Below are 56,937 nucleotides of genomic sequence, written 5' to 3'. Positions count from 1 at the left end.
CTTGCGCCTGGATATCGATCCGGCGGAAATCACCGCATTGATTGCCGACGCCGGGCCCATCGGCGTGCCCACCCGCCCTGCCGGACGCGGCCTGTATGTCGAACAACTGGATCAGCCGATGCTCGACGCAGTGCTGCGCCTGGCGCGCTTGCTCGACACCCCGAAGGACATCGCCATGCTCGCGCCGCTGATTCGTCGGGAGATTCTCTATCGCTTGTTGCGCAGCCAACAGGGACACCGGTTGTATGAGATCGCCGTCGCCAACAGCCAGAGCCATCGCATCAGTCAGGCGATCAAATGGCTTAACGGCAACTACGAGCAGCCGTTACGCATTGATGAGCTGGCCAAGGAAGTGAACCTGAGCGTGTCGACCCTGCACCATCGCTTCAAGGCGATGACGGCGATGAGTCCACTGCAATATCAGAAGCAACTGCGCCTGCAAGAGGCGCGGCGCTTGATGCTCGCCGAAGGCATCGACGCCTCGGCGGCGGGCTACCGCGTGGGCTATGAAAGCCCCTCGCAGTTCAGCCGCGAATACAGCCGGCTGTTTGGCGCGCCACCGTTGCGGGATCTGGCGCGGTTGCGGATGTCTGTCTAACCCCCGTAGGAGCTGGCGCAGCCTGCGATCTTTTGATCTTTCAGATGTAAAGTCAAAAGATCGCAGGCTGCGCCAGCTCCTACGGGGGGATTGTGTTATGGCGGGTCAGGGGGCAAGTACGCGGCAGGCTTCAGACGGAATAGTCACCGACACCGGGTTGCCGATGCTCAGGCCGATGCCCTGGCACGGTGTGCTCAACGCCGTCAGCGAGACCCCGGAACACTCGACCGTGGTTTCGATGGTCGCCCCGATATCCCGCACAAACGTCACTTTACCCAGCAGCCGATTACCCGCGGTTGCCTGCGGATGCGACAGTTGCAGGTCCTCGGGACGCACCAGCATCCTGACCTTCTCGCCGACCACGATGCTGCTGCAAATCGGCACTTGAAGCGCATCGCCACCGGGCAAACCGACTCGGCCACCGCCCAGCGCCGTGGCCGGAAAAATGTTCCCGGAGCCGATAAAGTCGGCGACAAACTCGTTGGCCGGGTGACGATAGATCTCGATCGGCGTACCCACCTGCTGCACCCGATTCTCGCCCAACACCACCACGATATCGGCCATGGTCATGGCTTCGCGCTGGTCGTGGGTAACCATGATGGTGGTGATGTTCAAGCGTTGCTGAAGCTGACGAATCTCTACTTGCATCGACTCGCGCAGCTTGGCGTCCAGTGCCGACAGCGGCTCGTCGAGCAGGAGGATTTTCGGGTGCGTGGCAATCGCCCGGGCAATCGCCACGCGCTGACGCTGACCACCGGAGAGTTTCGACACCGGACGATCAACCATCTCTTGCAGCTGAATCAGTTGCAGCAATTCAGTCACCCGCGCTTGCTGATCGGCCTTGCTCACGTTCCGCAGTTTCAGCGGATAGGCAATGTTCTCGCCGACCGTCATGTGCGGGAACAGCGCCAACGACTGAAACACCATGCCGAAGTTGCGCAAGTGCGCCGGCGTATGGCCAATGTCTTCACCGTCCAGACGAATTTCACCGCCGCTCAGGGTTTCCAGGCCGGCGATCATCCGCAGCAAGGTGGTTTTGCCACAGCCCGAAGGGCCGAGAAAACACACCAGTTTGCCCTCAGGCAGGTGCAGATTGACGTCCTTGACCGCGCACGCCGTGCCGTAGCGTTTCTCGACGTTTTCCAGAATCAGACCAGTCATGTTAATCACCTCAAGAAATCAAAACGAGACGCCACCTTCGCCAACCAGCTTCTCCAACGCCCAGATCAGGACGAAGTCGATCAGCACAATTAGCACGGCAAACGAGAATACGGTTGGGTCCAGCGACGAGACGGTGCGGCTGTACATCCAGATCGGCACGGTCATGACATCGATGGTGTAGAGGAAGTAGGTCACGGTGAACTCGTTGAACGAGACGATGAACGCCAGCAGCATCCCCGCGAGGATCCCCGACTTCATCAACGGCACCACCACATCGACTATCGCCCGCGTCGGCGAAGCGCCGAGCATCTGTGCGGCCTCTTCGACTTCACTGCCGATGGAAAGCATCGCCGCCGTGCAGTTCTTCACCACGAACGGCAACGCCAGAATGACGTGGGCAATCACCAGCCGCGAGGTGGTCATCTGGAACGGCAGGCTGTCGAACACCAGCAGCAGTGCCAGGCCCAATACCACCATCGGGAACACCAACGGCAGCGACATCAATTGCAGCGCCACTGCCTTGCCACGGAACTCGCAACGGGTCAGCGCATAGGCCGCCGGCACCGCGATGAGGGTCGCGAAGACCATGGTCAGGCACGCCACCATCAGGCTGGTGGACATGGCTTTGCCCAGGCTCAGCACATCGCTGGCATCCGGCGACACGAAGGTGTGCCAGGCGGCCCGATACCATTGCAGGCTGTAGCTGCTGGGCGGGAAATCGAGATTCGACGCGCCACTGAACGACATGACGATCATGGTCAGAATCGGCAGTACCGCCAGCAGCAGGATGAAACCGGACAACACGCCGGCAAACTTCCCGGTATCGCCAGGTAACAGCGACTGGCGCCTCTTGATCAACGTGCTCATTGCGAAGCCTCCAGCATGCGCCGACGACGGCCAGTGATGTATTCGGACAAGGTCATGATCGCCAGCGTGGTGACGATCAGCACCACACCAGCAGCGGAAGCCGCAGGCCAGTTCATCAGCGGGGCGATCTGGTCATGCACCATCACCGCAAGCATCGGCACGCGCCGGCCACCCAGCAGCAAAGGCACCACGAAGCTGCTGGCGTTGTAGGCAAACACCAGGGTCGCGCCGGTGATAATCCCCGGCAGGCTCATCGGCAACACGATTTGGCGGAACACCTGAAAGCGACTCGCGCCCAAGGTTGCCGCGGCTTCTTCGTAGGTCCGCGCGACGCCGCGCATGGCGCTGGCAATCGGCAGCACGGCCAATGGGAAAGCGGTTTGTACCAGGCCCATCAATACGCCGTTCTGGTTGTACAGCAGCATGATCGGACGCTTGATCAGGCCAAGCCCCATCAACGCCTGATTGAGCATTCCGCCGGGGCCTAGAATCACCAGCCAGCCGTAGCTTTGCAGCAACAGATTGACCAGCAACGGCAACAGCACCGCTGCCAGAAATATCCGGCGCAGCAAGGGTGAAGTGAGCCGCGACATGGTGTACGCCACCGGGATCGCCAGCAGCACGGCAATCACCGCGCTGAACAACGCCAGACGCAAGGTCAATATCAGGGATTTGAGGTAATAGGGTTCCAGCAACTGGGCATAACTGGCCAGGCTGAAGCCGGTCCATTCTGCGCCTTTGGTGCCCACGCTCATGCGCAACACCAGCAGGCTGGCAGCCATCAGCACACCGAGAAACAGCATCGATGGCGAAAGAAAAAACCAGGCGCGCGTCGTTGGCGAAACGCCGAGGCGGGGGCGCGTGACAGCGGCGCCGACCGGGTGGGTCAGAGGTTGGTGTTCCATAGCAATGGTCTCGTCAATGGAAGATCAGGTACAGGAAATATCTGAATGCGCGGCCCTTGTAGGAGCTGCCGAAGGCTGCGATCTTTTGACTTTGATCTTTTCTGAGCCGATGAAGATCAAGATCAACATCAAGATCAAAAGATCGCAGCCTTCGGCAGCTCCTACGGGGAGATCCGGTCAGCTTTCATACCTGTGCCGCGATGAGGTTCGAAGAACCTCCCCCGCAATTCAGATCAGGAAGAGAAGATTTCCGTGTAACGACGAATCCATTGGTCATGCACGGTCGCCAGGAAGGCGTTGTCGTGCATGATCGCCTTCTCGGCAATCTGCTCCGGCGTCAGGATGTACGGGCTCTTACGCGCTTCGGCAGAGATGATTGCCTTGGCATTGACCGGACCGTTGAAGATGTCTTCGGCCATCTTGCCCTGCACCAGCGGGTCGAGGGAGTGGTCGATAAAGGCGTAGGCCAGGTCGGTATCGCCCGGACGGTTCTTCGGCATGACCGACTGCATCAGGTCGGTGTAAAAACCTTCCTTCATGCCAAAGGTCGCACTCAGACCGTAGGCCGGATCGCGGATCTGTTTCGGGAAGAACGCTGGAGCGTACAGCCCCCCCATGTCCAGGGAGCCGGTGCGGAACAGTTCGGCGATCTGGTTCGGGTTTTCACCCAGGGTCACCACCCGGCTCTTGAGCTCGGCAAGTTTCTTGAAGCCGGGTTCAATGTTGTGTTCGTCACCACCGGCCAGTTTGGCCGCGATGATGATCAGGTCCATGGCCTCGGTCCAGTTCGGCGGCGGCAGGAAAATATTCGGCGCCAGGTCCGCATCCCACAGGGCCGCGTAGCTGTCCGGGGCTTCTTTCTGAGTGCGGGAGCTGTAGACGAGGCTGTTGCACCAGAGCAGGTAACCGATACCGTGACCGTTGGCCCCGGTGCGGTATTTCTCCGGTACGTCGATCAGGTTGGGAATGCGGTTCAGGTCAGGCTTTTCCAGCAGACCGGCGGCGGCCAGGCCTTCAGCGCCCACACCGGCCAGGGTGATGATGTCGTATTGCGGACGATCACCACCGGCCTTGAGCTTGGCGACCATTTCCGAGGTACTGCCAGTGCGGTCCGCGATGACCTTGGCGCCGGTCTTGGCTTCAAAGGTCGCGGCGATGTTGCGCAGTGCGGCAAGCCCGGTGTCATCAGACCAGGTCAACAGACGCAGGGTCTTGCCCTGAAAACGTGTGTCACTGGCGTTGGCGCGGATGAACGGCATGCTCATGGCCGCCACCGCAACCGATGCAACACCTACGGTCTTGATGAATTGTCTTCTGTTCAGATCATGATCGCCCATGAAGGACTCCCTTTATTGTTGTAGGTATGAGGTAGGAGCATCCCTTGCGCCCGCGCTATTCGATCCGCTGCAAGCCCCCGTATCACAAGGGCTGTAGCAAGGTCTGCGGATTCATCCTGAGGTCACGCAAAACGCGCAACAATCGAAAAAAAATCATTGGTGCCATGTCCCAGGCGCATGCCTCGTTACGAGTCATGCGTGGGCCGTTTTCGTGCCGTCAGACGGCGCGAATCACGTGCTTTATTTCTTGAAACGCCTGCAAGCCCCACGGCCCCAATTCACGGCCGAGGCTGCTCTGCTTGTAACCGCCCCAGGCTGTCTGCGGGAAGATCACCTGCGGCGCGTTGATCCACACCAGCCCCGCCTGCAAGGCGTTGGCGACCCTTTCGGCGGTCACCGCATCACGGCTGACCACACTGGCCACCAGACCGAACGGGCTGTCGTTGGCCAGCTCGATCGCCTCTTGCTCGGTGGCAAAACTGCGCACACAGAGCACCGGGCCAAAAATCTCTTCACACCACAACGCACTGTCGAGGGGCACTTCGGTGAAAATGGTCGGCCGCAAAAAATAGCCGTGTGGCAGATCGGCCGGCCGGTCACCGCCGCAGACCAAGCGCGCACCCGCGCTCAAGCCACGATCAATGTGGCCCAGCACACGCTGGTATTGCGCCTGATTGACCAACGCGCCCATTTCAACCTCAGGGTCAAACGGGTCAGCCACGCGAATCGCCTCGGCCCGCGCCGTCAGACGCAGCAGAAACTCATCCGCTACTTCATCAGCCACCAACACCCGGCTGGTGGCCGAACACATTTGCCCGGCGTTGAAGAAACCACCGCCACTGGCCAGTTCCACGGCCAGCTCGAGATCGGCGTCAGCCAGCACCAGCAGCGAGGATTTGCCCCCCAGTTCCAGGCTCACGCCTTTGACGGTTTCCGCCGCACGCTGCATGACCTGAACGCCCACCGCGTTGCTGCCGGTGAAGGAAATTTTCGCCACACGTGGATCGGCCGACAGCGGTGCACCGACCGCCAGGCCCGTGCCGCAGACCAGGTTGAACACCCCGTTGGGCAAACCGCTCTCGGCGATGATCGCCGCCAGTTCCAGCTCCGGCAACGGCGTGACCTCGGAAGGTTTGAGCACCACACAGCACCCCGCCGCCAAGGCTGGCGCGAGCTTCCAGGCGGTGGTGACCATCGGGAAGTTCCACGGCACGATCAACCCGACCACACCGCAGGGTTCACGGCGCACACGGGCGGCGAAGTCTTCGCTCGGCAATTCCACAACCCGGTCCTGGCCGACGTCCAGCGCCTCGGCCAGACCCGCGTAATACTCGAACGTGGCGATCACGTCATCGACATCGATGCCTGCTTCGAACTGTGGCTTGCCGTTGTTGCTCGACTGCACGTGCATCAAGCGCTCACGGCGTGCCTGCACCCCGTTGGCGATCTTGCGCAGCACCGCGCCGCGCTCGGCACCGGTGGTTTTCGACCACTGCGCAAACGCCGCGCTGGCCGCTGTGACCGCTTGATCAACCGCGCGCTGATCGCCACCTTTGACGGTGGTCAACAGGGCTTCGGTCGCCGGATTGATGACCCGCAAATGCTCGTCGCCAGCCGACCACTGGCCGTCGATGTACAGACCCTCCTGAATGATCGGAACGCTCATGCCGACACCGCCTTCATCCACTGGGTCTGGTCGATTTCGATCAGGGTCGGGCCCTGGCGATCAGTCGCCGCACGCAGTGCAACGCGCAGTTCTTCAACGCCGCTGACGGCCTGTGCCGCACAGCCCAGGCCTTTGGCCACGGCGATGAAGTCCGGGGTGTAGATGTCGACGCCAACCGGTTCGATCGCGCGGTTGACCATGTATTTCTTGATCTCTTCGTAGCCCTGGTTATTCCACAGCAGGACGATGACCGGGGTCCGTGCTTCCACCGCGCTGGCCAGTTCCGGCAAGGTGAACTGCAAACCGCCGTCGCCAATCAGGCACACCACCGGTGGACGACTGTTGCGCTCCTGACCACCACCGAGCCAAGCGCCGATGGCCGCCGGCAAGGCATAGCCGAGGGTGCCGTAACCGGTCGACGAGTTGAACCAGCGACGCGGGCGCTCCGGGTTGAATGTGAGGTTGCCGGTGTACACCGGTTGGGTCGAGTCGCCGACGAATACCGCTTCCGGCAACTCATCCAGCACGGTATGCAGGAACAGCGTCTGCGCACGGGTTGGCGCATCCCACGTGGTTTCAAGCTCGGCACGCAAGCGGGCGGCGCGAGCCTGGCCCCAATCGCTGCAGCGCTCGGCCAGCGAATGTTTGGCCACGCCGTCGAGCAAGGCCTGAGCCGCACTTTGTGCGTCGGACACCAGCGCCACTGTCGGCGAGTAGTTGCGCACGGTCTGGTCTGGATCGATATCGACCCGCAGCAAGGTGCCCGGAATCTCGAAGCCACCGGCAAAGGTCACGTCGTAGTCGGTCTCAGCCAGTTCAGTGCCGATTGCCAACACCACGTCGGCGTCAGCCACCAGGGCACGGGTGGCCACCAGTGTTTGGGTCGAACCAATCAGCAACGGATGAGCCGACGGCAGCATGCCTTTGGCGTTGATGGTCAGCGCCACCGGTGCATCGAGTAATTCGGCGAGCCGGGTCAACTCGGCTGCCGCGTCAATCGAACCGCCACCGGCGAGGATCAACGGCCGTTTGGCGTTGACCAACAGTTCACTCATCCGGGCCACGGCCGACGGCGCTGCACCGGCGCGAGTGATGCTCACCGGTTGGCTGGCGAGCAAGGCATCGGCGTCTTCGACCAGCACGTCGAGCGGAATTTCGATGTGCACCGGACGCGGCCGGCCGGCCTGGAACAAGGCAAAAGCACGGGCCAGCACACCCGGCAGTTCAGCCGCGGACATCAGCGTGTGGGAGAACGCCGCAACGCCGGCCACCAGTGCGCCCTGATTCGGCAACTCATGCAGCTTGCCGCGCCCACCGCCCAACTGGCTGCGCGATTGCACGCTGGAAATCACCAGCATCGGGATCGAATCGGCGTAAGCCTGGCCCATCGCCGTGGTGATGTTGGTCATGCCGGGGCCGGTGATAATGAAGCACACACCCGGTTTGCCGCTGGTGCGTGCATAACCGTCGGCCATGAAGCCGGCACCCTGCTCGTGACGCGGCGTAACGTGGTTGATGCTCGAACGGGCCAGCCCGCGATACAGCTCAACGGTATGCACGCCGGGAATGCCGAACACCTGCTCGACCCCGTACCCCTCGAGTAACTTGACCAATACTTCGCCGCACGTCGCCATGTCTTTACCCTTCTTGTTCGTTGAGACGCTGGCCCCGCGCGGCATGTGAAGGCGCGTAGCGGTGCTCAGTCATGGCGTTATTGGAACGGTCAGCGGGTAGCCGCAACAATCGATAAAAAGTCATACTCGCCATGTCCTCACCTCATGCCTTGGCGTCCCATGAAACGACTTCCACCCCTTCCCGCGTTGCACACGTTTCTGATCACCGCCCAGTGCTGTAATTTCACGCGGGCGGCCGAACAGCTGCACATCACCCAGGGTGCAGTGAGTCGGCAGATCGCCGGACTGGAAGAACATTTGGGCTACACGCTGTTTCACCGTCAGGCACGCGGGTTGAGCCTGACGGCCGAGGGGCTTGAGTGGCTGCCACGGATCCAGCAGGTGTTCGGTTTGATCGATGAGGCGGTGGAACAGGTGGGCGCGCACCGCGAAACCTTGCAGCTCAAGGCCTCGACCTGCGTCATGCGCTGGCTGCTGCCGCGCTTGCTGCAGTGGCAAAGGGAACGCCCGGACGTGCCGGTGGAACTGACCACCACGGTGCAACATGGCCTGGATTTTCATCGCGAACAGTTCGACGCCGCCGTCATGTACGGCGCACCGCCCGACAGTTCACTGGCGTCACTGCACCTGTTTGATGAGCAACTGACGCCGGTCTGTTCTCAACCACTGCTCGACGGCCCGGTGCCGCTGCACAGCCCGTCAGACCTGGATAAACATTTGCTGCTGCACCCAACGCGGGATCAGCGGGACTGGAAAGCCTGGTTGAAAGCGGCGGACGTCAACCTCAACACACTCGGCAAGGGCCAGCATTTCGAAACCCTGGACCTGGCAATGTCAGTGGCGTCTCAAGGGACGGGTGTGGCGATTGGGGATTGGTCGTTGATCGGCGATGACCTGAGTGCCGGACGGCTGGTCATGCCCTTTGATTTGAAGGTGAAAACGGGACTGGGATATTACCTGGTGTTCCCGCAGAAACCCGGACCGTCGCCGCAGCTGCGTGAGTTGATGGAGTGGCTGGTGGTGCAGGCCCAAGCGCGCTGAACATGACCTGAAACGTCCCCCCCCGTAGCAGCTGGCGCAGCCTGCGTTCGAGCGCGCAGCACTCGTACAACCTGCACACTCGATTCTTCAGGTAAACCGCATGTGCCGGATTGCGACCGCTGCGCGCTCGAACGCAGGCTGCGCCAGCTGCTACGGGGGGAGCGTAGCGTCTGGTAGATCAGTAACCCACGGTAAACCGCTGACGGCTATGCGCTGGCTTCTCGACTTCATCGAGCATCGCAATCGCGTAGTCGGCGAAGGTGATCCAGCTCTTGCCTTCGGCGCTTACCAGCAGATCGTCCTTGCCCACACGGAAGGTGCCGGTGCGCTCGCCTTCGACAAACAGCGCCGACGGTGACAGGAAGGTCCAGTCCAGATCCTTTTCCTGACGCAAGGTGTCGAGGTAGACGCCACCGGCAGTGGCCTCGGCCTTGTACTCTTCAGGAAAGTTCGGGGACTCGATGACTTTGCTGCCATCCGGCACCAACAGGGAACCGGCACCGCCCACCACCAGCAGACGTTTCACGCCGGCCTTTTTGACCGGCTCGATAATCGCGCTGGCCGGAATCGGCGCAAAGTGTGCCGCGCTGATCACCACATCAACATCTGCAACCGCCGCTTGCAACGCTGCGCTGTCGGCAACATCGACGTTCCGGGTGACAACACCGGCACGCGGGCTGATTTTCGAGGTGTCGCGGGCGATGGCGGTGACGCTGTGGCCACGACGCAGGGCTTCTTCCAGCAGTTGGCTACCGGCACGACCGGTGGCGCCAATGATTGCGATCTTGCTCATGAACAGTGCTCCAGTTCAGGTGTGACGCGGAGCGTCACTGGCTGCATTCCCACGCAGAGGGTTCGACGTGGGAACGATCATTCAGTTACTCAGTGACACTGACTTACCACTTCATCTCGCCCTTGGCGACTTTGGCGCTCAGCTCAAGCGAGCTTTCTTCGCCGAGGTTCGGGTAACGTTTTTTCATCGCAGCGATCAGCTCGACCGAATCTTTGGCCTTGGCGGTTTCTTCATCAAAGGCCTTGATGTAGTCGGCGGTGAAGTGCACGGCGGCCAGCGAACGTGCGCTGTCACCCAGGTAATGACCTGGAACAATGGTGTTCGGTTTCAGACTGTCGATGGTGTTCAGGGTAGTCAACCAATCAGCGTGTGACTGAGCGGTTTGGGTATCGGCCATCCACACGTGAATGTTTTCCGCGACGACCACACCGCCGACCACGGCTTTGATCGACGGGATCCAGACAAAGGTCCGGTCCGGTTGTTTGCCGTCCAGGCCGATGATGTCCAGCTTCTTGCCTTCCAGGGTCAGGCTGTGGCCCTTGAGCACGCCCGGCACGATGGTTTTTGCCGGTACATCAGCACCCATTTTCGGCCCCCAGAACGCCACTTTGCCTTCAACGGTCGCTTTGATGTGATCAACCGTCGGCTGCGAGGCGAGCACCTTGGCTTTTGGGAAAGCGGCAGTGATGGTGTCCAGGCCGAAGTAGTAATCCGGGTCACCGTGGCTGATGTAGATGGTGGTCAATTGCTTGCCGCTGGCGCGGATTTTTTCCACCACCTGCTCGGCCTGGGATTTGCCGAATTGCGCGTCCACCAGAATCGCTTCTTTCTCGCCGCTGACCAGTACCGAGGTCACCGGGAAGATAGCGGCGGTGCCCGGGTTGTAAACGTCCAGGGTGAGTGCCGGCGTGGCGGCTGCCGCATGAGCCGCAAAGCCCAGGGTGGCGGTGGCGAGTAAAAGACGCTTGAGAGAAGTGAAGCCGATCATGGTGCTGCTCCGTTGTGCATAAGCCGTGTTTGGCGATGGGACAGAGCTTAGTTGCCTGACTCGCTACAAAAAATGCGATGCTTGAACATAGTTTGTTTCTGAAAGCGGGCAAATCATGGATCGTCTTCAAGCAATGCGGGTGTTCGTCACCGTCGTCGACCTCGGCAGCCAGTCAGCCGCGTCCGATCATCTGGACCTGTCGCGCCCGGTGGTGTCGCGCTATCTGGCCGAACTGGAGGACTGGGTCGGGGCGCGCTTGATGCATCGCACCACGCGCAAACTCAGCCTGACCGCCGCCGGCACCGAGATCCTGCCGCGCTGTCGGCAGATGCTCGATTTGTCGAGTGACATGCAGGCCGCCGTCAGCGAACCGGACGATGCACCACGCGGCTTGCTGCGGATCAGCGTCAGCACTTCATTCGGCCAGGCGCAACTGGCCGACGCCATGGCGGCGTACGTCAAACGTTTTCCCGGTGTCAGCATCGACCTGCAAATGCTCGATCGCACGGTGAACCTGGTGGACGAGCGCATTGACCTCGCGATCCGCACCAGTAACGACCTGGACCCGAACCTGATTGCCCGGCGGCTGACCGTCTGCCGTTCGGTGATCTGCGCCTCACCCGCCTACCTGCGTGACCATCCGACGCCGCAACGGGTGGAAGACTTGAGCCAACACAATTGCCTGACCCACTCCTACTTCGGCAAAAGCCTCTGGCATTTCGAGCAGGACGGCGAGCAGGTCTCGGTGCCGGTGCAGGGCAACATCAGCGCCAACGAAGCCAGCACTCTGCTGCGCGCAGCAATGGCCGGTGCCGGCGTGGCGATGCTGCCCAGCTACCAGGCGTTCGTGCCTATCCACAGCGGCGAACTGGTGCGCCTGCTGCCTGACGCCGAACCTCGGCAGATGAACATGTACGCGGTGTACGCCTCACGCAAACACATGCCCGCGGCACTGCGCAGCATGCTGGATTTTCTGGTGTCGAGATTTCCTGAAACACCGGCGTGGGATGTAGGGCTGTAACCTCAAAAGATCGCAGCCTGCGGCAGCTCCTACAAAGGCTTGGCATACACCTCGTAGGAGCTGCCGAAGGCTGCGATCTTTTGATCTTTTTCCCATGTGCGCATGACGAATGAACGCGGTCCGAGCCTGCGGGAGCGCCTACAAAGGTTTCAATCTGACCTATGCTGATATCAGTACCCCTTAAAATATAAGGGGTATGAGTTCAGAGGTCCGCGCCATGAACGTCAAAACCAGAAGGTATCTCGCGATTTTTATCACCTGCACCGCCGCGCTGGCGTTGTATGGCACCGCTGCCTACCGCGTTGAACAGGCCCGGCAGTTGCCGCGCGAGTACGCCAGTTGCAACTTCGAACGGTGCATTCCACACAACGCGACCCTGAACGCCCTCAGGTAACGAGGGTCGTTAGCCCTCGCTGTCCTGATCAGCCTTCAAGCGATCCCGAAACGCTTTTGGTGAGATCCCGACACGGCGTCGAAACAGCCGCGTGAAATTGGTCGGGTCGGAGAAACCCAACACATCCGACATCTCATAAATGGTCATGCTGGTGTAGGTCAGCAGTCGCTTGGCCTCCAGCAACTGACGCTCGTGCATGATCTGCAACGCCGGTTGCCCCGCCAGCTCACGGCAGGTGCCGTTGAGGTGGGACACGGAAATCCCCAGCCGGTGTGCCAGATCCTCGACCTTCACGTGCTGGCGATAATTCTCTTCGACCAGCTGAATAAACCCGTTGAGGTATTCCCGCGCACGCTGTGGTCGCTGGCGGGCGGCGCGGCGCTGGATCACCTGACGGCTGACCCAGACCATGATCACGCTGACCAGCGAATGCATGAGCATTTCGCGTGCGGGCTGATGCCCGACGTATTCATTCTGCAAGGCAGAAAACAGGCTGTTGAGGTAGTCCGCGTCTATACCTGCCGAGTAACTTTCCGCCAGCGCCAGGGCATTCACCGAATTGCCCAGCTGTGCTTGAAGATGAGCCACCAGCGGTGCGGCCAGCGTCACCACAAAGCCTTCTACCTCTTCGGAAAAACGAAAACCGTGTACCAACAGCGGAGGCAGGATCTGGATCGCGGCTTCACCCAGCTGCGTACGCTGGCCCTCGATCTCAAGCTCCACCTGGCCTTTGAACACAAACAGTAACTGACACAAATCGGCATGCCGATGGGGTTTGATTTCCCATTGATGTTCGCGGCTGCGTTTGGAAATGGTTTCACAATGCAGCAAGTCAGGAGTTGGCCAGTCCAGGCTCTCGCCATAGCGTTTGAATACGGGAATCGAAGGAAGGGCAGGCTTGTTCATAACTTCAGTCCAGGCCTCAGCGTAACGGGCGATAATCGCCCTCATTGGCGAAATGTACAGGTTTTCGCTCAGTTTTCACCTTCAATTGACCGACTCACAAGCGAAAAATGCAAGCACTCGATTCATAAAAAACATTGGCCTTCCGTACGAGGCTATCGAATAGCCTGCTATCGACTTACACTGGCACGCATCCCCGCTCGCCATGCTCCTTGCGGGTTAATCACTGCCCGCAGGTTTTACCCGTGACCCATCTGAACCCGCCTGACTCCACCAAACCGGCGATCCGCAGTGTGCTGATCTCCCTGATGCTGGCGATCTTTCTCGGCGCGCTGGATCAAACCATCGTCGCCGTCTCGATGCCGGCGATTTCCGCACAGTTCAAGGATGTGAATCTGCTGGCCTGGGTGATCTCCGGTTACATGGTGGCGATGACGGTGGCCGTGCCGATCTACGGCAAGCTCGGTGACCTGTACGGTCGCCGGCGGCTGATGCTGTTCGGCATGGGGCTGTTCACGTTGGCCTCGGTATTGTGCGGCATGGCCCAGAGCATGGAGCAGCTGGTGCTGGCGCGGATCATTCAGGGCATCGGCGCGGGCGGGATGATTTCGGTCAGCCAGGCGATCATCGGCGACATCGTGCCGCCTCGCGAACGCGGACGTTATCAGGGGTATTTCAGCAGTATGTACGCGATGGCCAGCGTGGCCGGGCCGGTGCTCGGCGGTTACATGACCGAGTACCTGTCGTGGCGCTGGGTGTTTCTGATCAACCTGCCGCTGGGCCTGGGTGCCTGGCTGGTGGCCAATCGCACGCTGGTGGGTTTACCGGTGCCGCAGCGCAAGCCGATCATCGACTACCTCGGCACACTGCTGATGATCATCGGCCTGACCGCATTGCTGCTGGGCATCACTCAGTTTGGCCAAGGGCATTCGTGGCGCAGCAGCGAAGTGCTCGGGTTGCTGGCGTGTGCGGTGCTGACCCTGGCGCTGTTCGTCTGGCATGAGCGCCGGGCGCGCGAGCCGTTGCTGCCGATGCACCTGTTCGCCAACCGCAATGCGATCCTCTGCTGGTGCACGATTTTCTTCACCAGTTTCCAGGCGATTTCGCTGATCGTGCTGATGCCGCTGCGCTTCCAGAGCGTCACCGGGGCCGGGGCCGACAGTGCGGCGCTGCACCTGTTGCCGTTGGCGATGGGGTTGCCGATGGGTGCCTATTTCGCCGGGCGCCGGACCTCGGTGACCGGTCGCTACAAACCGATGATCCTGACAGGCGCCCTGCTCACCCCGATCGCGATTCTCGGCATGGCGTTCAGTCCGCCGCAAGCGATGTTCATCAGTAGCGCCTTCATGTTGCTCAGCGGCATCGCCGCCGGCATGCAGTTCCCGACCTCCTTGGTCGGCACGCAAAACTCGGTGGAACAACGGGACATCGGCGTCGCCACCAGCACCACCAACCTGTTTCGCTCACTGGGCGGCGCGATGGGAGTGGCATTGATGTCGGCCCTGTTGCTGGCGCTGTTGCAGGATTCGAGCTTCGCCCATTTGACCGGCTCGGCGCTGATCGCCGAGGGCAGCTCCGGGAGCGTTCTGCTCGACGGTTTGAACGCCGCACCGGGCGACGCTCAAAACGCCTTGCGCGCCGAGCTGCTGCTGACCTTCCGGCATTTGCTGATGGTCAGCGCGGCGGTGTCGTTGCTGGGATTGGCGGCGGCGATTGCGATGCCGAACATGTTGCTGCGTGGGCGGGAAGACAAGGTCAGGTAAAGCAAAGATCGTCCGAACGCGGCCCGAACCTGCGCCAGCTTCTACAGGGATTGAGGTCTACCCGTAGGAGCTGGCGCAGCCTGCGATCTTTTGACCTTTAAACATCAAGGTCGAGCGTTGAGCTGCTGCTGCAGGTTCTGAATCTGGCTCTGCAGGGTGGTGATGTTGCGCGTGACCTGGCCACGGAAGGCGTCGAACTCGGCGACATTGGCGCTGCTGCCTTGAGAGGCGACCGGGTGGCTGTCCTGCTGGCTTTTGATCACGACCAATTCTTGCTCCAGGCGTTCGATAGCCGTGCTCGGGTTGCCTTGTTTCTTCAAGGCAGCGATATCGGCACCAAGGCTTTTGAGCTGGGCATCGAACTTGCTGGTGTCGGTCGGGGTATTTTTCAGGGCCGTCAGTTCAGCGCCCAGGGCTTTCAGGTCGGTTTGCAACTGAGTGTTGACGGTGTGTTGTTCAATGTTCTGTGCAGCAATCTGTGCGAGGCGCTTGTCGAGGTCAGACGTCTGACCGACCACGCCCTGCTGCTGTTGGTTCTGCTCCAGCAGCTTGCTTTCCAATTGCTTGATTTGCAGTTTCAGCGCTTCGCTGTCGCTGGTGACGTTCGACTGACTGGCGACCACTTTGCCGGAAATATCCTGCAAGCGCCCCGCTGCTTCCTCGCTGATACGTGCGAAGCTTTCCTGAGTCGCCACCAATTGCTGTTCCATCAGCGAAATCTGCTGAAAGCTCCACCAGGCAAGGCCGGCAAAGGCAAAAAACAATGCCCCGACCAAGGCCCACAGCGGACCGGTGCTGGGGACTTTGTCTTTGCCCCTGCTCGCGCTTCGCGCATGGATGCTGGCGTGTTCACGGACAGCGGCGGTGGTTGGAAAATCGCCGGCATCGAGAGGGTCGGCGCGCAGGCTCGGTACATCGTCGAAGTCGTCGTTGGCATCGTTACGCATGGACATGAGGTAACCTTTCTGAACCACAGTGATGGCTAAATGCGACGAGTATAAACCCTGAACTCGCCGCATTGGTCGACCGTCACTCTCGAGCTCCGTTCAGTGTTTATTTTGTGCCCGGGTCCTGAGCCTTCCACCAGCCGCAAAACTCATCGAGCGCCGTCCACAGACTGACCTTGGGATCGTAGTCCAGATAATGCCGGGCGCGGCTGATATCGAGGGTGAAGTTTTTGTTCATCACCTGCATGCCCAAGCGTGACAGTGTCGGCTCCGGACGCCCCGGCCAAAGTGCGCAAAAGCCCTCGTTCAGCGCCGCAACGCTGTAGGCCACGCCGTAGGAACGGTGGCGAGTCACCTGTGGGACTTCCATCTGACGCATCACATAATTGACCACATCCCACAGCGGTAACGGTGTGCCGTTGCTGATGTTGTAGGCCTTGCCAAGCGCGGACCCCGTCGCCAGCAAACAGCTGAGCATGGCGTCGTTAAGGTTCTGCATGCTGGTGAAATCGACCTTGTTCAGGCCATTGCCAATGATTGCCAAACGCCCTTTGCGCTGCATGCTCAGCAGACGCGGGAAGATACTCATGTCACCCGCACCGGTGACGAAACGCGGGCGCAGGGCGAGTACTTCGAGGCCGAACTCCTGAGCGCCGAATACCTTTTGCTCGGCCAGGTATTTGGTCGCCGCATAAGGATGTTTGAAACGCTTGGGCACCTGCTCTTCGGTCAGCCCCAAGTGATCGCGGCCATCGAAGTAGATCGAGGGTGACGACAAGTGCACCAGCCGCCGAACGTTTTGCTTCAGGCAGGCTTCGACCACGTTTTCGGTGACCAGCACGTTACCCTGATGGAAGTCCTGATAACGCCCCCAAAGCCCCACCGCACCCGCGCAATGCACCACGGCCTCGACGTCTGCGCACAGCTCGCGAACCAGCTCCGGGTCACTCAAGTCGCCCTGCACGAACTGCGCGCCCCGCCGTACCAGATGTTCGACGCCTTCGGCCCGTCGGCCGTTGACCCGTACGTCCAGGCCTTGCTCCAGGGCGAATCGCGCAAAGCGCCCGCCAATGAAGCCGCTTGCGCCGGTGACCAGAATTTTCATGACGTGCTCCGATGTGTTTCGTTTTTCATGCGTGTCGCATTACAAATTTCGTGTGGTCTTGACGCTGCCCGTCAGTCCAACGGCACCAGCCACTGTTTAGATAAACGCACCAGATGCTCGGTGAGTAACCCCAGCAACTGGCCACCATTGCGCCAATGATGCCAGTACAACGGCACATCGATCGGTTTATCTGGCAACAACTCCACCAGCACACCGCGTTCAAGCTGCTCGCTCACCTGCAACTCCGGCACCAGCCCCCAACCCAGACCGGCTTCGGTCAGACGGATAAAGCCTTCGGATGACGGGCACAAATGATGTTCGAAGCCGCCGTCCACACCCAATGACGCCAGGTAACGGTGCTGCAAAAAGTCATCCGGACCAAACACCAGCGCTGGCGTGCGGGCCAACTGATCGGCCTTCACCCCTTGGGGGAAATGACGGGCAATAAACGCCGGGCTGGCCAAAGCACGGTAACGCATGGCGCCCAGCAACACGCTGCGGGCGCCCGCCACCGGGCGTTCACTGGCACACACGCACGCCGCCACTTCACCGGCGCGCATGCGTTTGAGGCCAACGGTCTGATCCTCCACCACCAGGTCGAGCAATAGATGTTGCTCAGCGCAAAAGTCGCCCACCGCCTCGGCCCACCACGTGGCCAGACTGTCGGCATTGAGCGCAATGCGCAGGCGCTCCGGCAAGCCTTCTTCGTCCAGTGCCGGCACCGCGCTTTGCAGGTCGCGCTCCAGCAAACGCACCTGCTGCACATGGTTGAGCAAACGCCGGCCAATCTCGGTCGGCACCGGCGGCGTCGCCCGCACCAACACGGGTTGGCCGATGCGCGCTTCGAGCAACTTGATGCGCTGGGAGATCGCCGATTGCGACAACCCCAACACCTGAGCGGCACGCTCGAACCCGGCCTGCTCGACCACCGCAGCCAGGGCGGAGAGCAATTTATAGTCGAACATCAGTTTTCCTAATGAGCGATCAGCAATATTGGTTTTTCTTATACAGCCTGGAGCAGGAGAATGACCAGCACGAAAGGATCAGCGACATGGCTGGCGAAACCTATTACCACGACCCTTTGTTTGTCGGCCAGGCCGACGCCAAACGCGCGATGTCGCTACTGCGGCAACTCGCGGCAAACGCGGAGTAACGATTATGTGGCAAAGCTATGTGAACGGCCTGTTGGTCGCTGCGGGACTGATCATGGCGATCGGTACGCAAAATGCGTTTGTGCTGGCGCAAAGCCTGCGCCGCGAACATCACCTGCCAGTGGCGGCGCTCTGCGTGACCTGCGATGCGTTGCTGGTGGCGGCCGGGGTGTTCGGGCTGGCGACGATCCTCGCGCAAAATCCACTGTTACTGGCGACCGCCCGTTGGGGTGGCGCGGCCTTCCTGCTGTGGTACGGCAGCCTGGCACTGCGTCGCGCCTGTTCGAAGCAAAGCCTGCAACAGAGCGAAAACCAGACCGTGCGTTCATTGCGAGCGGTCATGCTCAGTGCACTGGCGGTGACGCTGCTCAATCCTCACGTGTATCTGGACACCGTGTTGCTGATCGGTTCTCTCGGGGCCCAACAAACAGTGCCCGGCGCTTATGTGGTGGGCGCGGCCAGCGCGTCATTGCTGTGGTTTTTCACCCTGGCGCTGGGCGCCGCGTGGCTGGCTCCGTGGCTGGCACGCCCAAGCACCTGGCGGATTCTCGACCTGCTGGTGGCGGTGATGATGTTTGCGGTGGCCTTTCAACTGATCAGCGCCGCCTGATGAATCTCAAGGGCTCTGGAACCTCTATTCCACACAGTTGTTGCGTGGTTAAGGCGTCACCCCGGTGCTATGATCCGACACCTGCGCCGCAAAGAGTACAAACTCCCGGCGCTTGTCTGGCCGCCCGTGATCGGCCTTGCGCTCACCGCAACTGACCTGATTAGGAGAATCACCATGGCTTTCGAATTGCCGCCACTGCCTTACGCACACGATGCACTGCAGCCGCACATTTCCAAGGAAACGCTGGAATATCACCACGACAAGCACCACAACACCTATGTCGTGAACCTGAACAACCTGGTGCCAGGCACCGAGTTCGAAGGCAAGACCCTGGAACAAATCGTCAAGACTTCTTCGGGTGGCATCTTCAACAACGCCGCTCAGGTCTGGAACCACACTTTCTACTGGAACTGCCTGGCGCCAAACGCTGGCGGTCAACCAACCGGCGCACTGGCTGAAGCAATCAACGCTGCTTTCGGTTCGTTCGACAAGTTCAAAGAAGAGTTCACCAAGACTTCGGTCGGCACCTTCGGTTCCGGTTGGGGCTGGCTGGTGAAAAAAGCTGACGGTTCCCTGGCCCTGGCCAGCACCATCGGCGCCGGCAACCCGCTGACCAGCGGCGACACCCCGCTGCTGACCTGCGACGTCTGGGAACACGCTTACTACATCGACTACCGCAACCTGCGTCCGAAGTACGTTGAAGCGTTCTGGAACCTGGTCAACTGGAAGTTCGTGGCTGAGCAGTTCGAAGGCAAGACCTTCACCGCTTAAGTCTGCTTGCAGTCAAAAAAACCCGGCATTGCCGGGTTTTTTTATGGCTGAAAATTGGTTACTGGTTCTGGGGTGCCTCGAAACCACGCTGTTCAATGACCCGAAATACATCGCTCACGTCCTGGACCATTATCCGGGCGATGTGGGTGACGGTGTTGATGTCGTTCTCGGCGTAGTCCGGCAGGCTGGTGCAGGCCATCAGGTTCAGGTACTTGAGGACGGCGTTGGCGCCAAATAGTCATTGCGCGAAAAGATCCGTTTTTTCGTGGTGCCTGCCGGGGGCGTGCTCATCGTTTGTCCTTGGGTTGCAGGTAAATGGCGCCGGGGTGATCGTCGCCGAGCGGGTAGCTCGGCACACGATCCAATTGCGGCGGTGGGTCGGCCCGCAGCTCTACTACGTCAGTTGAGTGATTCAGGGTAAAAGCAAGCCCCAGTTCACCGCCGATAAACGTACGAGCGCCGAGCATGGGGATCAATGGCGTGCGATACCGCAACCTTAGGGAAACCGTGCTGGGTGTCGTGTCCAATACGTTCTTCAGCGTGTTGAATGGGCCACTCAAGCGTAAGCCATGACCTTCCTTGTGCGGTATCCACTGACAGACGCTGCTGGACAACCCATGAGGCGTCATATCTCGCCAGGGACGCGGTGTTTTGTAGCGGTGGATCGGGCTGTTTTTGATCAGGTCGCGGCAGCCTTGAGTATTCGCCCTCAAGCCAACGCTCGCTCTGCCTGCGCGGCCAGTTCAGCCTCGCGTTTGGCGATGGCTGCTTCCAGTTCCGGGGTGCGTTTGGCCCACTGTTCCGGGGGTAAGGGTTTGGACCATTCGATGATGTCGGGATAGGGCAAATCGGGTGGCGGATTCAGTTTCCAGCGTTCAAGCACGTCTATCAGCAGCGTGTTGAAAATGAACATCCCGCAGAACCCTTCCCAAAGAGCGGTTACGAACCAGCCTCTCAATTTCGCGGCCTTGATCAGATCGTCCAGGTAAGTAGCCCAGATTCCTTTTGACCTGTCGAAACGCGCTGTTTGATCCTCAACAGCCTCCGGCCCAATCTCCATGTAACTGCGCATGCACTCCCACAGCGCCATGGCCGTGGTGCCGCCCCCACAGTTGAAACTCAGTGAAAAATGCTTGTTGTCTTCCTTGGCCTGCGGGTCCGGGTTCTCGAAACCAATGATCAATAAACCCATCGTGGCTTTACCGGCCTGGCTGGCCGACGAGTGCTGGGTAGCGGCGGCTGTCACGGTTTCCCAGGGCACGATCCAATACTCGCCATTGTCGCGTGGTACGCAGACTTCGCGGCGTTGGCGATTGAAACGCACGGGGAGGGGGACTTCGCGAAATAGGCCTTGGATCAAAAACAGCGCTGGGATGCCAGTGATTACCCCCCCCCCGATAAGAGTAAAAGTACTAAGTTCAGGTGAAATATTTCTGAATCCATAAGCCAGAGATAAAAACAGCATCACCATCGGCCACAACACCATCACCGCCGAACCGATGCTGTAGTTGCCAATATCGAGAAACACCTCGTTTTTACGCCAGATGATATTGAGCACATCCGAGGGTTTTCTACCCGTAGGGATGGGCAACGGCGCCAAATAGTCATTGCGCGAAAACATCCGTTTTTTCGTGGTGCCTGCCGGTGGCGTGCTCATCGTTTGTCCTTGGGTTGCAAGTAAATGGCGCCGGGGTGGTCGTCGCCGAGCGGGTAACTTGGCACACGATCCAGTTGAGGCGTCGGGTCGGCCCGCAGCTCTATCACACCCGTTGTGTCATTCAGGGTAAAAGCAAGCCCCAGTTCGCCGCCGATAAACGTACGAGCGCCGAGCATGGCGATCAATGGCGTGCGATAACGCAACCTTAGGGAAACAGTGCTGGGTGTCGTGTCCAATACGTTTTTCAGCGTGTTGAATGGGCCACTCAAGCGTAGGCCCTGACCTTCCTTGTGCGGTATCCACTGACAGACGCTGCTGGACAACCAGTGAGGCGTCATGTCTCGCCAGGGACGCGGTGTTTTGTAGTGGTGGATCGGACTGTTTTTGATCAGGTCTCGGGAGGCTTGAGTATTCGCCCTCAAGCCAACGCTCGCTCGGCCTGCGTGGCCAGTTCAGCCTCGCGTTTGGCGATGGCTGCTTCCAGTTCTGGGGAGCGTTTTGCCCACTGTTCCGGGGGTAATGGTTTTGACCATTCGATGATGTCGGGATAGGGCAGGTCTGGCGGCGGGTACAGTTTCCAGCGTTCAAGCACGTCTATCAGCAACGTGTTGAAAATGAAAAGCCCGCAGAACCCTTCCCAGAGGGCTGTTACGAACCAACCTCTCAATTTTGCGGCCTTGTTCAGATCGTCCAGGTAAGTAGCCCAAATCCCTTTAGACCTGTCAAAGCGTGCCGTCTGATCCTCGACAGCCTCCGGCCCAATTTCCATATAGCTGCGCATGCACTCCCACAGCGCCATGGCCGTGGAGCCGCCGCCACAGTTGAAGCCCAGTGAAAAATGCTTGTTGTCGTCCTTGGCCAGCGGGTCGGGGTTTTCGAAACCAATGATCAGTAAACCCATCGTCGCTTTACCGGCCTGGCTGACCGACGAGTGTTGGGTGGCGGCAGCCGTCACGCTTTCCCAGGGCACGATCCAGTACTCGCCATCGTCGCGGGGGACGCAGACTTCGCGGCGCTGGCGGTTGAAGCGCACAGGTAAGGGAACTTCTCTGAAGAGGCCTTGGATCAAAATCAGCGTAGGAACGCCCAAAATAACCGCCCCTAGTATCAAAACACCTTGGCTGAAATCAGGGTCGAGATTTCGAGTAAAGAAAGACATGGCTAAAAACACCATCACCATCGGCCACATCACCATCACCGCCGAGCCGATGCTGTAGCTGCCTATGTCGAGAAACACCTCGTTTTTTCGCCAGATGATATTGAGCACATCCGAGGGCTTTCTACCCGTAGGGATCGGTAACGGCGCCAAATAGTCATTGCGCGAAAAGATCCGTTTTTTCGTGGTGCCTGCCGGGGGCGTGCTCATCGTTTGTCCTTGGGTTGCAGGTAAAGGGCGCCGGGGTGATCGTCGCCGAGCGGGTAACTTGGCACACGATCCAGTTGAGGCGTCGGGTCGGCCCACAGCTCTACTACGTCAGTTGAGTGATTCAGAGTAAAAGCAAGCCCCAGTTCGCCGCCGATAAACGTACGAGCACCGAGCATGGCGATCAATGGCGTGCGATAACGCAACCTTAGGGAAACAGAGCTGGGTGTCGTGTCCAATACGTTGCGAAGCTCTTTAAAGGGGCCACTCAAACGTAAGCCCTGACCTTCTTTGTGCGGTATCCACTGACAAGCGCTGCTGGACAACCAGTGAGGCGTCATGTCTTGCCAAGGGCGCGGTGTTTTGTAGTGGTGGATCGGACTGTTTTTGATCATGTCGCGGGAGGCTTGAATACTCGCCGTCAAGCCAACGCTCGCTCGGCCTGCGCGGCCAGTTCAGCCTCGCGTTTGGCGATGGCTGCTTCCAGTTCCGGGGAGCGTTTGGCCCACTGTTCCGGGGGTAAGGGTTTGGACCATTCGATGATGTCGGGATAGGGCAAATCGGGCGGCGGATTCAGTTTCCAGCGTTCAAGCACGTCTATCAGCAGCGTGTTGAAAATGAAAATCCCGCAGAACCCCTCCCAAAGAACGGTTACGAACCAGCCTCTCAATTTCGCGGCCTTGATCAGATCGTCCAGGTAAGTAGCCCAGATTCCTTTTGACCTGTCGAAACGCGCTGTTTGATCCTCAACAGCCTCCGGCCCAATCTCCATGTAACTGCGCATGCACTCCCACAGCGCCATGGCCGTGGTGCCGCCCCCACAGTTGAAGCCCAGTGAAAAATGCTTGTTGTCTTCCTTGGCCTGCGGGTCTGGGTTCTCGAAACCAATGATCAATAAACCCATCGTGGCTTTACCGGCCTGGCTGACCGACGAGTGTTGGGTGGCGGCAGCCGTCACGCTTTCCCAGGGCACGATCCAGTACTCGCCATCGTCGCGCGGTACGCAGACTTCTCGGTGTTGGCGGTTGAAGCGCACTGGAAGTGGCACCTCGCGAAATAGGCCTTGGATCAAAAACAAAATAGGGATGCCCACGATGATTAGCCCTCCACCCCATATCAGAGGATCGGGGGTGATGTAGTTCAAAAGCGCAAACAGCATCACCATCGGCCACATCACCATCACCGCCGAACCGATGCTGTAGCTGCCGACATCGAGAAATACCTCATTCTTGCGCCAGATGATATTGAGCACATCCGAGGGTTTTCTACCCGTTGGAATCGGCAACGGCGCCAAATAGTCATTGCGCGAAAAGATCCGTTTTTTCGTGGTGCGTGCCGGGGGCGTGCTCATCGTTTGTCCTTGGGTTGCAGGTAAATGGCGCCGGGGTGATCGTCGCCGAGTGGATAACTCCGCACACGATCCAGTTGCGGCGTCGGGTCGGCCCGCAGCTCTACTACGTCAGTTGAGTGATTCAGGGTAAATGCAAGCCCCAGTTCGCCGCCGATAAACGTACGAGCGCCGAGCATGGCGATCAATGGCGTGCGATAACGCAACCTTAGGGAAACAGTGCTGGGTGTCGTGTCCAATACGTTTTTCAGCGTGTTGAATGGGCCACTCAAGCGCAGGCCCTGACCTTCCTTGTGCGGTATCCACTGACAGACGCTGCTGGACAACCAGTGAGGCGTCATGTCCCGCCAGGGACGCGGTGCTTTGTAGTGGTGGATCGGGCTGTTTTTGATCATGTCGCGGGAGGCTTGGGTATCCACCGGATCCCCAACCATGCTCAGTTCCAGGTAGACACTGCCGGGCTCCGCCCCCGGTAAATCGATGGTCAGGGCATTGATGGAGCTGACGAAAGCGAGGCCGGAATGGCCATTACTCGTGGTGCGCTCCGAGCTACTTTGCATGCTGACCCGAGGCGCATACAGGATGAAGTACAGCCGGTTGAGTTCGTCCTGCTGGGCGTTGGGCGCGATAGGTTCCAGATCGATAGCCCGGGCTTTCGACCAGCAGCAGAAGTTCAGGAAGGTTTGCAGCGGCGTCCGCTCAAAGAGCCAGGCCGTCAGGTACAGCGCGCCCAGTGCGGCGATGATCCAGTTCAACGGGCCCATGTACAGCGTGTAACGCAAGATAGCGACTTCGACTTCGACTAATCCTGCCAAAGCTCTGCCGGTTTGGGCCATCCCCAACAGTGCCTGAGCACCAAAAGCACCGACCTGCCCGGCGACCACGGTCTGACGCATCTCCAGCCACGGATCGACTTGAGCGTGTGCTCTCTCTAGCTGAGTTTGCAGAGACCTGTATTCGTTCACTGCTGCAACAAATGACAATCCACCAATCACCCCACCAAACAGCGTAAGCGTCGGAGCCGCAGATGAGCGAATAAAGAACCGATCCTTCCCAAATCCCTTCCGCACTTGCATATCAACCACCGCCACCAAAGCCGCCGCGGCATACAACGTCGCCGACACCGTGTCGTTCGCCCGCCGACTGTCCATCCCCTCCAACACCCCGGCCTTGCTCAAATAGTGATGCGCATTGAGCACGTTCAACAACAACGCCGCCAACGGCACCACCCCACCGCTGTTGATCACCAAGTTGGATTTAACAATCCGCTCCACACGGCCCGCACCAATGGCCCTCCCTGCGGCGCTCGCCCATTGGGTCAGCCCTTCACCTTGTTGCCCCAACAATCTCCACAGCGTTCGGCCGGCTTCGGTCACAACCTGCAAACGCGTGTCGCTGCCCAGGCGGGCGGCGATGAGGATGCCCATCCATGAATGGCTGAAGGTGGTGTCACCCTTGAGCAACAACAGCGACGCCGCCAGCCGGTTGACCAGCGCACTCCATTGGCTGCTCGCGTCTCGGGCCATGGCCGCGATGTCGCCCAGAACCGCTGCACTCAGCGGCGCCAATGCCTGATGGGTGGCGCTGAGGTTGTCGGAGGCCAGTGCAGCCATCAACTCACTCAGGCGCGAGGCGCTGTTAATGGCCGCCTCGATCGAGGGCGTCCAGGCGTTGAACAGTTGTTTCAGCGCGCCGCCATCGGCGGCGCGCACGTAGTCGGCGTATTGCTCGGCGCCCTGGGCGCGCAGGCATTGGGCGGTCAGGCAGCCGGTGGCCAGTTCGGTCAGCCAGTGGCGCGTCGCCAGGTCGTGGTAATCGACAAACCAGGTGCCGCTGAGCGAACGGTTGAGGTACACGCCCCGGTCGGCAAACAACGCGGTGTGCCGCTGTTCGATCTGCTGGTAGTGCGCCGCTGCCGTCTGCGCGAACCAGCGGTTCATCGCCTCGAGGTCGATGTATTGGCCGACCTTGGCACTGAAGTGATGGTTGTTGAGGTTGGCGTGCTTTTCGGCGCGGTATTGGCGGACGATGAATTCCGCCTCGGTGTACAGGTCCGCCGGAATAAAGGCCCGTACCGGAGCGACGATGGCCGCGATACGCGCATCGCGGGCGGCGGCTTCGGCCTGAGTGGGTTGACCACCGTACTGACGGGCCTGGGTTTCAGCCTTGAGCGCCTCATCCAGCCGATGCTGGGTGTCGAGCATGACTTGGCCCTGTTCGGGCGTGAGGACGATGTCGCGTTCCTTGTAACGGTAGCTGATGGACCCGGCCAGTTCGGCGCCATCTTCAGTGATCAGGCTGCGCACGAACCCGCCGATGCTCAGCCGCAGGTTATTCTCGCCCAGCCATTTTTCGTGGCTCGCCTCAACCCATTCCTGCTCATGATTGATGTCACGCAGCACGCCCAGATCGTCATCCAGACAGGCGAAGATGGCAAACAGACCCTCGGTGTGTGCCTTGGCGCTGTCCAGCCAGTCCTGAGTGCCCTGACCGTCCCACGGCTCGGCGCTCCACTCGCCCGGCGGCTGGTCGCAGGCCTCGGGGTGTTGGGCAATGACGCTCTCGCGCTCACGGGCGCAGTGCATGGCGTCGGTGTAGGCCTTGATGTTGGCCGGGGTCGGGTCTTTCATCACCGTTTCGCCCAGCGCGTCGGTATCTTCAGCGCCCCGCTGCGGGTCCGCTTTCATGGACCGGGCGAAGGTGCCAGGGATGAGTTCGGCCATGACCTCACCGGCTTTTTCCAGCGGCGGGCAATGCTCGGCTTGCAGTTCATTGGCCACGCTGCGCAAGGCCAGCTGGCGCATGTGCGCGCTGCGTTGGTCGCTGCTGTCGCTTAGCGCTTGGCAGTGCTCGGGGTTGAGCGGGAACTCGCTGTAGAGCATCCAGGCATCGTGGATTTTTTTCAGGGCCAGCCCCGTCAGGGTCGCGTCAAGCACCGGGGTCGCGTCGGCTTCCAGGGCCTGTTCTTTGAGCTGGCCATTCGGCGAAACGGCATACCGCTTAAGAGGGCCTTTGTCCTGCCACAGATAAACAAACCCGGCCCGTAGGCGTCGTACCGCCATGGGTCGGCTTTGCGGGGTCACGCCGGGAGCGCAGCAGGGGTGCCCGGCCTTTTCCTCAGCCAAGGCGTAGCGCACGGGCACCACGAATAGCTCGGACTGGCTGGCCGGACAAGGGGCCATCGTGCTGTTGATGTCGACGTGCGGCTGAGCCTTGGCGGCGCGTTCGGCCTGTGCGGCGCGGTCAAGCCTCGCCAGTTGTTCTGCGCTCATCGGCAGGACTCCTGGCCGGTGAGCTGCTGATGCGTCAGTTCGGCATTCAGGTTGTCCAGCCGTTGCTTGGGCGATATGCCGGGCTCGGCCAATATCTGTCGGTAAGCGGCGTGAGCCGGTGCATCGGGAAAGTCAGTGCCCAGCGCAGCATGGAAACGCGCCCAGAGCAGGACTTCATCGAGGGCGCTGTAACCGTGACGACCGGCAGAGTGCTGGCAGTGCGATGCCCACTGTTGCAGTGCCAAGAGATCCAGCCCTTGCAGGTATTCGGAAAAGTAAAGTTGGCAATGTTCGATCAACCGTTGAGCGAAGCGCTGCCGTTGGGCACGGCCCAAGTGCTCCAATTGCTCCGCAGGCAGGAACAACCAAGGCGCTTGCGCGTACTGTGCAGCGGATTGATCCGGATTTTCTTGATGGATATCCAATGCCGGGAGCCGGATCAGTCGCACCGGCCCCATCAACCGATCACGCTCATGGGGAGGCAGATCCGTCAGCCACAAGGCGGTGATGCGAGGGTCGTAATAACGAAATAAAACCGTGACATCCCCCTCGACACGAACGTGAATCAGGCTACGTAAATGCTCAAGCACGACCGTTTCTTGCGCCTCTGACTCCAGCCAGATGCCAGACGTCGCGCTCCACTCCCGAAAAAAGGTCTGGGCCAGCGGGCTATTGGGGGAAACCGGCACCAAAACCGGCCCGACGTCCTCCAACGGGCCAAAAGCGGTGGTCTGGTAAAGCGATTGGAACGTTGTGCTCTCGAGCTCAAACAAACGTTCAGGCAGGCGTTCAATCTGGGCGCGATCCAGCAGCAGGTAAGCCTGACTCATGCCGATGCCTCCGCCAGTTTTTGACACACGGCACAGATCGGCGCGGCCTGCTGCGCAGCCTGAGTCAACGCCAGTTTTTGCGCGGCCAGTGATGGCGCAATCAGCGCCTGGGGCGCCTCGGGGAGCAATGAGCGAGCAGGCTCTGGAGCTATCCCGGACACCGGCACGCCACCTTCAACAATGGGCACGCTGCTGAAAATCCCCCCCGGGGTGATGACGATGTGCTGACCACCGACCTGCCACGTCAAGCTCTTCCCCGCAACAATCACCACATGGTCGGCGGTGATATGGGCGTGAGGCCCGGCCTGAATCACCAGCGTGCCCTCTGCCGTCGTGCTGCTATTGCCGGTGATGGAGATCAGTTCGTTGCCGCCGATCAGCGTATTGCGTGCGCCTTGAGTGGTGTGCAACTCGTCGCCCTTGATCAGGCTGGCGCTATTGTTGTCCACCTGTTCAAAGCGGTCGTTACCGATCAGGCTGCGGCTGTCACGGGTGATCTGTTCGCGGCGGTCGTTGCCAATTTTAGAGTCGCTGTCATTGAGGATCAGTTGTTCGAGGTCGCGTTCGGCGCGCAGGTAGATTTGCTCTTGCCCGGCGCGGTCTTCAATCGACAGTTCGTTGTAACCACCGGTGTGCGGGGAGCTGTCGCTGCGCAATACGGTTTTGGTTTTGTGCTCGGGCAACGGGTAGGGCATCGCAGTGACCTTGTTCGGCACGCACCCGGTAATGAACGGATTATCGGGATTGCCATCCAGAAAGGTGACAACGACCTCCATGCCGATGCGCGGGATGATCACCGCGCCGAAATGCTGACCCGCCCAGCCGGTTGAAACCCGCAGCCAGCAACTGCTTTTCTCGCTGTCGAGTTCGGCCCTGCACCAAGGAAATTCGACTTTGACGCGACCATACTCATCGCAATAGATCTCTTCGCCGGCAGGGCCTGTGACGCGGGCGGTCTGACTCACCAACAGCGTGTTTCGTGAACGCATCGGCGGCCGGTAAAACACGTCCCAGGGAATGACGCTGAAGCTGTTGCGATAACCTTGGGTAAAGCCGTCTTCGGATTTGACGTCGCGGGTGATTGCCTCTTCCAGCGACTGAGGCTGCCTTCCGGTATGCGTCACACTGAGCAACAGCCACAAATCGTTGCAGGCTTTACGCGGATGCTCGGTCAGGTCAAAAAAGTGACCACTGCGCAAGCACGGTTGATCGCTCTTGCCCTTGACCACCTGGTAATCCGCGCGGTGCCGCTCCAAGGCCTGGCGAGCGAGTTGTTTGCCGCGTTTGGCGTTCTCGATTAATACGGGGTAGCGATAGTCTTCAAGCTCAGGGCTGAACTCGGCCGTGAAGCGGCTTTCCAGCAACAGACTCGGGCGCTGGAAGTCGTAGTGCCGGCGCGTGGTCGTGCTGGTGCGGCTGCGAAAGCCCATGGAAAACTGGCTGACGACCGGATGCTCCGCCACCATGCCGGAGTCTTGCTGATAAGGGGTTTCGCCCAGTTTAGGGAAGAAGGTCTGGTCATCGGTAAACACCAGCACATGGCCGTCAGGCGAATGCTGGTGATGCCACGCGATGCCGTCCTCGGCGCACAGCCGCTGGACGAATTCGAAATCGCTTTCCCCATATTGGGTGCAGTATTCGCGCTCGGGGCTGGTGCTGACATTGAAGGTAAAGGCATCGGCCTGGATGCCATGTCCCTTGAGTACCTGAGCAATGATTTGCGGCACCGTCAGGTTCTGGAAAATTCGTTGATCGTGTCTGAACTGCAAGTAGTGCAGCGTCGGTACGAGGGTCAGGTGATAACGGGTCAGGCGTTTGCCGGGCTCACCGACGAACGCCTCTTCGATATGGCCATGAAGACCTTCTCCGTTATGACCGAACTGGAGAAATGCGGGCTGGCTGAGCAGGTTCTCCACATCGAAATCAGGATTTTCGCTGACCAGCTCAACCTGGATCGCGTACAAGGCGCTGATGGCCTCGACACCGTCAAAGGCAAGCACCTTGAAATCGTTGCGAACAGCGGGGATGTGCAGCGCAAAATGCGCCGTATTGGCCGAATCGAACATACGCTTATCCTTAAGCAAAGAGGAAATGAAGCACGATGTCCAAACCGTCCATGGTTTGTGCACGCGAAAATTGGCGGGCACGTTAACAATGGGGAAAAAGGATTGATGTAGGAGGGTTCCCCGAATACAGCCAGACCCTTCCGCTTTGCAAGATGTTGCGTTAATGAATAATGGGGGCGGTGAAAATGATCTGGAGCAGGCCCGGCACCCTGAGCCAGGCGACTTGCAGGACCTGAAGCGTTATCTCAAGGCCGACTACAACCCGGACAAGGACTTCCTGCAACGCCCCCGAAAACAAGCGTTTCCTTGCCGCAGCGCCACAGCCGTCTACCATCAACCAGACACAAATATTCACCCCTGCCCCTCAAGTTGCAGGAGGTGCCTACCGAAACACTACTAATGGGCTCCAATTGCCAACTACCACGGCAATGCGGCCAAGCCAGCAGACAAAATCCGCATGGCTTGATTGTCCCTTTGACTGCCATCACGGGATTGCCAATACTCATGGCAACTTGACGTTACCCGCACGGAACAAGGAATAACCCTTTGAAGCTGGAACTCAAAAACAGCTTGTCGGTGAAGTTGCTCCGGGTCGTGCTCCTGTCGGCATTGATCGTCGGCGTGGTTTTGAGCTGTGCGCAGATTGTTTTCGATGCTTATAAAACACGCCAGGCCGTGGCCAATGATGCCCAGCGCATCCTCGACATGTTCCGCGACCCCTCGACCCAAGCGGTGTACAGCCTCGATCGGGAAATGGGTATGCAGGTTATCGAAGGCCTGTTTCAGGACGACGCCGTGCGCATGGCCTCCATCGGCCACCCCAATGAAACCATGCTTGCGGAAAAATCCCGTGACTTGCAGCATTCTGACAGCCGTTGGCTGACCGACCTTATTCTGGGCCAGGAACGCACGTTCACCACGCAACTGGTGGGGCGCGGCCCCTATAGCGAATATTACGGCGACCTCAGCATTACCCTCGACACCGCCACCTACGGTCAGGGCTTTATTGTCAGCTCGGTGATCATCTTCATCTCCGGCGTATTGCGGGCCATGGCCATGGGCCTGGTGCTGTACCTGGTCTATCACTGGCTGCTGACCAAACCGCTGTCGCGGATCATCGAACACCTGACCAACGTCAATCCCGACCGTCCCAGCGAACACAAGATTCCGCAGCTCAAGGGTCACGAAAAGAACGAACTGGGAATCTGGATCAACACCGCCAACCAGTTGCTTGAGTCCATCGAACGCAATACCCACCTGCGCCACGAAGCCGAAAACAGTTTGTTGCGCATGGCGCAATACGATTTCCTCACCGGCCTGCCAAACCGTCAGCAATTGCAGCAGCAACTGGACAAGATTCTGGTAGACGCCGGTCGCCTGCAACGCCGGGTCGCGGTGCTGTGTGTGGGCCTGGACGATTTCAAAGGCATCAACGAGCAATTCAGCTACCAGACCGGCGACCAATTGCTGTTGGCCCTGGCCGACCGTCTGCGTGCCCACAGTGGTCGTCTCGGCGCACTTGCCCGTCTGGGGGGCGATCAGTTCGCACTGGTTCAGGCCGACATCGAGCAACCCTACGAAGCCGCCGAGCTGGCGCAAAGCATCCTCGATGACCTGGAAGCGGCGTTTGCCCTCGATCATCAGGAGATCCGCCTGCGCGCAACCATCGGCATCACCCTGTTCCCGGAAGATGGCGACAGCACCGAAAAGCTGTTGCAGAAAGCCGAACAGACCATGACCCTGGCCAAGACCCGTTCGCGCAACCGCTATCAGTTCTATATCGCCAGCGTCGACAGCGAAATGCGCCGCCGCCGCGAACTGGAAAAAGACCTGCGCGACGCCCTCGCCCGCGATCAGTTCTATCTGGTCTATCAGCCGCAGATCAGCTACCGCGATCACCGGGTGGTCGGGGTCGAGGCGCTGATTCGCTGGCAACACCCGGAGCACGGGCTGGTGCCGCCGGACCTGTTCATTCCGCTGGCCGAGCAGAACGGCACGATCATCGCCATCGGCGAATGGGTGCTGGATCAGGCCTGCCGACAACTGCGCGAATGGCACGACCAAGGGTTCAGCGACCTGCGCATGGCGGTCAACCTGTCGACCGTGCAACTGCACCACGCCGAGCTGCCGCGAGTCGTCAACAACCTGCTGCAAATGTATCGCCTGCCACCGCGCAGCCTCGAGCTGGAAGTCACCGAGACCGGCCTGATGGAAGACATCAGCACCGCCGCGCAGCACTTGCTCAGCCTGCGCCGTTCGGGGGCATTGATCGCCATCGACGACTTCGGGACCGGATACTCATCGCTGAGTTATCTGAAAAGCCTGCCGCTGGACAAGATCAAGATCGACAAGAGCTTCGTTCAGGACCTGCTCGATGACGACGACGATGCAACCATCGTTCGCGCGATCATCCAGCTGGGCAAAAGCCTTGGCATGCAGGTCATCGCCGAGGGCGTGGAAACGGTCGAACAAGAGGCTTACATCATCTCCGAAGGCTGTCACGAAGGTCAGGGCTATCTCTACAGCAAACCGCTGCCTGCGCGGGAGCTGAGCGCTTACCTGAAACAGGCCCAACGCAGTAATGCGTTGATCCTCTGAGCCTCTAAAAGATCGCAGCCTACGGCAGCTCCTACGCGATCGCCGTAGGCTGCGTTCTTTTGATCTTTCCCGCACCGCCCTCCCGAACAAGAAATATTTCCAATCACGGCCCTTTACACATAATGCGAAAGATTTGCATTATGTCGCAGTTTTGCGCACCCCCGCGCCTGTCCATATTTACCGAAGCAGGATGTTCGCCATGATTCGTATGCCTCTGGCTACCGCCAGTTTGCTGGCCATCGCTATTTCCCTCGCCGGTTGCGGCGAAGGCAAAGACAAGGCTGCTGCTCCTCAAGCGCCTACGCCGGCCACCAGCACCGCAGCACCTGCGGCCACGGGCAAAGTCGATGAAGTCGCTGGCAAAGCCGTTGTCGCGCACTACGCCGACATGGTTTTTGCGGTCTTCAGCGACGCCGAATCCACTGCAAAAACCCTGCAAACAGCCATCGATGCCTTCCTCGCCAAGCCAAATGCCGAGACCCTGAAAGCCGCTCGCGCAGCCTGGGTTGCGGCACGCGTGCCTTACCTGCAGAGTGAAGTGTTTCGCTTTGGCAACACCATCATCGACGATTGGGAAGGTCAGGTTAATTCCTGGCCGCTCGACGAAGGCCTGATCGACTACGTCGACAAGAGCTACGAGCACGCACTGGGCAACCCGGGCGCCAACGCCAACATCATCGCCAACCCGATCATCCAGATTGGCGAAGACAAGATCGACGTGACAGACATCACTCCGGAAAAACTCGCCAGCCTGAACGAGCTCGGCGGTTCCGAAGCGAACGTTGCAACGGGCTATCACGCTATCGAATTCCTGCTCTGGGGCCAGGACCTGAACGGCACCGGCCCTGGCGCTGGCAACCGTCCTGCTTCGGACTACCTGGAAGGCGCCGGCGCTACCGGTGGCCACAACGATCGTCGTCGCGCGTACCTGAAAGCCGTGACCCAGTTGCTGGTCAGCGACCTGGAAGAAATGGTCGATAACTGGAAGCCGGACGTGGCCGACAACTACCGCGCCGAGCTGGAAGAAGAAACGGCTGAAAGCGGTCTGCGCAAAATGCTCTTCGGCATGGGCAGTCTCTCCCTCGGCGAACTGGCGGGCGAGCGCATGAAAGTCTCTCTGGAAGCCAACTCTCCGGAAGACGAACAGGACTGCTTCAGCGACAACACCCACAACTCGCACTTCTACGATGCCAAAGGCATTCGTAATGTGTACCTGGGCGAATACACCCGCGCAGACGGCAGCAAAATGACCGGCGCCAGCCTGTCGTCACTGGTGGCCAAAGCCGACCCGGCGGCCGACGCTGCGCTCAAGGCTGACCTGGCCGCTACCGAAGCCAGGATCCAGGTCATGGTTGATCACGCCAACAAGGGTGAGCACTACGACCAACTGATCGCTGCCGGCAACACCGAGGGTAACCAGATCGTCCGTGACGCCATTGCGGCACTGGTCAAGCAGACCACCTCGATCGAACAGGCTGCCGGCAAACTGGGCATCAGCGACCTGAACCCGGACAACGCTGATCACGAATTCTGATCAACGCTGGCTGATCAATAACGAAAAGATCGCAGCCTTCGGCAGCTCCTACATGGAATAGCCGTACATCTGTAGGAGCTGGCGCAGCCTGCGATCTTTTCTTGATCATTCCCGCGCTCCTGTGCGGGAACGATCAACTGACTCACATTAACCAAACGATAATTCCTCTTATTCAAACTCCCTCGCCCTGTTAGACTTTGCACCCTTGTTTTGCTCGTCTTTCAGGATTGCTGATGCCCTCGCTGCCTCTTCGCTTGTCTGCACTGATTCTGGCCCTGGGCCTGAGTGCCTGCGATGACGCCCCGCGTTTTACCAAGGCCGAACCCGGTGAAGCCCGCTCCGGTGGCGCGGCGACCGTCAGAAAAACCGACCAGAACGCCTTCTCCCTGCCTTCAGCCAACCTCTCGCCGACCCGTCGGCTGGACTTCAGCGTCGGCAACAGTTTCTTCCGCAGCCCTTGGGTGATCGCCCCGTCGACCACCACCGCCCGCGACGGCCTCGGCCCGCTGTTCAACACCAACGGCTGCCAGAACTGCCATATCAAGGACGGTCGCGGTCATCCACCGACTGCCGATTCCGATAACGCCGTGTCGATGCTGGTGCGCCTGTCGATCCCCAACGCCCCGGCCTACACCAAAGTCATCGAGCAAATGGGGGTGGTGCCAGAGCCGGTCTACGGCGGGCAACTTCAGGACATGGCCATACCCGGCGTCGCCCCCGAAGGCAAGGTTCGTGTCGACTACAATCCGGTCCCCGTGCGCTTTACCGACGGCACCGAAGTCGAACTGCGCAAACCCAAGCTGCTGATTACTCAACTGGGCTACGGCCCGATGCATCCCGACACGCTTTTTTCCGCACGAATCGCCCCGCCGATGATTGGCCTCGGGCTGCTCGAAGCCATCTCCGACGCGGATATTCTGGCCAACGCCGACGCGCAGGCGAAAGACAAGAACGGCATCGCCGGACGTCCGAACCGGGTCTGGGATGACGCGCAACAAAAGACCGTTTTGGGGCGTTTTGGCTGGAAAGCCGGGCAACCGAATCTCAATCAGCAAAACGTTCACGCGTTTTCCGGTGATATGGGCCTCACAACCCGCCTGCGACCGTTTGATGACTGTACCCAGGCCCAGACTGCCTGCCTGCAGGCACCCAACGGCAATGGCCCGGATGGCGAGCCGGAAGTCAGCGACAACATCTTGCGCCTAGTGCTGTTCTACAGCCGTAACCTGGCCGTCCCTGCCCGCCGTGACGTCAACGGGGCGCAGGTGCTGGCCGGTAAAAACCTGTTCTATCAGGCCGGTTGCCAGTCGTGCCACACACCGACATTCACCACCGCCGCGAATGCCGCAGAACCGGAACTGGCCAATCAAGTGATTCGCCCCTACAGCGATCTGTTGCTGCATGACATGGGCGAAGGCCTGGCCGATAACCGTAGCGAATTCCAGGCCTCAGGCCGCGACTGGCGCACACCGCCGTTGTGGGGCATTGGCCTGACGCAGACGGTCAGTGGCCACACTCAGTTTTTGCACGACGGCCGCGCCCGCAATCTGCTCGAAGCCGTGCTCTGGCACGGCGGCGAAGCAAGCGCGGCGCAGCGTCAGGTTTTAGCTTTCAATGCCGAGCAGCGCGCCGCGTTGTTGGCTTTTCTGAATTCTCTTTAACGCATTTCCCATAAGCTTTCGCCCATATAAAAAGGGAGCCCGACATGTTCCGTCCCAAGTTGTTGTTCACCAGCCTTGCCGCACTCGCCCTGGGTGCCTGCTCGCCTCAGGACCCTCAAGCCGTCACGTCGGCAGCCATCGCCAAACAAGTGATCCTGCCGACCTACAGTCGCTGGGTTGAAGCCGACCGCCAATTGGCCGTCAGTGCGCTGGCCTACTGCGAAGGCAAGGTGGACCTGGAGACTGCTCGCGCCGATTTCCTCCATGCACAAAAAGCCTGGGCACAATTACAACCGTTGCTGGTTGGCCCACTGGCCGAAGGCAATCGCTCCTGGCAAGTGCAGTTCTGGCCGGACAAGAAAAACCTGGTCGGCCGTCAGGTCGAGCAACTGGTCACCGCACAACCGCAGATCGATGCTGCCGCGCTGGCCAAATCCAGCGTCATCGTGCAGGGCCTCTCGGCCTATGAGTACATTCTGTTCGACGACAAGACCAACGTTGCCGACGCCGCGCAAAAAGCCCGTTACTGCCCACTGCTGACCGCCATCGGTGAACGTCAGAAACAGCTGGCCGAAGAGATTCTGGCAAGCTGGAACAGCACCGACGGCATGCTGGCCCAGATGACCAAATTCCCGAACCAGCGTTACGCCGATTCCCACGAAGCTATCGCCGATTTGCTGCGCGCTCAAGTGACGGCACTGGATACCCTGAAGAAAAAACTCGGCACGCCAATGGGTCGTCAGACCAAGGGCATTCCACAGCCGTTCCAGGCGGACGCATGGCGCAGTCAGACGTCGCTGCAAAGCATGGAAGCGAGCCTGGCTGCCGCCCGAACCGTCTGGGTCGGCGTCGACAACAAGGGCCTGCGTGGCCTGCTGCCGACCGAGCAAAAGCCGCTGACGGACAAGATCGATGCCGCCTACGCCGCGTCCTTGAAACTGTTCAACAGCAGCCAGCGCTCGCTGACCGAAATGCTCACTGACGATGCCGGTCGCCAGCAACTCAACGACCTCTACGACAGCCTCAACGTCGTCCATCGCCTGCACGAAGGTGATCTGGCCAAGGCGCTGGGCATCCAACTGGGCTTCAACGCCAACGACGGTGACTGATGAGGGTTAGCTCCATGCTGCGACGCCAGGCTCTGACTTTAGGCAGTTTGTTGCTGGGCGCCGTGACGCTGGGCGGCTGGAAGCTGTTCAAGCAAAAGGACCACGGTCCTTTGCTGCTGTCGGCGCGCGACGACAGCGACGGCAAACATTACGCCGTCGGCTATCGGCTGGACGGCACTCGAGTGTTCGCCACCGAAGTCGGCCAGCGCTGCCACGACATCATCAACCACCCTTCGCGGCCGATAGCCCTGTTCGTCGCCCGCCGGCCGGGCACCGAAAGCTATCTGGTCGATCTGCGCGACGGCACGCTGCTACAAACCGTGGTGTCGCAACCGAACCGCCACTTCTACGGTCACGCGGTCATTCACAACAGCGGTGACTGGCTGTACGCCACCGAGAACGACACCACCGACCCAGGTCGCGGCCTGCTCGGGGTGTACCGTTTCGAAGGTGAACGGTGGGTTCACAGCGGCGAGATTTCCACCCACGGTATCGGCCCGCATCAGGTGTCGTGGATGCCCGACGGTGAAACCCTAGTGGTGGCCAACGGCGGCATTCGCACCGAAGCCGAAAGCCGGGTCGAGATGAACCTCAACGCCATGGAGCCAAGCCTGGTGTTGATGCAGCGCGACGGCACCCTGCTGAGCAAGGAAACCCTGGCCCAGCAGATGAACAGCGTGCGTCACATGGGGATCGCCAGCGACGGCACCCTTGTCACCGGCCAGCAATTCATGGGTGCCGCCCATGAATCATCCGAGCTGTTGGCGATCAAGCGTCCCGGCCAGCCCTTTGTCGCGTTCCCGGTCGCCGAGCACCAATTGCAGGCCATGGGGCACTACACCGCGAGTGTCGCGGTGCACAGTGACCTGCGACTGGTGGCGCTTACCGCACCGCGCGGCAACCGGTTTTTCATCTGGGACCTGGACAGCGGCGAAGTGCGCCTCGATGCACCGCTGCCCGACTGCGCCGGTGTCGGTGCGGTGGCCGATGGTTTTGTCGTGACCTCGGGACAAGGGCGTTGCCGTTTCTATGATTGTCGCCAGACACCGTTGCTGGCAAAACCCCTCGAACTTCCCGCAGGGCTCTGGGATAACCACCTCCATCTGGTTTAATCACCCTTCACGCCCCCCATCGTAGGAGCTGCCGCAGGCTGCGATCTTTCGGCCATCGCGCAGCTCCCGTCTGTCACACAAAGAGCACCATCAAAAGATCGCAGCCTTCGGCAGCTCCTACGGGTCAGGTGGGACCCGGGGGGGAAATGCTATCTGGAATCACCGACACACACGGAGTAATGTTCGGCCTGTCTCACCTGATTTTTTCCAAGGAAGTGGAATATGCTGCGTCGCCGCATGCTGATCATGTTGGGTGTTGTCCTGTTGATCATTTTGATGCTGGGAGGCTACAAAGCCTTCTCCATCTACAAGATGATCCAGACCTACGCTGTGCCAAGACCACCGGTGAGTGTTGCCGTGGCCACGGCCTCCGAACGACCCTGGCAATCACGCTTGCCCACGGTCGGCACCCTCAAGGCGCTGCAAGGGGTCAACCTGAGTCTGGAGATCGCCGGTACGGTCAAGGACGTGCAGTTCGAGTCCGGGCAGAAGGTCAAGGCCGGCCAACCGATCGTGCAGCTCGACAGCGCCGTCGAAAGTGCCCTGCTGGAAACCGCCCAGGCCGACCTTGGCCTGGCGCAACTGGATTACGGCCGTGGCAGCCAACTGGTCGGTAGTCGGGCCATCTCCAAGGGCGAGTTCGACCGGCTCACCGCGGTGCTTGCAAAGAGCAAGGCTACGGTCAATCAGCTCAAGGCCGCGCTGGCGAAAAAACACATCGTCGCGCCCTTCAACGGCACTATCGGCATTCGTCAGGTTGACGTCGGCGACTTCCTGCCCAGCGGTACGGTCATTGCCACCCTGCAGGACCTGAGCAGCCTTTACGTCGACTTCTATGTGCCGGAACAATCGGTACCGAAAATCGCCATCGGCCAGCCGGTACAGGTCACTGTCTCGGCCTACCCGACGCAGAACTTCCCGGGCAGCATCAGCGCAATCAACCCCAAGGTCGAAAACAGCACGCGCAACGTGCTGGTGCGCGCCACCCTGGCCAACCCGGACGGTAAATTGCTGCCGGGCATGTTCGCCAACCTGCTGGTCATGTTGCCAGACCCACAGCCCAAAATCGTGGTACCGGAAGGCGCGATCACCTACACCCTCTATGGCAACTCGCTCTACGTGGTCGCACAGAAGAAGGACGCGGACGGCAACGTCGAGAAAGACGGAAAGGGCCAACCCATCCTGATCGCCGAGCGGCGCTTCATCGAAACCGGCGAGCGTCGTGACGGGTTGGTATTGATCAACAAAGGGCTGCGGAACGGCGAGCAAGTGGTCAGTGCCGGTCAGATCAAACTCGACAACGGCACGCACATTGTCATCAGCCCCGACAAGAACCTCCCAACCGAACAGACCAGCCAACCGCGCGCGAACTGATCAAGGAATCCCCATGGCCTTTACCGATCCGTTCATCCGCCGCCCGGTGCTCGCCACCGTGGTCAGCCTGCTGATTGTGCTGCTGGGTTTCCAGGCCTGGAGCAAACTGCCGCTGCGCCAGTATCCGCAAATGGAGAACGCGCTGATCACGGTGACCACCGCTTACCCCGGTGCCAACGCCGAAACCATTCAGGGTTACATCACCCAACCCTTGCAGCAAAGCCTGGCCAGTGCCGAAGGCATCGACTACATGACCTCGGTCAGCCGCCAGAACTTCTCGGTCATTTCGGTCTACGCCCGTATCGGCTCCAACAGCGACCGGTTGTTCACCGAGTTGCTGGCCAAGGCCAACGAGGTCAAGAACCAGTTGCCCAAAGACGCTGAAGACCCGGTACTGAGCAAAGAGGCTGCTGGCGCCTCAGCGCTGATGTACATGAGCTTTTTCAGCAAGGAACTGAACAACCCGCAGATCACCGACTACTTGTCGCGGGTGATCCAGCCCAAGCTCGCCACCCTGCCCGGCATGGCTGAAGCCGCCATTCTCGGCAACCAGGTGTTTGCCATGCGTCTATGGCTCGATCCGGTGAAACTCGCCGGTTTCGGCTTGAGCGCCAGTGACGTCACCAACGCCGTTCGCCAGTACAACTTTCTGTCCGCCGCCGGTGAAGTCAAAGGCGAGTACGTCGTCACCAGTATCAATGCCAATACCGAGCTGAAGACCGCCGAAGCCTTTGCCGCGATTCCGCTGAAAGTCGACGGCGACAGCCGGGTGCTGCTCAGCGATGTGGCGCGCGTGGAAATGGGCGCCGAGAACTACAACACCATCAGCTCCTTCGGCGGCACACCGTCGGTGTACATCGGGATCAAGGCCACACCGGCCGCCAACCCGCTGGACGTGATCAAGGAAGTGCGCAAGATCATGCCAGAACTGGAATCCCAGTTGCCCCCCACCCTCAAGGCCGAAATTGCCTACGACGCCACGTTGTTCATTCAGGCCTCGATCAACGAAGTGGTGAAAACCCTCTTCGAAGCCGTGCTGATCGTGATTGTTGTGGTGTTCCTGTTTCTGGGCGCTCTACGTTCGGTGGTGATCCCGGTGGTGACCATTCCACTGTCGATGATCGGCGTGATGTTCTTCATGCAACTCATGGGCTACTCGATCAACCTGCTGACCTTGCTGGCAATGGTGCTGGCCATCGGCCTGGTGGTGGACGACGCCATCGTCGTGGTGGAAAACATTCACCGACATATAGAAGAAGGTAAAACGCCGCTGAACGCAGCCCTCGAAGGCGCCCAGGAAATCGCCATGCCGGTGGTCTCGATGACCATCACCCTGGCGGCGGTCTATGCGCCCATCGGCTTTCTGACGGGTCTGACTGGCGCCCTGTTCAAGGAGTTCGCGCTGACCCTGGCCGGGGCCGTGGTGATCTCCGGGATCGTTGCCCTGACGCTGTCGCCGATGATGTGTGCCCTGCTCTTGCGCCACGATGAAAACCCGTCAGGCCTGGCCCATCGCCTCGATCTGATTTTCGAAGGACTCAAGCGTCGCTATCAGAGCGTCCTGCACGGCACACTCAACACTCGGCCCGTGGTGCTGGTGTTCGCCGTGATCGTGCTGTGCCTGATCCCGGTACTGCTCAAATTCACCAAATCGGAACTGGCACCGGATGAAGATCAGGGCATCATTTTCATGATGGCCAACGCCCCGCAGCCAGCCAACCTGGACTACCTGAATACCTACACCGATGAATTCCTGGCAATATTCAAGGAGTTTCCCGAGTACTACTCGTCCTTCCAGATCAACGGATTCAACGGCGTGCAGTCAGGTATTGGCGGTTTCCTGCTCAAACCCTGGAATGAGCGCAAACGAACCCAGATGCAGATTCTGCCAGAGGTGCAAAAAAAGCTGTCGAGCATCAGCGGCCTGCAAATATTCGGCTTCAACCTGCCCTCTCTGCCGGGCACGGGTGAAGGCTTGCCTTTCCAGTTTGTGATCAACACGGCCAATGACTACGAGTCGCTGCTGGAGGTGGTCAATCGGGTGAAGAAGCGTGCCCTGGAATCCGGCAAGTTCGCCTTCGTCGACATCGACCTGGCCTTCGACAAGCCCGAAGTGGTGGTGGATATCGACCGCGCCAAAGCGGCTCAGATGGGGGTCTCGATGGAGGATCTGGGCGTAACCCTGTCGACGTTGCTGGCAGAAGCCGAGATCAACCGCTTCACCATCGAGGGGCGCAGTTACAAAGTCATCGCCCAGGTCGAACGGCCCTACCGGGACAACCCCGATTGGCTGAGCAACTACTACGTCAAAAACACTAAAGGTGAGCTGTTGCCCCTGTCGACCTTGATCACCCTCAGCGAGCGGGCACGACCGCGGCAGTTGAACCAGTTCCAGCAACTCAACTCGGCGATTCTCTCGGGGGTTGCGGTGGTCAGCATGGGTGAGGCGATTGACACTGTCCGTCAGATCGCCCAGGAAGAAGCACCACCGGGTTATGCCTTCGATTACGGCGGCACCTCGCGACAGTACGTTCAGGAAGGTAGCGCCTTGTGGGTGACCTTTGCCTTGGCACTGGCGATCATTTTCCTGGTGCTGGCGGCGCAGTTCGAAAGTTTCCGCGATCCACTGGTGATTCTGGTGACCGTGCCGCTGTCGATTTGCGGCGCGCTGATCCCGTTGTTTCTGGGCTGGTCGAGCATGAACATCTACACCCAGGTCGGGCTGGTGACCTTGATCGGACTGATCAGCAAACACGGGATCCTGATCGTTCAGTTTGCCAACCAGTTGCGCCAGGACAAGGGCCTGACACCACGCGAAGCCGTGGAGGAAGCAGCCGCCATTCGCCTGCGCCCGGTATTGATGACCACGGCCGCCATGGTTTTTGGCATGGTGCCATTGATCATCGCCACAGGCGCAGGTGCCGTCAGCCGCTACGATATCGGGATGGTGATCGCCACCGGTATGTCGATCGGGACACTGTTCACCCTGTTCGTGCTGCCCTGCATCTACACATTGCTGGCCAAACCCGATAAACCCTAGTCCGTCATCACTCGCCACAAAAAACACAAGGCCTCGCATTTGCAAGGCCTTTGATGTGGGCTAGAGGATTTTCAACTCTGGTGTTTCATTCCCTGAGTCATGCCGATCATGAACAAAAACAACTCATCATTATCGGAGTGGCTCACCACGGATGACTTGACAACCCGTGGCAATGGGCAATGCACGCCGCCATTCATTGCACTGAGAACTTGCGTACGTGGCTGCTCCAGACCAACCACCGCCAATGAAACAACTGCCAAGGCTCCTGCCATAAATAGACCTCTAGCAAATTCTAGTTTCATCGCTAAAAACCTTTGAGGGAGCTGCCAAACGCCTTCTTATAAAAATAGACGAGCCTTTCCCAATCTGCCGGGGCCCACGACGAGTGGCGGCACAGCGGCCGAGGCATCAGGCGTCTGGCTTACCCAGTTCGACATAAAAGCGGCAGCCGTTGGGCTCCATGGTGCTGAGACTGACGCTCCAGCCCTGGTTTTCACAAATCCGCTGCACCAGCGACAGGCCCAGCCCAAGGCCTTCCCCACGCTTCTCGCTACCGCGCACAAACGGCTCGAACATCGCTTCGCGCTTTTCTTCGGGAATACCGACACCGCTGTCTTCGACCAGAAAACCGCAAGGCAAAATGGTCAGGCGGATAAACCCGCTGTCGGTGTAGTGCAAGGCATTACGCAACAGGTTACCCATGACCGCATGCAAGAATGTCGCGTTGTAGCGCGTATCCATCGGGTTGCCGGGTTCATAAAACAGCGTGAGCCCCTTGTTCTCGATCGGCTCGCGCCACAGGCCGAGCAAGTCCTCGGCCACCTGCCCCAGGGTCAGTTGCGGCGACATGCTGGCATCTTCGCGCTGGGCCCGGGCGAGCATCAGAAAGGTCTGGACCAGTTCGCGCATCTCTTCACAGGCACGTGCGATCCGCTCGACCTGGTTGCGACTGCGCTGATCGAGGTCCGGGTTCTCCAGCAACAATTCGCAGGAGCTGGCCAATACCATCAACGGGGTACGCAGTTCGTGACTGACGTCGCTGGTGAACAGCCGTTCGCGGCTCAGTGCCTGGCGCAATCGGCCCAGCGTGGCGTCGAAGGCAACGGCCAGTTCACCTACTTCATCGGCAGCATAGTCCGGCGCCAGGGGCGGTGCCAGACCGAGCAGTTGATCGCGGTGGCGCACCTGACGCGCCAGCCGGACCACCGGTGCCATGACCTTGCGCGCCAGGACCCAGCCGAGGAACACCGCTAATGCCAGACTTAATACAAACCCCACCAGCACCACGGCAAACAGCACACGCTCGCGCTCTTCGAAATCGCTCTGATCTTGCAGCAGGACGTAACGCCGGCCATCAACGATCTCGACGATCGCGTGGTACGACAGATGCTCGCGAAACACTTCATGAAAGCCCGCATCCAGGTGCCGCAGCTCCCTGGGCAAGTCAAAGTCGCCAGGGCCGCCACTGAAGTAGAACAACTGATCGGGCTCGGGACGGTGACTCCAGTCGGCCATACTGTCCATCAACAGCAAACGCTGTAGATCGCCACCCAAGCCTGCCGAAATCAGCTTTGCTTCGACCAGATGTACAGTCGCCACGATGCCCATGGCAAATGCACCCGCCACCAACGCACTCATCAAGGCAAAGGCAATAATGATTCGCTGAGCAAGGCTCTGCTTAAACTCCATCACGCCCCTCGGCCAGACGATAGCCGACGCCGTGCACGGTTTGCAGCAATGGTTTGGCGAACGGCTTGTCGATCACCTGACGCAACTGATGGACGTGACTGCGCAGGCTGTCGCTGTCCGGACAATCATCCCCCCAGAGGGCTTCTTCGAGTATTTCGCGACGCAAGACGTGCGGGCTTTTCTGCATCAACACCGCCAGCAGCTTGAGGCCTACCGGGTTGAGTTTCAGCAGGCGACCTTCGCGGGTCACTTCCAGCGTGTCGAGGTCGTAGCTCAGATCGCCAACCTGCAAGGCACGGCGACCGCCACCCTGAGTACGACGCATGACCGCCTCGATACGCGCCGCCAGTTCAGACAGGGCAAACGGTTTGACCAGGTAATCATCGGCACCGGACTTGAAGCCCTGCAGCCGGTCATCCAGTTGGTCACGGGCAGTCAGCATGATCACCGGGGTATCGCGCCGGGCATCTTCACGCAGGCGTTTGCACAGGGTGTAGCCATCGATGCCGGGCAGCATGATGTCGAGCACGATCAGGTCGTAATGCTCGGTGGCCGCCAGGTGCAGACCTGACAAACCGTCCTGCGCGCAATCCACGGTATAGCCTTTAAGCCCCAGATAATCAGCCAGATTGGCGAGGATGTCGCGGTTGTCTTCAACCAATAGAATTCGCATGGGCACTTGCTCCGTACACAGTAACGGCCGTCTTGGCCCGCGCAGCTTAAGGCCAAGAGTGGTTCAGGGATAGGGCTGTCTGATTATCCACCCTGTCAGAATGCCCGCCGGGTTTTCGTCTGACCGAAGATCAAAAGATCGCAGGCTGCGCCAGCTCCTACATTAGATCGGAGTACATCCTGTAGGAGCTGGCGCAGCCTGCGATCTTTTGATGTTCACGGACAATAAAAAACCCCGCGGGCTTAACGCCAGCGGGGTTTTTTTGTACAGGGTAAGGCTGGCTTACATCATGCCGCCCATGCCGCCCATACCGCCCATGTCTGGCATGCCGCCGCCAGCTGGACCGTCTTCCTTGATCTCGGCGATCATGGCTTCGGTGGTGATCATCAGGCTGGCAATCGACGAAGCCGCTTGCAGAGCCGAACGAGTCACTTTGGCCGGATCCAGGATACCCATTTCGATCATGTCGCCGTATTCGCCGGTAGCAGCGTTGTAACCGTAGTTACCCGAACCCTGCTTGACCTTGTCGACTACTACGCTTGGCTCGTCACCGGAGTTGGCAACGATCTGGCGCAGTGGCGCTTCAACAGCGCGACGCAGCAACTGGATGCCCACGTTCTGGTCATCGTTGTCGCCTTTCAGCTCAGAGATAGCTTGCAGAGCGCGAACCAGTGCCACGCCACCGCCAGGTACCACGCCTTCTTCAACGGCTGCACGGGTAGCGTGCAGGGCGTCTTCAACGCGGGCTTTCTTCTCTTTCATTTCAACTTCGGAACCAGCACCAACCTTGATCACTGCAACGCCGCCGGACAGCTTGGCAAGACGCTCTTGCAGTTTCTCACGGTCGTAATCCGACGAAGTGTCAGCCACTTGCTGACGGATTTGCAGAACGCGAGCCTGGATATCAGCTTCAACGCCGGCGCCGTCGATCACGGTGGTGTTTTCTTTGGACAGGATCACGCGCTTGGCATTACCCAGGTGTTCCAGGGTAGTGCTTTCCAGGCTCAGACCGATCTCTTCGGAGATAACGGTACCGCCAGTCAGGACAGCGATGTCCTGCAGCATGGCCTTGCGACGGTCGCCGAAGCCTGGAGCCTTGACGGCTGCGACTTTAACGATGCCACGCATGTTGTTCACAACCAGAGTCGCCAGGGCTTCGCCTTCAACGTCTTCGGCCACGATCAGCAGAGGACGGCCGGCTTTGGCGACGGCTTCCAGTACTGGCAGCATTTCGCGGATGTTCGAGATCTTTTTGTCGACCAGCAAGATCAGCGGACCGTCCAGTTCGGCGGTCATGGTCTCTGGCTTGTTGACGAAGTACGGGGACAGGTAGCCACGGTCGAACTGCATGCCTTCTACAACCGACAGTTCGTTTTCCAGGCCCGAGCCTTCTTCAACGGTGATCACGCCTTCTTTACCGACTTTTTCCATGGCTTCGGCAATGATGTCGCCGATGGAGGTGTCGGAGTTGGCCGAGATGGTGCCGACCTGAGCGATGGCCTTGGTGTCAGCGCATGGCTTGGACAGGGCTTTCAGCTCTTTGACGATAGCGATGGTCGCTTTGTCGATGCCGCGCTTCAGGTCCATCGGGTTCATGCCGGCAGCGACGGCTTTCAGGCCTTCGTTGACGATCGATTGAGCCAGAACGGTCGCGGTGGTGGTGCCGTCGCCTGCATCATCGTTGGCACGGGAGGCAACGTCTTTGACCAGCTGCGCGCCCATGTTTTCGAAACGATCTTTGAGTTCGATTTCTTTGGCTACGGAAACGCCGTCCTTGGTGATGGTCGGAGCGCCGAAGCTCTTCTCGATGATCACGTTACGGCCTTTAGGACCCAGGGTCGCTTTTACTGCGTCAGCCAGGACGTTGACACCGGCGAGCATTTTCTTACGGGCGGAATCGCCGAATTTAACTTCTTTAGCAGCCATGATCGATATTCCTTAAATACTTTGTAGTAGCGGGAAATTGAGCGGAAATCAGCCTTCGATAACAGCGAGAATCTCGTTCTCAGCCATTACCAGCAGGTCTTCACCGTCGACTTTCACAGTGTTGCTGCCGGAGTACGGGCCAAACACAACCTTGTCACCCACTTTCACGGCCAGCGCACGCACTTCACCGTTGTCCAGCACGCGGCCGGTACCGACAGCAAGGACTTCACCGCTGTTGGCTTTTTCGGCAGCCGAACCTGGCAGAACGATACCGCCAGCGGTTTTCTTTTCTTCTTCGCTGCGACGGATGACGACGCGGTCATGCAGAGGACGAAGCTTCATTGTCGATCTCTCCTAATTGTGGTTTTCAGCGGCCGGTGTAATCCCGGCGGGTTAAATTCCGGCGTTGCCGGTTGCGGCTCGTCAAGCGAACCGCGGAAGTCTGTCTGGTGATCTTCACCAGAAACCTTGCGGTGACCGTTACATAAGGGCGCATAAGCTTATTACAAGGGCTGGGCAGTGAAATTTTTTACGGCACTGACCACAGAAACGAACACGGCACCCGAAGGCGCCGTGTTGATAAAGGGGTTACTTGGAATCGCGGTGTTCAAACTCGCCTTCGATCACGTTCGGCTCACGCCCCAGTGGCTGACGCGGAGCCGGGCCGCCACGGGGCTGCAGATCATCGGCAAAGGCCCGCTGACGAATCGCCTGTTCTTCGGCGCGCTTGCGCATCGTGTTGGCCAGCAACCGACGGGTAAGCGGCAACGTCATGATCAGGCCGATCACGCTGCTGATGAAACCTGGCAGGATCAACAGACCGCCACCCAGGGCCAGCATCAGGCCTTCAAGCATGGTCTGCGCTGGCAACTCGCCGCGGTTCAGACTTTCACGAGCGCGCAATGCGGTAGCCAGACCGGCGATACGCAGCACGAACACGCCGAACATCGAGCCGAGAATGATCAGCAGCAGCGCCGGGAAAAACCCGATGGCCGCGCTGACCTTGACGAATACGAACAGCTCCAACACCGGAAACAGCAGAAAGAGCAACAAAAAAGGGCGCATCAAATGGTTCCTCAACGCAAGAATGCCTTGCAAGTAGAACTTAGATGACGTCGCCATTTCGTGATTTCAAGCGTCGGCTATCGCATTTTTCGGCCAATGCTCGGCGTGGGCCAGTAAAACCAAGGCTTCGCGCACTTGTGTCGGCGTATTACACACCTCCGGGAACGGCAACCAGTACAGCCCCTGACCAATGCGCAGGTGCATGCCTTCGGTGTCGATACCCACCAACTGAGCGGGCGAAGTTTTCGGCAAGCCGGCAAGGTCAACGTAATGGGCGATGGCCTTGGCGTGATCGGCGTTCATGTGCTCGACCATGCTCGCTTCAGCCTTGCCGGCAAACGGGTTGGCCAGGATCAACTGGTCGACCCAGTGAATCGCACCGAAACCGCCGATGTAGCGATGCCGTACCGGTTTGAGTACCCAGAAGTCGAAATCATGCGCCTTGTGGTAGTTCTGCGAGTCCGGGAAATAGCGGTAGTAACGCTCGGCGGCAGCGTCGATGGCGATCTGGTCTTCAATTTTTTCCGCTTCGGCCAGGTAGGTCAGGCGACCAACGGCCTGCACGTCTTCAGCCTCGCGCTCGCCCACCAACAGTGAGCACTTGGGATCTTTTTGCAGATTATGGGTGTGCTGGGCGATCCGGCTGATCAGGATCAGCGGCCGGCCCTGCTCGTCCAGGCAATAAGGAACCACTGAGCCGAACGGGAAACCGGGCATCGCCTTGGAGTGCGTCGAGAGCACTCCGCGGTATTCCTTGAGCAGCAATTCTCGGGCATGCTTGGCAGCTTCAACGCTCAATTTATGACTCCTTATATAGAATCCGTCAAAAAAACGGACAGGCACCTGGGGCAAAGTTCCAGCAATGCCATCGGGGCAGTTCTCATGTGCAGCCAGGCCACGTCAGGTGCAGATCGAGAGGCTCTCTAAAAGGAAACCACTCTGACCTGCTATTGGGGCATGCGAATGCAACTCACTGACAAAGTAATCATTATCACCGGCGGTTGCCAGGGTTTAGGCCGTTCGATGGCCGAGTATTTCGCCGCCAAGGGCGCGAAACTGGCGCTGGTCGACCTCAACCAGGAAAAACTCGACCAGACCGTTGCTGCCTGCAAAGCCGCCGGCGTCGAGGCTCGCGCGTACCTGTGCAACGTCGCCAATGAAGAACAGGTGACTCACATGGTCGCCCAGGTTGCCGAAGACTTCGGCGCGATCCATGGCCTGATCAACAACGCCGGGATCCTGCGCGATGGCCTGCTGATCAAGGTCAAGGACGGCGAAATGACCAGGATGAGCCTGGCCCAATGGCAGGCTGTGATCGACGTCAACCTGACCGGCGTGTTCCTGTGCACCCGTGAAGTGGCGGCGAAGATGGTCGAGCTGAAAAACAGCGGCGCGATTATCAACATCTCCTCGATTTCGCGCGCCGGCAACGTCGGCCAGACCAACTACTCCGCCGCCAAGGCCGGTGTTGCTGCGGCCACCGTGACCTGGGCCAAGGAGCTGGCGCGCTACGGCATTCGTGTCGCCGGTATCGCTCCGGGCTTCATCGAAACCGAAATGACCCTGGGCATGAAGCCTGAAGCGCTGGAGAAAATGACGTCCGGGATTCCACTCAAGCGCATGGGCAAGCCGGAAGAAATCGCCCATTCGGCGGCGTATATTTTCGAGAACGACTACTACACCGGCCGGATCCTGGAAATGGATGGCGGTTTGCGGATTTAAAGCAAGATCAAACGATCGCAGCCTGCGGCAGCTCCCACGGAACCGGTGTAAGAGCTGCCACAGGCTGCGATCTTTTTGGGGCTAGCGCAAATCAATCGTCGCTGACGGTGATATTCGGCATCGCTGGCGTGACCGCTTCCTGCAAGACAATCCGCGCACCGACGTGACGGGCCAGTTCCTGGTAGACCATGGCGATCTGGCTTTCGGGTTCTGCGATCACCGTAGGCTTGCCGCCGTCAGCCTGCTCGCGGATCAACATCGACAGCGGCAGCGATGCCAGCAGTTCGACGCCATATTGGTTGGCCAGCTTCTCGCCGCCGCCTTCACCGAACAGGTGCTCGGCATGACCGCAGTTGGAACAGATGTGCACGGCCATGTTTTCCACCACGCCGAGCACTGGAATGTTGACCTTGCGAAACATCTCCACGCCTTTGCGGGCGTCCAGCAGCGCCAGATCCTGCGGCGTGGTGACGATCACCGCACCCGCCACCGGGACTTTTTGCGCCAGGGTCAACTGAATGTCACCGGTGCCCGGCGGCATATCGATCACCAGATAATCCAGATCGCTCCAGGCGGTCTGCGTCACCAGTTGCAGCAACGCCCCGGAAACCATCGGGCCACGCCAGACCATCGGCGTGTTGTCGTCGGTCAGAAACGCCATGGACATGACTTCAACGCCATGAGACTCAATCGGCACGAACCACTTCTGGTCCTTGATCTTTGGTCGGGTGCCTTCCGGGATGCCAAACATGATGCCCTGGCTCGGGCCATAGATATCGGCGTCCAGGATCCCGACCTTGGCGCCTTCGCGGGCCAGGGCCAGCGCGAGGTTGGCGGCGGTGGTGGATTTGCCCACACCGCCCTTGCCGGACGCCACCGCGACCACATTCTTGACGTTGGCCAAGCCTGGAATCTGCGCCTGAGCCTTGTGCGCGGCAATCACAGTGGTGATATCGACTTTGGCCGAAGTCACGCCATCCAGGCCCTCGATAGCCATTTGCAGCATCTGCGCCCAGCCACTCTTGAACAGGCCGGCGGCGTAGCCCAGTTCCAGCTGAACGCTGACGCGGTCACCCTGGATGTCGATGCTGCGCAGACAACCGGCGCTGATCGGATCCTGGTTCAGGTAAGGATCGATGTACTGACGAAGGACGGCTTCCACCGCTGCGCGATTGACGGCGCTCATGGGCAACTCCGATAACAAGACTGGAAAATCAGACGGGTATCGTACCTGTTCTGATGGATTGGCGGGATGCCCAAAAGATCGCAGCCTGCGGCAGCTCCTACAAGATTTACGTATTCCTTTGCTTCTGTAGGAGCTGCCGCAGGCTGCGATCTTTTGACTGCATCCCCGGTTGCTCATCCAATGAAACAGGCTCACGGGGTGAAAAATCTGCGCCGGCGCTTTATAGTGGCCGACCTCCGTTTCATCAAGTAGCCGAGCCCCATGTCCGAGCCACGCAAGATCCTCGTCACCAGCGCCCTGCCCTATGCCAATGGTTCAATCCACCTTGGCCATATGCTTGAGTACATCCAGACCGATATGTGGGTGCGCTTCCAGAAGCATCGCGGCAATCAATGCACTTACGTCTGCGCGGACGACGCCCACGGTTCGGCCATCATGCTGCGCGCAGAAAAAGAAGGCATCACCCCGGAACAACTGATCGCCAATGTCCAGGCTGAACACAGCGCCGACTTTGCCGAGTTCCTGGTGGACTTCGACAATTTCCACTCCACTCACGCCGAAGAAAACCGTGAGCTGTCGAGCCAGATCTACCTGAAGCTGCGTGACGCCGGGCACATTGCCACGCGCTCGATCACCCAGTATTTCGACCCGGAAAAGAAAATGTTCCTGGCCGACCGCTTCATCAAGGGCACCTGCCCGAAGTGCGGCACTGAAGACCAGTACGGCGACAACTGCGAAAAATGCGGTGCCACCTACGCGCCCACCGACCTGAAAGATCCGAAGTCGGCGATCTCTGGCGCCACACCGGTGCTCAAGGATTCCCAGCACTTCTTCTTCAAGCTGCCGGACTTCCAGCAAATGCTGCAGGAATGGACCCGCAGCGGCACCCTGCAGGACGCGGTTGCGAACAAGATCGCCGAATGGCTGGATGTCGGCCTGCAACAGTGGGACATCTCCCGCGATGCGCCGTACTTCGGTTTCGAAATCCCGGACGAGCCAGGCAAGTACTTCTACGTCTGGCTGGACGCGCCGATCGGCTACATGGCGAGCTTCAAGAACCTCTGCGCACGTCGTCCGGAACTGGACTTCGACGCGTACTGGGCCAAGGATTCTAGCGCCGAGCTGTACCACTTCATCGGCAAGGACATCGTCAACTTCCACGCACTGTTCTGGCCGGCAATGCTTGAAGGCGCGGGCTACCGCAAGCCGACCGGCATCAACGTACACGGCTACCTGACCGTCAACGGCCAGAAAATGTCCAAGTCCCGCGGCACCTTTATCAAGGCCCGGACGTACCTGGACCACCTGTCGCCGGAATACCTGCGCTACTACTACGCAGCCAAACTTGGCCGTGGTGTCGACGATCTGGACCTGAACCTCGAAGACTTCGTGCAGAAGGTCAACTCCGACCTGGTCGGCAAAGTCGTCAACATCGCCAGCCGCTGCGCAGGCTTCATCCACAAAGGCAACGCCGGCGTGCTGGTGGCCGGGAATGCCGCGCCAGAACTGACCGAAGCGTTCCTGGCCGCTGCGCCGAGCATCTGCGACGCCTACGAGGCACGCGACTTCGCCCGGGCCATGCGCGAAATCATGGGCCTGGCCGACCGCGCCAACGCCTGGATCGCCGACAAGGCGCCATGGTCGCTGAACAAACAGGAAGGCAAGCAAGACGAAGTCCAGGCGATCTGCGCCCTCGGCGTCAACCTGTTCCGCCAACTGGTGATCTTCCTCAAGCCTGTGCTGCCGTTGCTGGCCGCCGACGCCGAGGCGTTCCTCAACGTCGCACCGTTGACCTGGAACGATCACGCGACCCTGCTCAGCAATCATCAGCTGAACGAGTTCAAACCGTTGATGACCCGCATCGACCCGGTCAAGGTGCAAGCCATGACCGACGCTTCAAAAGAAGACCTGGCCGCCAGCCAGACCGACACCGGCGATGCTGTGCCCCAAGGCAATGGCGAGCTGGTCAAGGATCCGCTCTCGGCCGAGATCGAGTTCGATACCTTTGCTGCCGTCGACCTGCGGGTTGCCCTGATCCTCAAGGCCGAAGCGGTGGAAGGCGCGGACAAGCTACTGCGCCTGACCCTGGACATCGGTGACGAGCAACGCAACGTGTTCTCCGGCATCAAGAGCGCCTATCCGGACCCGGCCAAGCTTGAAGGTCGTCTGACGATGATGATCGCCAACCTCAAGCCACGCAAAATGCGCTTCGGGATCTCCGAAGGCATGGTCATGGCGGCCGGCCCTGGCGGCGAAGAAATCTACCTGTTGAGTCCGGACAGCGGCGCCAAGCCGGGCCAGCGCATCAAGTAAGTTGCCTGGCTGAACCCATCCCACCGTCGCGTTGACTCGCGGCGGTGGGATTTTCATATCTGCCTTGCCGGATAATGCCTAATCTTTAAGCACAGGCCCGTTCGCTCAACCCGGCACGCCCATGACCGACATTCTGCTTACGCTCATCAGCACCGCCCTGATCAATAACTTCATATTGCACTGGCCGCTGGGTGTCGATCCGTTGGTACAGTCAACGCGCACGCCTACCATCGAGCGTCGTCAGGTTCATGCCCTGGGCATTGCGACCACCTGCCTGATGCTGCTCAGCGGCCTGCTGGGTTACGCGGCCTATCACTGGCTGCTGATACCGCTGGGTCTGGCGTCCTTGCACCTGTTTGTGTTTTTGCCCTTGAGCGTGCTGCTGATTACACCCGTGCTGAATCTGCTGGAGCGTGCCCTGCCACAGTTACCGTTCAGTGGACTGTGGCCATTGCTGCTGGGCAACGCCGGTGTGCTGGGGCTGAGCCTGTTCGGCATGCAGGGCGACAAAGGTTTTGGCGATCACACAGCGCTGAGTCTCGGCGCCGGGCTGGGTTTCTGGCTGGTGCTGAGTCTGTTCAGCGACCTGCGTCAGCGCACTCTCAATAACGATGTGCCCCTGCCCTTTCGTGGCTTGCCGATCGACCTGATCAGCGCCGGATTGATTGCGGTGGCATTTCTTGGCTTCAGCGGACTGATCAAAACATGAGTCTGATTCAACGTATCGACGCCCTTCTGCCGCAGACCCAATGCGGCAAGTGCGGCCACCCCGGATGCAAGCCCTACGCTGAAGGCATTGCCAGCGGCGAGGCGATCAACAAGTGCCCGCCGGGCGGTAACGAGACCATTTCGGGGCTGGCCGAGCTGCTGAAAGTCCCGGTTCTGGAACTCGACGTCAGCCGTGGTTCGGCACCGGCACAAATTGCGTTTATCCGCGAAGCCGAATGCATCGGCTGCACCAAGTGCATTCAGGCCTGCCCGATAGACGCGATTGTCGGCGCGGCAAAACTGATGCACACGGTGATCATCGACGAATGCACCGGCTGTGATCTGTGCATAGCGCCCTGCCCGGTGGACTGCATCGAAATGCATCCATTGCCCTCGGCAAACGTGCTACCGGTAGTCGGTGGTCTGGCCTTCACGCTCGAAGAACAGCAAGCACGCACCGCCAAGCGTAATCACGCCCGACAGCGCTTTGAACAGCGCAATGCGCGTCTGCGTCGTGAGGAAGAGCAAAAACACGCCGAACGACTGGCCCGTGCGCAAAAAGCCGCACAACACAGCGAAACCAGCAATAATCCACTACAGGGGGCTATTGCCCGGGTCCAGGCACAAAAAACCGCTGCCGCCGATGCCGCGCTGAAAAAAGCCAAGATCGATGTGGCGATGAGCCGCGCGCAACTGAACAAATCACTGAAGGCATTCGGGCATCCACCGACCTTCGAACAACAGTCCCAACTGATCATTTTGCAGCAGCAATTCGAAGCCGCCGAGCAGACCCTGGCACAACTCGAAAGCATTGCGCCGATGGTTCCCGTACAACCGACAGCACCCGCCAACGACGCCGAACTCAAACGCGCCAAAATCCAACTGGCAATGCGCCGCGCCGAACTAAAAAAAGCCCAGACCAGCGAAGCCCCCACCGAGCAACTGGAAGCACTCAGCGCAGCCCTGGCTCAAGCGGAACAGGCGCTGCACGATGCCGAAGGCGCCAGCGAAAAACCAGCACCCGATCTGGTACGCGTCGAAAAACGCCCCATCGACTCTCAACTGCGGCAACTGAAAACCGAAATGGCTTATGCCCGCGCCGACGTCAGCAAACTCGAGCGACACCTTGATACGCCCGCGGAACTCTTGGCCAAGGCCCGCGAAAGGCTTAGCGAAGCCGAGCGCAAGGTGAATGCCTATGTCGCCCCTTGAGCCGGTCGACGATCGCCTGCAACAGGCGATGAAGCGGGTGTTACTGGCCACCGTGCCGGGGATGCTGGTGTTGTTCTGGTTATTTGGTTGGGGGGTTCTGATCAACCTGCTGCTGGCCTGCGGCAGCGCGTTGGCGGTTGAAGCGGTAGTGCTGCGCTTGCGCAAGTACCCGCTCAAGCCATCGTTGAGCGATGGCAGTGCGTTGGTCAGTGCCACCTTGCTGGCACTGGCATTGCCGCCTTACTGCCCGTGGTGGCTGACGGTCAACGCTGCAGCTTTTGCGATGTTTTTCGGCAAGCACCTTTATGGTGGCGTTGGCAAAAACCCGTTCAATCCGGCCATGCTCGGTTTTGCGCTGGTGCTGGTGTGTTTCCCACGACAGATGACCCACTGGCCAACGTCTCCCGGGATGAACCTGCTCACCGGCCTGCAACAGATTTTCGGTTTCAATTTCAGCGGTGCCGAGCAGCCGGACGCCTGGGTGACGGCCACGGCCCTGGACAGTCTGCGAATCAATAAAAGCCTGACCATGGACGAACTCTTCGCCGGCAGCCCGGCGTTTGGCCACTTTGGCGGCAAGGGTATTGAATGGGTGAACCTGGCCTTTCTCGCGGGCGGCGCATTTCTGTTACAGCAGCGGGTGTTCAGCTGGCATGCACCGGCCGGTATGCTCGGTAGTCTGTTCGTCATCAGTCTGCTGTGCTGGAATGGCTCGGGTTCGGACTCCCACGGCTCCCCGCTCTTTCACTTGCTGACGGGCGCGAGCATGCTCGGGGCATTTTTTATCGTGACCGAACCGGTGTCCGGAGCGAAGAGCCCTAAAGCCCGCCTGATGTTCGGCGCGGGCGTCGGCCTGCTGACCTACCTGATACGAACCTGGGGCGGTTATCCCGACGGGGTGGCCTTTGCGGTGCTGCTGATGAATCTCTGCGTACCGGCCCTGGAACGCCTCGCTGCTGCACAACCAGAGCCTCGTACGCCATGAACCGCAATCTCAGTGTGCTGATTCTGGTAGTCGTGGCCGGTTTGGGCGTAGGTGCGACATTTTTCCTGCAACACGCCTCTGCGCCACACGTCTCGGCCGAACAGCGCTTGATCGAGAGCCGCAAACTGTTCGACATGCTGCCAGCCGGCAGCTACGACAATCAGCCATTGGACCAGCCACTCGAACTCAAGGATATCGCGCTGAGCAACAGCACATTGCTGGGCGGTTACCTGGCGACAGCTGGGGGAAAACCCAGCGCAGTGATATTACGCAGCCAGGTGACGGGTTACGAAAACGCGATCGAGCTGCTGATCGTGATCGACATCAACGGCAAGCTGCTGGGGGTCAAAACCCTCAAGCAATCGGAAACACCGGGGCTGGGAGGGAAAATCGCCGACCAGCCCAATCCCTGGCTTCAGGGCTTTTTCGGCAAGTCGCGCAACGACCCTGGTGACAGTGGCTGGGCACTGAAAAAAGATCAGGGGCAATTCGACCAGTTGGTCGGCGCAACCGTCACTTCCAGGGCGGTGATCAGCGCGATCCATGATGCGTTACGCTATTTCGACGAACATCAGCCACAACTGATCGGGAGCGGACAATGAATAACTCCTCGATGCTGCAGAACTCTCTGATACTGACCCCGTTGATCGGCGCCAGCGACTCCTTGGTAAAAGCCTTGAGCCTGTCGCTGCTGTCGCTGCTGGTCATCGGTGTTTACGGCTTGAAGATGAGCATATTGCGGCCGCGGCTCGTCCCGTCCATGCAGTTGATCACCAGTATTGCGCTCGCCGCCACATTGACCAGCCTCGCAACATTGGCATTGCAGGCCTGGGCCTTTG

Annotated in this window: 50 protein-coding genes and 3 pseudogenes (2 of these 53 running past the window's edge); 22 read left to right on the top strand and 31 right to left on the bottom strand. The window is 59.6% G+C overall.

Translation table 11 applies throughout. The annotated features are described in order from the left end of the window. Nucleotides 1-598 carry the 3' portion of an AraC family transcriptional regulator gene (locus BLL42_RS20025; RefSeq protein WP_071553629.1) on the top strand. The gene continues 332 nt to the left of window position 1, outside the view, so the window shows 598 of its 930 coding nt (coding positions 333-930); its start codon lies off the left edge, out of view; it ends in the stop codon at nucleotides 596-598. Between the two features lie 105 nt (nucleotides 599-703). Here BLL42_RS20025 and BLL42_RS20020 read toward each other — a convergent pair whose 3' ends face one another. From BLL42_RS20020 to BLL42_RS19995, 6 genes are all read right to left on the bottom strand, one after another. Further along, on the bottom strand, nucleotides 704-1,759 hold the full coding sequence (locus BLL42_RS20020; RefSeq protein ID WP_071553628.1) for an ABC transporter ATP-binding protein: 1,056 nt from the start codon (nucleotides 1,757-1,759) through the stop codon (nucleotides 704-706). Between the two features lie 18 nt (nucleotides 1,760-1,777). Continuing rightward, complete coding sequence (locus BLL42_RS20015; protein ID WP_071553627.1) at nucleotides 1,778-2,626, bottom strand: ABC transporter permease; 849 nt, start codon at nucleotides 2,624-2,626, stop codon at nucleotides 1,778-1,780. Next, on the bottom strand, nucleotides 2,623-3,531 hold the full coding sequence (locus tag BLL42_RS20010; protein WP_071553626.1) for an ABC transporter permease: 909 nt from the start codon (nucleotides 3,529-3,531) through the stop codon (nucleotides 2,623-2,625). Before BLL42_RS20010 ends, BLL42_RS20015 begins: the two co-directional genes overlap by 4 nt. A gap of 233 nt (nucleotides 3,532-3,764) precedes the next feature. Further along, a complete protein-coding gene (locus BLL42_RS20005; RefSeq protein WP_071553625.1) occupies nucleotides 3,765-4,868 on the bottom strand; it encodes an extracellular solute-binding protein in 1,104 nt (367 codons plus the stop codon). 217 nt (nucleotides 4,869-5,085) lie between these two features. Further along, nucleotides 5,086-6,534, bottom strand: coding sequence for an aldehyde dehydrogenase family protein (locus tag BLL42_RS20000; protein WP_071553624.1), 1,449 nt, complete (start codon nucleotides 6,532-6,534; stop codon nucleotides 5,086-5,088). Beyond that, nucleotides 6,531-8,168 carry a 5-guanidino-2-oxopentanoate decarboxylase gene (locus BLL42_RS19995; protein WP_071553623.1) on the bottom strand — a complete coding sequence of 546 codons (1,638 nt, stop codon included), beginning with the start codon at nucleotides 8,166-8,168 and terminating at the stop codon, nucleotides 6,531-6,533. Before BLL42_RS19995 ends, BLL42_RS20000 begins: the two co-directional genes overlap by 4 nt. 159 nt (nucleotides 8,169-8,327) lie before the next feature. Here BLL42_RS19995 and BLL42_RS19990 point away from each other — a divergent pair, with 159 nt between their 5' ends. Next, the gene (locus BLL42_RS19990; RefSeq protein WP_071553622.1) at nucleotides 8,328-9,209 is read left to right on the top strand and encodes a LysR substrate-binding domain-containing protein; all 882 of its coding nucleotides are present in this window, start codon (nucleotides 8,328-8,330) and stop codon (nucleotides 9,207-9,209) included. Nucleotides 9,210-9,387: 178 nt separating this feature from the next. On the opposite strand, the gene BLL42_RS19985 is transcribed toward BLL42_RS19990, so the two are convergent. Together BLL42_RS19985 and BLL42_RS19980 are read right to left on the bottom strand one after the other, a co-directional pair. Continuing rightward, a complete protein-coding gene (locus BLL42_RS19985; RefSeq protein ID WP_071553621.1) occupies nucleotides 9,388-10,002 on the bottom strand; it encodes an NAD(P)-dependent oxidoreductase in 615 nt (204 codons plus the stop codon). Nucleotides 10,003-10,105: 103 nt separating this feature from the next. Further along, nucleotides 10,106-10,990 carry an MBL fold metallo-hydrolase gene (locus BLL42_RS19980; protein WP_071553620.1) on the bottom strand — a complete coding sequence of 295 codons (885 nt, stop codon included), beginning with the start codon at nucleotides 10,988-10,990 and terminating at the stop codon, nucleotides 10,106-10,108. Nucleotides 10,991-11,105: 115 nt separating this feature from the next. Here BLL42_RS19980 and BLL42_RS19975 point away from each other — a divergent pair, with 115 nt between their 5' ends. Next, a complete protein-coding gene (locus BLL42_RS19975; RefSeq protein WP_071553619.1) occupies nucleotides 11,106-12,011 on the top strand; it encodes a LysR family transcriptional regulator in 906 nt (301 codons plus the stop codon). A 217-nt stretch (nucleotides 12,012-12,228) separates the two neighbouring features. Then, nucleotides 12,229-12,405: a hypothetical protein gene (locus tag BLL42_RS30220; protein WP_167368543.1), complete on the top strand. Its 177-nt coding sequence runs from the start codon at nucleotides 12,229-12,231 to the stop codon at nucleotides 12,403-12,405. A gap of 9 nt (nucleotides 12,406-12,414) precedes the next feature. Here the strand turns inward: BLL42_RS30220 and BLL42_RS19970 are convergent, their stop codons facing one another. Then, complete coding sequence (locus BLL42_RS19970) at nucleotides 12,415-13,311, bottom strand: helix-turn-helix domain-containing protein (protein ID WP_071553618.1); 897 nt, start codon at nucleotides 13,309-13,311, stop codon at nucleotides 12,415-12,417. A gap of 242 nt (nucleotides 13,312-13,553) precedes the next feature. Here BLL42_RS19970 and BLL42_RS19965 point away from each other — a divergent pair, with 242 nt between their 5' ends. Next, nucleotides 13,554-15,071, top strand: coding sequence for an MDR family MFS transporter (locus tag BLL42_RS19965; RefSeq protein WP_071553617.1), 1,518 nt, complete (start codon nucleotides 13,554-13,556; stop codon nucleotides 15,069-15,071). A gap of 104 nt (nucleotides 15,072-15,175) precedes the next feature. Here BLL42_RS19965 and BLL42_RS19960 read toward each other — a convergent pair whose 3' ends face one another. From BLL42_RS19960 to BLL42_RS19950, 3 genes are all read right to left on the bottom strand, one after another. Continuing rightward, a complete protein-coding gene (locus BLL42_RS19960; protein WP_071555803.1) occupies nucleotides 15,176-16,018 on the bottom strand; it encodes an ATPase in 843 nt (280 codons plus the stop codon). A 106-nt stretch (nucleotides 16,019-16,124) separates the two neighbouring features. After that, nucleotides 16,125-17,123, bottom strand: a complete 999-nt coding sequence (locus tag BLL42_RS19955) for an NAD-dependent epimerase/dehydratase family protein (RefSeq protein ID WP_071553616.1) — start codon at nucleotides 17,121-17,123, stop codon at nucleotides 16,125-16,127. Nucleotides 17,124-17,194: 71 nt separating this feature from the next. After that, nucleotides 17,195-18,088 (bottom strand): LysR family transcriptional regulator ArgP, encoded by an 894-nt coding sequence (locus BLL42_RS19950; RefSeq protein ID WP_071553615.1) that lies wholly within the window; start codon nucleotides 18,086-18,088, stop codon nucleotides 17,195-17,197. 101 nt (nucleotides 18,089-18,189) lie between these two features. Here BLL42_RS19950 and BLL42_RS29770 point away from each other — a divergent pair. From BLL42_RS29770 to BLL42_RS19940, 3 genes and pseudogenes are all read left to right on the top strand, one after another. Then, nucleotides 18,190-18,276, top strand: a pseudogene (locus BLL42_RS29770) (ACT domain-containing protein); the annotation flags it as partial. A gap of 5 nt (nucleotides 18,277-18,281) precedes the next feature. After that, nucleotides 18,282-18,884, top strand: a complete 603-nt coding sequence (locus tag BLL42_RS19945) for a LysE/ArgO family amino acid transporter (protein WP_071553614.1) — start codon at nucleotides 18,282-18,284, stop codon at nucleotides 18,882-18,884. Nucleotides 18,885-19,058: 174 nt separating this feature from the next. Next, nucleotides 19,059-19,655 carry a superoxide dismutase gene (locus tag BLL42_RS19940; RefSeq protein ID WP_071553613.1) on the top strand — a complete coding sequence of 199 codons (597 nt, stop codon included), beginning with the start codon at nucleotides 19,059-19,061 and terminating at the stop codon, nucleotides 19,653-19,655. Nucleotides 19,656-19,713: 58 nt separating this feature from the next. Here BLL42_RS19940 and BLL42_RS30530 read toward each other — a convergent pair. The 10 genes and pseudogenes from BLL42_RS30530 to BLL42_RS19895 all read right to left on the bottom strand — a co-directional run. After that, a pseudogene (locus BLL42_RS30530) lies at nucleotides 19,714-19,881 on the bottom strand (fructose-bisphosphate aldolase); the annotation flags it as partial. Nucleotides 19,882-19,942: 61 nt separating this feature from the next. Next, the gene (locus BLL42_RS29760) at nucleotides 19,943-20,368 is read right to left on the bottom strand and encodes a hypothetical protein (protein WP_129586967.1); all 426 of its coding nucleotides are present in this window, start codon (nucleotides 20,366-20,368) and stop codon (nucleotides 19,943-19,945) included. Beyond that, nucleotides 20,365-21,312 (bottom strand): hypothetical protein, encoded by a 948-nt coding sequence (locus tag BLL42_RS19930; RefSeq protein ID WP_071553612.1) that lies wholly within the window; start codon nucleotides 21,310-21,312, stop codon nucleotides 20,365-20,367. The genes BLL42_RS29760 and BLL42_RS19930 overlap by 4 nt, the downstream gene beginning before the upstream one ends. Next, nucleotides 21,309-21,650, bottom strand: coding sequence for a hypothetical protein (locus BLL42_RS29755; RefSeq protein WP_129586966.1), 342 nt, complete (start codon nucleotides 21,648-21,650; stop codon nucleotides 21,309-21,311). Before BLL42_RS29755 ends, BLL42_RS19930 begins: the two co-directional genes overlap by 4 nt. A gap of 80 nt (nucleotides 21,651-21,730) precedes the next feature. Further along, nucleotides 21,731-22,678 carry a hypothetical protein gene (locus tag BLL42_RS19920; RefSeq protein ID WP_071553610.1) on the bottom strand — a complete coding sequence of 316 codons (948 nt, stop codon included), beginning with the start codon at nucleotides 22,676-22,678 and terminating at the stop codon, nucleotides 21,731-21,733. Then, a complete protein-coding gene (locus BLL42_RS29750) occupies nucleotides 22,675-23,100 on the bottom strand; it encodes a hypothetical protein (RefSeq protein WP_129586965.1) in 426 nt (141 codons plus the stop codon). Before BLL42_RS29750 ends, BLL42_RS19920 begins: the two co-directional genes overlap by 4 nt. Beyond that, nucleotides 23,097-24,026: a hypothetical protein gene (locus BLL42_RS19910; protein WP_071553608.1), complete on the bottom strand. Its 930-nt coding sequence runs from the start codon at nucleotides 24,024-24,026 to the stop codon at nucleotides 23,097-23,099. The genes BLL42_RS29750 and BLL42_RS19910 overlap by 4 nt, the downstream gene beginning before the upstream one ends. Continuing rightward, nucleotides 24,023-27,295, bottom strand: coding sequence for a toxin VasX (locus BLL42_RS29285; protein ID WP_081427316.1), 3,273 nt, complete (start codon nucleotides 27,293-27,295; stop codon nucleotides 24,023-24,025). Before BLL42_RS29285 ends, BLL42_RS19910 begins: the two co-directional genes overlap by 4 nt. Further along, nucleotides 27,292-28,125 (bottom strand): DUF4123 domain-containing protein, encoded by an 834-nt coding sequence (locus BLL42_RS19900; RefSeq protein WP_071553607.1) that lies wholly within the window; start codon nucleotides 28,123-28,125, stop codon nucleotides 27,292-27,294. Before BLL42_RS19900 ends, BLL42_RS29285 begins: the two co-directional genes overlap by 4 nt. Beyond that, nucleotides 28,122-30,191: a type VI secretion system Vgr family protein gene (locus BLL42_RS19895; protein ID WP_071553606.1), complete on the bottom strand. Its 2,070-nt coding sequence runs from the start codon at nucleotides 30,189-30,191 to the stop codon at nucleotides 28,122-28,124. Before BLL42_RS19895 ends, BLL42_RS19900 begins: the two co-directional genes overlap by 4 nt. A gap of 546 nt (nucleotides 30,192-30,737) precedes the next feature. On the opposite strand from BLL42_RS19895, the gene BLL42_RS19885 reads away from it, so the two are divergent. The 7 genes from BLL42_RS19885 to BLL42_RS19855 all read left to right on the top strand — a co-directional run bounded on the left by BLL42_RS19885 (nucleotide 30,738) and on the right by BLL42_RS19855 (nucleotide 42,619). Continuing rightward, nucleotides 30,738-32,789 (top strand): putative bifunctional diguanylate cyclase/phosphodiesterase, encoded by a 2,052-nt coding sequence (locus BLL42_RS19885; RefSeq protein WP_071553604.1) that lies wholly within the window; start codon nucleotides 30,738-30,740, stop codon nucleotides 32,787-32,789. A gap of 199 nt (nucleotides 32,790-32,988) precedes the next feature. Continuing rightward, nucleotides 32,989-34,323, top strand: a complete 1,335-nt coding sequence (locus BLL42_RS19880) for an imelysin family protein (RefSeq protein ID WP_071553603.1) — start codon at nucleotides 32,989-32,991, stop codon at nucleotides 34,321-34,323. A gap of 233 nt (nucleotides 34,324-34,556) precedes the next feature. Next, nucleotides 34,557-35,984, top strand: a complete 1,428-nt coding sequence (locus tag BLL42_RS19875; RefSeq protein WP_071553602.1) for a di-heme oxidoreductase family protein — start codon at nucleotides 34,557-34,559, stop codon at nucleotides 35,982-35,984. A 44-nt stretch (nucleotides 35,985-36,028) separates the two neighbouring features. Next, nucleotides 36,029-37,093: an imelysin family protein gene (locus BLL42_RS19870; protein ID WP_071553601.1), complete on the top strand. Its 1,065-nt coding sequence runs from the start codon at nucleotides 36,029-36,031 to the stop codon at nucleotides 37,091-37,093. Nucleotides 37,094-37,107: 14 nt separating this feature from the next. Then, complete coding sequence (locus BLL42_RS19865; protein ID WP_071553600.1) at nucleotides 37,108-38,205, top strand: DUF1513 domain-containing protein; 1,098 nt, start codon at nucleotides 37,108-37,110, stop codon at nucleotides 38,203-38,205. Between the two features lie 222 nt (nucleotides 38,206-38,427). Continuing rightward, complete coding sequence (locus BLL42_RS19860) at nucleotides 38,428-39,579, top strand: efflux RND transporter periplasmic adaptor subunit (RefSeq protein WP_071553599.1); 1,152 nt, start codon at nucleotides 38,428-38,430, stop codon at nucleotides 39,577-39,579. Nucleotides 39,580-39,592: 13 nt separating this feature from the next. After that, nucleotides 39,593-42,619, top strand: coding sequence for a multidrug efflux RND transporter permease subunit (locus BLL42_RS19855; protein WP_071553598.1), 3,027 nt, complete (start codon nucleotides 39,593-39,595; stop codon nucleotides 42,617-42,619). Between the two features lie 71 nt (nucleotides 42,620-42,690). On the opposite strand, the gene BLL42_RS19850 is transcribed toward BLL42_RS19855, so the two are convergent. The 8 genes and pseudogenes from BLL42_RS19850 to BLL42_RS19820 form a co-directional block, all read right to left on the bottom strand. Further along, on the bottom strand, nucleotides 42,691-42,921 hold the full coding sequence (locus BLL42_RS19850; RefSeq protein WP_071553597.1) for a hypothetical protein: 231 nt from the start codon (nucleotides 42,919-42,921) through the stop codon (nucleotides 42,691-42,693). 2 nt (nucleotides 42,922-42,923) lie between these two features. Continuing rightward, nucleotides 42,924-43,022: pseudogene (locus BLL42_RS30525) on the bottom strand (lipopolysaccharide kinase InaA family protein); the annotation flags it as partial. Between the two features lie 5 nt (nucleotides 43,023-43,027). After that, nucleotides 43,028-44,308 carry a sensor histidine kinase gene (locus BLL42_RS19845; protein WP_071553596.1) on the bottom strand — a complete coding sequence of 427 codons (1,281 nt, stop codon included), beginning with the start codon at nucleotides 44,306-44,308 and terminating at the stop codon, nucleotides 43,028-43,030. Next, nucleotides 44,298-44,981, bottom strand: a complete 684-nt coding sequence (gene colR / locus BLL42_RS19840) for a two-component system response regulator ColR (RefSeq protein ID WP_054593790.1) — start codon at nucleotides 44,979-44,981, stop codon at nucleotides 44,298-44,300. The genes BLL42_RS19845 and colR overlap by 11 nt, the downstream gene beginning before the upstream one ends. A gap of 282 nt (nucleotides 44,982-45,263) precedes the next feature. After that, nucleotides 45,264-46,907, bottom strand: a complete 1,644-nt coding sequence (groL, locus tag BLL42_RS19835; RefSeq protein ID WP_071553595.1) for a chaperonin GroEL — start codon at nucleotides 46,905-46,907, stop codon at nucleotides 45,264-45,266. Nucleotides 46,908-46,955: 48 nt separating this feature from the next. Further along, nucleotides 46,956-47,249: a co-chaperone GroES gene (locus tag BLL42_RS19830; protein ID WP_008032125.1), complete on the bottom strand. Its 294-nt coding sequence runs from the start codon at nucleotides 47,247-47,249 to the stop codon at nucleotides 46,956-46,958. 246 nt (nucleotides 47,250-47,495) lie between these two features. Continuing rightward, nucleotides 47,496-47,972, bottom strand: coding sequence for an FxsA family protein (locus tag BLL42_RS19825; RefSeq protein ID WP_071553594.1), 477 nt, complete (start codon nucleotides 47,970-47,972; stop codon nucleotides 47,496-47,498). Nucleotides 47,973-48,038: 66 nt separating this feature from the next. Continuing rightward, a complete protein-coding gene (locus BLL42_RS19820) occupies nucleotides 48,039-48,770 on the bottom strand; it encodes a HugZ family pyridoxamine 5'-phosphate oxidase (RefSeq protein WP_071553593.1) in 732 nt (243 codons plus the stop codon). A gap of 165 nt (nucleotides 48,771-48,935) precedes the next feature. On the opposite strand from BLL42_RS19820, the gene BLL42_RS19815 reads away from it, so the two are divergent. Next, nucleotides 48,936-49,694 carry an SDR family oxidoreductase gene (locus BLL42_RS19815; RefSeq protein WP_071553592.1) on the top strand — a complete coding sequence of 253 codons (759 nt, stop codon included), beginning with the start codon at nucleotides 48,936-48,938 and terminating at the stop codon, nucleotides 49,692-49,694. A gap of 91 nt (nucleotides 49,695-49,785) precedes the next feature. On the opposite strand, the gene apbC is transcribed toward BLL42_RS19815, so the two are convergent. Further along, on the bottom strand, nucleotides 49,786-50,880 hold the full coding sequence (gene apbC, locus BLL42_RS19810; protein WP_071553591.1) for an iron-sulfur cluster carrier protein ApbC: 1,095 nt from the start codon (nucleotides 50,878-50,880) through the stop codon (nucleotides 49,786-49,788). A gap of 261 nt (nucleotides 50,881-51,141) precedes the next feature. On the opposite strand from apbC, the gene metG reads away from it, so the two are divergent. The 6 genes from metG to BLL42_RS19780 form a co-directional block, all read left to right on the top strand. Next, nucleotides 51,142-53,193 carry a methionine--tRNA ligase gene (gene metG / locus BLL42_RS19805; protein WP_071553590.1) on the top strand — a complete coding sequence of 684 codons (2,052 nt, stop codon included), beginning with the start codon at nucleotides 51,142-51,144 and terminating at the stop codon, nucleotides 53,191-53,193. A gap of 121 nt (nucleotides 53,194-53,314) precedes the next feature. Continuing rightward, nucleotides 53,315-53,902 carry an Rnf-Nqr domain containing protein gene (locus BLL42_RS19800; protein ID WP_071553589.1) on the top strand — a complete coding sequence of 196 codons (588 nt, stop codon included), beginning with the start codon at nucleotides 53,315-53,317 and terminating at the stop codon, nucleotides 53,900-53,902. Next, a complete protein-coding gene (rsxB, locus tag BLL42_RS19795) occupies nucleotides 53,899-55,113 on the top strand; it encodes an electron transport complex subunit RsxB (protein ID WP_071553588.1) in 1,215 nt (404 codons plus the stop codon). The genes BLL42_RS19800 and rsxB overlap by 4 nt, the downstream gene beginning before the upstream one ends. Continuing rightward, complete coding sequence (locus BLL42_RS19790; RefSeq protein WP_071553587.1) at nucleotides 55,100-56,098, top strand: RnfABCDGE type electron transport complex subunit D; 999 nt, start codon at nucleotides 55,100-55,102, stop codon at nucleotides 56,096-56,098. Before rsxB ends, BLL42_RS19790 begins: the two co-directional genes overlap by 14 nt. Continuing rightward, entirely contained in the window at nucleotides 56,095-56,700 is a 606-nt protein-coding gene (locus tag BLL42_RS19785) for an RnfABCDGE type electron transport complex subunit G (protein WP_071553586.1), read from the top strand. Before BLL42_RS19790 ends, BLL42_RS19785 begins: the two co-directional genes overlap by 4 nt. Then, nucleotides 56,697-56,937, top strand: the start of a protein-coding gene (locus BLL42_RS19780; protein WP_071553585.1) for an Rnf-Nqr domain containing protein. 350 nt of this gene lie beyond the right edge of the window; 241 of the gene's 591 nt are visible here — the first part of the coding sequence; its start codon is at nucleotides 56,697-56,699; its stop codon lies beyond the right edge, outside the window. Before BLL42_RS19785 ends, BLL42_RS19780 begins: the two co-directional genes overlap by 4 nt.

The organism is Pseudomonas frederiksbergensis (genome assembly GCF_001874645.1).
In the GTDB taxonomy this organism is placed as follows: domain Bacteria; phylum Pseudomonadota; class Gammaproteobacteria; order Pseudomonadales; family Pseudomonadaceae; genus Aquipseudomonas; species Aquipseudomonas frederiksbergensis_B.
This window is presented reverse-complemented; position numbering and strand designations above follow the sequence as displayed.

Excerpts from the sequence above, each read along its gene's own strand:
- BLL42_RS20020 (WP_071553628.1), bottom strand. The coding sequence starts at position 1,759 with ATGACTGGTCTGATTCTGGAAAACGTCGAGAAACGCTACGGCACGGCG.
- BLL42_RS20015 (WP_071553627.1), bottom strand. The coding sequence starts at position 2,626 with ATGAGCACGTTGATCAAGAGGCGCCAGTCGCTGTTACCTGGCGATACC.
- BLL42_RS20010 (WP_071553626.1), bottom strand. The coding sequence starts at position 3,531 with ATGGAACACCAACCTCTGACCCACCCGGTCGGCGCCGCTGTCACGCGC.
- BLL42_RS20005 (WP_071553625.1), bottom strand. The coding sequence starts at position 4,868 with ATGGGCGATCATGATCTGAACAGAAGACAATTCATCAAGACCGTAGGT.
- BLL42_RS20000 (WP_071553624.1), bottom strand. The coding sequence starts at position 6,534 with ATGAGCGTTCCGATCATTCAGGAGGGTCTGTACATCGACGGCCAGTGG.
- BLL42_RS19995 (WP_071553623.1), bottom strand. The coding sequence starts at position 8,168 with ATGGCGACGTGCGGCGAAGTATTGGTCAAGTTACTCGAGGGGTACGGG.
- BLL42_RS19990 (WP_071553622.1), top strand. The coding sequence starts at position 8,328 with ATGAAACGACTTCCACCCCTTCCCGCGTTGCACACGTTTCTGATCACC.
- BLL42_RS19985 (WP_071553621.1), bottom strand. The coding sequence starts at position 10,002 with ATGAGCAAGATCGCAATCATTGGCGCCACCGGTCGTGCCGGTAGCCAA.
- BLL42_RS19980 (WP_071553620.1), bottom strand. The coding sequence starts at position 10,990 with ATGATCGGCTTCACTTCTCTCAAGCGTCTTTTACTCGCCACCGCCACC.
- BLL42_RS19975 (WP_071553619.1), top strand. The coding sequence starts at position 11,106 with ATGGATCGTCTTCAAGCAATGCGGGTGTTCGTCACCGTCGTCGACCTC.
- BLL42_RS30220 (WP_167368543.1), top strand. The coding sequence starts at position 12,229 with ATGAACGTCAAAACCAGAAGGTATCTCGCGATTTTTATCACCTGCACC.
- BLL42_RS19970 (WP_071553618.1), bottom strand. The coding sequence starts at position 13,311 with ATGAACAAGCCTGCCCTTCCTTCGATTCCCGTATTCAAACGCTATGGC.
- BLL42_RS19960 (WP_071555803.1), bottom strand. The coding sequence starts at position 16,018 with ATGCGTAACGATGCCAACGACGACTTCGACGATGTACCGAGCCTGCGC.
- BLL42_RS19955 (WP_071553616.1), bottom strand. The coding sequence starts at position 17,123 with ATGAAAATTCTGGTCACCGGCGCAAGCGGCTTCATTGGCGGGCGCTTT.
- BLL42_RS19950 (WP_071553615.1), bottom strand. The coding sequence starts at position 18,088 with ATGTTCGACTATAAATTGCTCTCCGCCCTGGCTGCGGTGGTCGAGCAG.
- BLL42_RS19945 (WP_071553614.1), top strand. The coding sequence starts at position 18,282 with ATGTGGCAAAGCTATGTGAACGGCCTGTTGGTCGCTGCGGGACTGATC.
- BLL42_RS19940 (WP_071553613.1), top strand. The coding sequence starts at position 19,059 with ATGGCTTTCGAATTGCCGCCACTGCCTTACGCACACGATGCACTGCAG.
- BLL42_RS19930 (WP_071553612.1), bottom strand. The coding sequence starts at position 21,312 with ATGAGCACGCCACCGGCAGGCACCACGAAAAAACGGATGTTTTCGCGC.
- BLL42_RS29755 (WP_129586966.1), bottom strand. The coding sequence starts at position 21,650 with ATGACGCCTCACTGGTTGTCCAGCAGCGTCTGTCAGTGGATACCGCAC.
- BLL42_RS19920 (WP_071553610.1), bottom strand. The coding sequence starts at position 22,678 with ATGAGCACGCCCCCGGCAGGCACCACGAAAAAACGGATCTTTTCGCGC.
- BLL42_RS19910 (WP_071553608.1), bottom strand. The coding sequence starts at position 24,026 with ATGAGCACGCCCCCGGCACGCACCACGAAAAAACGGATCTTTTCGCGC.
- BLL42_RS29285 (WP_081427316.1), bottom strand. The coding sequence starts at position 27,295 with ATGAGCGCAGAACAACTGGCGAGGCTTGACCGCGCCGCACAGGCCGAA.
- BLL42_RS19900 (WP_071553607.1), bottom strand. The coding sequence starts at position 28,125 with ATGAGTCAGGCTTACCTGCTGCTGGATCGCGCCCAGATTGAACGCCTG.
- BLL42_RS19895 (WP_071553606.1), bottom strand. The coding sequence starts at position 30,191 with ATGTTCGATTCGGCCAATACGGCGCATTTTGCGCTGCACATCCCCGCT.
- BLL42_RS19880 (WP_071553603.1), top strand. The coding sequence starts at position 32,989 with ATGATTCGTATGCCTCTGGCTACCGCCAGTTTGCTGGCCATCGCTATT.
- BLL42_RS19875 (WP_071553602.1), top strand. The coding sequence starts at position 34,557 with ATGCCCTCGCTGCCTCTTCGCTTGTCTGCACTGATTCTGGCCCTGGGC.
- BLL42_RS19870 (WP_071553601.1), top strand. The coding sequence starts at position 36,029 with ATGTTCCGTCCCAAGTTGTTGTTCACCAGCCTTGCCGCACTCGCCCTG.
- BLL42_RS19865 (WP_071553600.1), top strand. The coding sequence starts at position 37,108 with ATGCTGCGACGCCAGGCTCTGACTTTAGGCAGTTTGTTGCTGGGCGCC.
- BLL42_RS19860 (WP_071553599.1), top strand. The coding sequence starts at position 38,428 with ATGCTGCGTCGCCGCATGCTGATCATGTTGGGTGTTGTCCTGTTGATC.
- BLL42_RS19855 (WP_071553598.1), top strand. The coding sequence starts at position 39,593 with ATGGCCTTTACCGATCCGTTCATCCGCCGCCCGGTGCTCGCCACCGTG.
- BLL42_RS19850 (WP_071553597.1), bottom strand. The coding sequence starts at position 42,921 with ATGAAACTAGAATTTGCTAGAGGTCTATTTATGGCAGGAGCCTTGGCA.
- BLL42_RS19845 (WP_071553596.1), bottom strand. The coding sequence starts at position 44,308 with ATGGAGTTTAAGCAGAGCCTTGCTCAGCGAATCATTATTGCCTTTGCC.
- colR (WP_054593790.1), bottom strand. The coding sequence starts at position 44,981 with ATGCGAATTCTATTGGTTGAAGACAACCGCGACATCCTCGCCAATCTG.
- groL (WP_071553595.1), bottom strand. The coding sequence starts at position 46,907 with ATGGCTGCTAAAGAAGTTAAATTCGGCGATTCCGCCCGTAAGAAAATG.
- BLL42_RS19830 (WP_008032125.1), bottom strand. The coding sequence starts at position 47,249 with ATGAAGCTTCGTCCTCTGCATGACCGCGTCGTCATCCGTCGCAGCGAA.
- BLL42_RS19825 (WP_071553594.1), bottom strand. The coding sequence starts at position 47,972 with ATGCGCCCTTTTTTGTTGCTCTTTCTGCTGTTTCCGGTGTTGGAGCTG.
- BLL42_RS19815 (WP_071553592.1), top strand. The coding sequence starts at position 48,936 with ATGCAACTCACTGACAAAGTAATCATTATCACCGGCGGTTGCCAGGGT.
- apbC (WP_071553591.1), bottom strand. The coding sequence starts at position 50,880 with ATGAGCGCCGTCAATCGCGCAGCGGTGGAAGCCGTCCTTCGTCAGTAC.
- metG (WP_071553590.1), top strand. The coding sequence starts at position 51,142 with ATGTCCGAGCCACGCAAGATCCTCGTCACCAGCGCCCTGCCCTATGCC.
- BLL42_RS19800 (WP_071553589.1), top strand. The coding sequence starts at position 53,315 with ATGACCGACATTCTGCTTACGCTCATCAGCACCGCCCTGATCAATAAC.
- rsxB (WP_071553588.1), top strand. The coding sequence starts at position 53,899 with ATGAGTCTGATTCAACGTATCGACGCCCTTCTGCCGCAGACCCAATGC.
- BLL42_RS19790 (WP_071553587.1), top strand. The coding sequence starts at position 55,100 with ATGTCGCCCCTTGAGCCGGTCGACGATCGCCTGCAACAGGCGATGAAG.
- BLL42_RS19785 (WP_071553586.1), top strand. The coding sequence starts at position 56,095 with ATGAACCGCAATCTCAGTGTGCTGATTCTGGTAGTCGTGGCCGGTTTG.